We start from the raw sequence: 57,671 nt of genomic DNA on the forward strand, positions 1-57,671 counted from the left end.
CTAAGCAATTGTAGAACTTCGACTAGTAAATTCTATAATCGCTAAGCAATTGTAGAACTTCGACTAGTAAATTCTATAATCGCTAAGCAATTGTAGAACTTCGACTTGCAAATTCTATAATCACTGATCAATAGTAGAAGTTTAGAAAGTCACTTTCATTTCAGGTCAGTCCCCAAACCCAGACTGACCTACACAGAGTTTGAGACTTGATTCGACATTACTTTATGGCTTTCCCATTGTCGCCTTTCAACTCTCAAAGTACCGAATGGCTGACCCATTGTCGCCTTTCAACTCTGAAAGTACCGTATGACTACCCGATTGTCGCCTTTTAACTCCAAAACTTCCTTATTTTCATTTATTGTCCAGTTTCAAGTCCAAAACCAGCCTATTCTGACCATTTACACAGTTTCATCCCCCAAGCCAACCACAGTCCAACCCCATAGCGAAAAAGCCTAGCCAAGCTGTCGGGCAGCTGTGGCTAGGCTTTTTTCTATTCTTTAGCAAGTAGACTTATTTGTCGTAGTCGTAGATGACGACCCCTTGGACTACCCGGTTGACGGTTCCAGTTGGGGATGGGGTGTCTGGTTTGTTACCGACCTTGACAGCGGTATGCAAGGAGACGGTTTGACCTAAGATGACGTAGGGGAGGACCAAGTAAGCATCCGGCACTTCAAGGTCACTATCTAAGACAAATTGTTTAGCATCATGGTCCAATTTTTTGGTTGAGACTGAGAGGACCTGGTTGGCAATTTTGTCGTGGTAAACTTCATTCATGATGTCTTCTTCGTATTGGCGGGTGTAAGCATCATTGGTAGCAAATAGGATAACAACAGTCTCTTCATTGACAAAGGATTTTGGCCCGTGACGGAAGCCCAGTGGGGTTTCGTATTGGGTTGCGATTTGACCAGCTGTTAGCTCTAAGATTTTCAACTGGCTTTCCTTGGCTAGGCCAAAGAAGTTGGCTCCACCCAGGTAGACCACCCGGTTAAAGTTACCAGAAACCAGGTCAGCGATTTCGTCTTCCCGGTCGATAACTTGTCCGCCTAATTTGACAATTTGCCGAGCCCAGTCAATTTTTTGGCTGAGGTCAGTCGGGTCAAATAAGAAGAGGGCAGACAAGGCCATACAAGTGTAAGACCCAGTCATAGCAAAGCCTTGGTCGTTGGAAAGCTCTGGCTGTAAAATCAAAAGGTTGTCGTCTGATTTTTCAGCAGCTTGGGCCAATTTCCCTTCTTTGGAACAAGTGATGGTGATGTGGTAGAGGTCTTTGACGATTTTGTCAGCTACATTGACTGCTGCCACACTCTCTGGTGAGTTCCCAGACCGGGCAAAGGAGACCAAGACGGTTGGCACATCTTCTTTTAGGTAGTATTCCGGTGTGGCAACCAAATCGGTAGTGGCAATGGCCTCAAAGGAAAGCTTGCCTTCTCCTTCCACCTTGTTCAAGTATTCCTTGATACTTTCACCGACAAAGGCCGAGGTTCCTGCCCCGGTGAAAATAACCCGGGTGTGGTCGTGGCGGTCTTTGATAGTAGACAGGAAGTTGGCGTAATACTCGCCGTTTGTTTCAAAGTCTTGGATAACTTCTTCCCATAAAGCGGGTTGCTGCTTGATCTCACGGGTGGTGATGTCAGCACCTAAATCTTTTAATTCTTGGTCAGTTTTGTTAAACATGTCAATCTCCTTCATACAATGACTTGGACAAGTTAAGCAATGAACTGGGGCACAAACTTAAGCTAGGCCTGGGTGACCCCAGGCCCAAAGCTCAAGTTATTTGCCTAACATATCGTTGATTTTGAGGATGTTTTCTTTAGCTTTTTCGCTGTAGTCCACGTCCCCTTCTTCCAACATTTCAGCGTTGACAAAGGCAATGACCATAGGCAGGTTCATGCCAGCGTAAACTGGGAAGTCGTCCCCTTCCAAGAGGTAGCGGGCCACCACATTATTGGGGGTTCCACCGGATAGGTCAGTGAAGACGACAAAGTCTTCCAAGCCAGACTTGGCCTCTTCAAACTTGGCCTTGAAGTCTTCCTGACTTTCTTGGGGTTCCAAGCTGATCGCAGTAATATTTTCTTGTGGCCCCATAATCATTTCGGCACTTTTCTTGATGGCTTGTGATAAGTCACCGTGACTTGCTAAAATTAAGTGTTTCACTTTTTCCGTCCTTCCTTACAAGATTTGTTTTATACGAGGATACCTAAGGCAGATAAGATAACTGACACAATAAGGACTATAAAGATAGCCTTGGTCGAGGTCATGTTCTCCCTTCCTAGTAGCCAGTAAACAAAACCGACGATAAGGGCGGGAACTGCTTTTGGCATAATCATATCAAAGATGTTTTGGACATCAACGGCAACCCCTGCTATCTCTGGGGTGATGCCAATGTTGACGTTAATCATGGTTGCGACCAAGGCCCCAACCATGAAGACCCCAAGTAGGGTTGCAGCATCGGTAAAGGCTGACAATTGGCCTTGGAGGTCACTAACCAGTTTGGTCCCTGAACGGTAAGCGTATTTCAATTGGCTCCATCTGAACACACATATAACAATCCCGGCAATAATCCAAAGCAAAATACCAAGTGGGTTCCCGTTTGCCCCTAAGTTAGCCCCGATAGCACCAAAGATAGCTGGCACCAAGGCACCGAAGAGGGAGTCCCCAACGGCTGCGAAAGACCCCATCAAACCTGCCTTGACACCTGCAGCTGATTCAACGGCTTCAATTCCTTCTTTTTCCTCAATGGACAAGTCGATACCGGTAATTACGGTGTTGAAGAATGGGGAGGTGTTGAAGAATTGGGCGTGGGTTCTCATGGCTTCTTTTAGTTCATCGGTATTGTCCCCATACATCTTACGGAGTTGGGGCAAGATGTGGTAGAGGTAGCCGGACCCTTGCATCCGTTCATAGTTCCAACCAATTTGGAAGCCGAATAGAGACCGCAAGTTAATTTGTCTAAAGTCTTTATCGGTTAATTTGTAATTTGTTTTGTTTTCATTAGAGTTCGTCATCTAAAATCTCTCCCTCCGCATTGTCAGAAGCTTCAACACTTTCTTGGTCTGGGCTAGAACCACCGGCACTTGGACCTGCTGGGCTAGCTTTTGAAGTGGAGTTTTTGTAGTAGATGTAGGTAATGGCTAGGCCGATGAAGAAGATGGCAAGTAGTGGCAATTCGTTGAAGTTAGCTGCGAATTCTTCAGATAGGCCAATGACTTCGTTCCCAATAAGGGAGACATCGGTGAATAGCTCAGAGAAGATAGCAGTAATTGTAAAACCTAAAATTAAGTATGGGAGATGTTTTTTAACTGGTAGGTAGCGAAGCAAGATTGCAAAACCGACTGCAGGAAGAACCGCACCAGCTAAGGTTAACCCTTCTGCTAACCAACCGAGTTCGTTGTTTAGGAATTCAACGGCTTGGGTGATGACACCACTTCCGATAGTTAGGACAATAAAGATTGGAATCATACGGGAAAGTGACCAAGGTAGTAGGCCTGCTAAGTAGTTGCGTTCAATGGACTTGTAGTTGTGGTTTTCAATAGCTGTGTCAATTCGGTGTTGGAAGAAGGTGTTGGCAAAACGAGCCAAGACGTCAAGTTGGACCAGTAGGCTGGCTACTGGAACAGCCAAGGTTGACATAGCCTGTTGTGGGTCCATGCCAATCCCGATGGAAAAGACGGTAGCGACGATGGTACCGGAGTTGGCGTCAATCCGAGAAGCTCCCCCGAAAGTCCCTACACCTAAAATTGTCAGCTGCATCCCAGCCCCGATTAAGAGACCAGTTGTCATGTCCCCCATGACCAGACCGGTGAAAAAGCCGGCAAAGAGGGGTGACCCAATCGAGGTGACTAGGTGCAACTCATCCCAAATCTGGAAACCAGAATACAGGGTAATTAAAAGTATCTGCCAAAATGCTATATCCATTTGTCTTCCTCCTTAATTAGCTTTCTTCTTTGAGTAATTTCATGAAGTCTTTAGCGTTGTCATTCGGCACCATTTGGGCGGTAAGCTGGATGCCTTTATCTTTCAACTCTTTAAAGACTTCAACGTCTTCGTCCGTTACATTAATGGAGTTGGTGATGGACCGCGTTTGGTCGGTTTGGGACATGTTCCCCACATTAATTTTGTCGATGGCAACCCCCTTGTCCACCAATTCTAGGTAGACTTGCGGATTTTTAGCCACCAGCATGACCCGTTGAGACTTGTAGCGGTCTTCCTTCAGCTGCTTAGCTGCCCGGTCAATCGGCAAAACGGACAGGCGCATGGAAGCTGGGGTGGCAAGTCTTAAACCTGACTTCTCCACGTCGCTTTCAGACACCTTGTCGTCAATCACGATAAAACGGTCGAGCTGGAGCTTGGACCCCCATAAGTTGGCTACCTGGCCGTGGATGAGACGACCATCTATTCTTGAACCGATTATCATATTCTTCCTCCTTATTTTTGGGAATAACCCTTGGGCTAGTCCTCTTTCATTTTTTTATACACATGGTTAGCTTTAAAGGAAAGGTTTGGTGCATATTTCCCTTCCGTTTCGAAAATAGTGACCTCATTGACCCCTTCTTTAAGGAAGGCTTTCGGTAGGTAAAGGGACAAGGTTGGGCCCAGGTCCCAGAACCGGCCTAGGTTATGACCATTGACTAGGACAATTCCCTTGCCAAAGTCTGACAAGTCAATGTAGGTATCTTCTAGGTCATCAAAAGTAACATTGAATTTGTAGAAACTTGGCAAGCCTTCTTTGAAGTCTTTTTCCAAACTGTAATCAATTTGGTCGACCCGGTCAAAGTCGATCAAGTACTGGCGCCAGTTTGTCAAGAAGTGAAGGTCTGAGGTAACCCCTTGCCGAATCCCTTTTTCCTGGGTGTCGGCTAAAAGCTTGTGGCCGTAGTTGACCCGGCCCATATTTTCAACCAAGACATCCAACTTGTTAGACTCTTCCAAAGGTCCAGTAGTGATGTCTTCCCCGATTTCTTCTTGGTACTGGGTAGCTAGGTGCTGGTCATTTAAAAAGACATGGGCCCGGTCCCGGCCATCGATAACCCGGAGCCGCTCTTCTTCATCCACATCTTTGACAAAGTCGGTTTGGTAAAGGATGTAACCATAGTGCTGGCCCAATTCATCCATGGACCGGGTGTACAAGCTGTCGACTCGGTCCGCCACTTGGTCTAGGCTGTCTACCAGGTTGACCTTGGCTTCCAGCTGGACATTTTCTTGTGCAGTGGACTCTTTGACAAGGGGTTCAGCCTGGTCAATATCAGGAAATTCTTCCTTGATCATTTTTTGGATGGCATAGTATTTTTCAGTTGGGTTGCCTTGTTCATCTAGTGGGGCACCGTAGTCGTAAGAAGTGATCTGGTGGAGGTCATGAGTCCCTCGGGCAGAACAGCCATTCATAAAGCCAAAGTTAGTCCCACCTTGGAACATGTAGAGGTTGACACTGCCTAATTGGACGGCCTCTCTTAGGGCTTCCACCAATTCATCTGTTTCCCGGGTGACAATGGGCTCACCCCAGCGGTTAAACCAACCACACCAGAATTCCATGACCATAAGGGGCCATTCTTTACCAATCTTGTCGTGGAAGTCTTTCAAGTTGCCAAAGTTCTCTTTGGCTTTGGACCCGAAGTTACCGGTAATCAGGATGTCTTCGTCAATATCCGTTAAGGTTCCTGCTCGAAGGGTAGCCAACCATGCCCCGTCTGAGGTACAGAGGGGAACGTCAGCCCCGTGAGCCTTCATGCTGTCGTAAACGCCCTTCAAGTAGTCCTTGTCTTCCCCGTAAGACCCGTATTCGTTCTCGATTTGCATCATCAAGATTGGGCCACCATGGGTAAATTGGAGGTCGCCCACTTCTTTAAAGAGTCTGGCAAAGAACTTGTCGACGAGTTCTAAGAAAGCAGGGTCGGAGCTTCTCGGATGGAGGTCTTCATTGATGATCCAGCCTGGCAAACCACCGTATTCCCATTCGGCACAAATGTAAGGGCTGGGTCTTAAGATGACGTAAAGGCCAAGCTCTTCTGCTTCTTTGATAAAGGCCTTGACATCCAAGTTGCCTGAAAAGTCAAAGTGTCCGGGCTCTGGTTCGTGAACATTCCAAGGCACATAAGTCTCCACTGTGTTGAAACCAAGCGCTTTTAGGTTGTATAGGGAATGGTGCCAGTCAGCTCGAGGGATACGGAAGTAATGGATGGCCCCCGAAAGAAATTGAAATGGCTCTCCGTCTAAGTAAAACTTGTCCTTGATTTGAAAATCTGTCACCCTTTATCCTCCTTATAAATGATTGGCAAAGATTAAATATTGGTCCTGTTATCATTATATAGTTAAACGGTTACAAAGTACACTCAATCTAAAAATTTTAATCTATAATGGTCACTTTTATTTTGATGGTCAAAGCTTAGACCAGCCAGTAGCCCGGCTTCCCTGAGTCAGGCTAGGCTTCGGCTTTTTCGTCAAATGCCCTTAGCAACTGTCTTGGTTGCCCTGAGCCGGCCGGTCTGGTTAGCTTAGACTTCCTTAACTGTATTGATCCTATTCCTCTGCTTGGACCTGGTTAGCCTCATAGTCTGCATTCCGCTTCCGCATTTGCCGGACATACCAGTAAAAGAGGAGGCTGTAGACGGCAAAAGCTGCTAAGGCAATGAGGATAGGGCCTAGGTTAAAACCATTCCCTGCCTGCCCTAGTAGGATGGCTAGGAATTTTTCGACTGGCCCTTCCAAGCTAGAGTGGGAAATCCCAATCCCGTAAGCAAAGCTAGGGGAGATTGCCCCAATGGACTGGGCGGACTCGGTCAAGAAAGGCGATATGGCTGTCCCTGACCAGAGGAAGAGGGGGATGGTGAGGGTGCCGATGACAATCATCCGCAAGAGTTTCCCCCGGCAGACCACCAGCAAGGCCGGGGTCACCCCGATGACAATAATACCGGCCATGGGTAGGATATGGTTGCCTGGCAAGACTAAGGCAATGATGAAGAGGAGAGGGGCTAGGATATTGGCCACTGCCCACATTTCGGACCGGGATGACAAGAAAGGCCAATCAATCCCAATCAAAACCTGCTTGCCTCCCAAGCGTTTATACATGAGGTTGGTTACCCCTTGGGAGAAGGGTTCAGTGGAAGAAGTCAACCAGGACCCAACTACTGAGAAAAGTTCCAAGGAAGCAGCCCCCACAAAGACCAAGAGAAAGATCACGCTAAGGGGTTGCTGGCCCAGGATCCCGACAAAGAGGCCTAGATAGGAACCGATGGCAAACTTGCTCCCCCAAAAGCCGACCTTGTCATTCAAGGTGGCGGCATCAAAGTCGTATTGGTCCAGTTTAGGAAAAACAAGGTCAATGATTTTATCCACCAGTAAAATAAAGGGGTTGAGTAAAAAGTTGATGTGGGTGGTCGTGGTGGGGTTAGAATCGGGCGTCCCCAAGAGGTCATTGAAGGTGGGCTTCATCAAGTCCGAGTTGATCAACTTGAGGGCTCCTAGGAAGATGACCAAGAGGGTGGCCAAGATGATATTATTGGAATAATACATGACCAAGAGGCCAATAATGGCCAGGTGCCAGAAGTTGAAAATATCAACGTCCAGGGTTCGGGTCTTGTCCCAATAGATCATGATGAGGTTCTCCACCACCAAAACCAGGATAAAGAACAAGGTATAAACCGACGACCAGGTGATAGCCGCTATAGGTGCCCAACCCACATCGATAATGGAAAGGTCCAGTCCAACTTGGCCCATAAAGTCCATCAAGGCTGGCCCAAAGGTGTTGGCCAAGCCATTGATCACCAGGCCAACCCCGACCAGGCCAATCCCTAACTTAAGACCTGCTTGGAAGGCCTTGGAAAACTGGGCCCCTAAAATCATTGCCAATACAGTGATTAAAATAAACATAAGTGCTGGAGCCCCAATCACCAGGGACTCTAAATTCATACTGGCAAAATCCATAGTGTCTCCTTCGAAGGTTTTGGGCTAGCTTTACTGGATGTCTTTAATGATGGATTCGATCTCGTCAAAGACCGGTTTGGACATAGCTGGCACCCGGTATAAGATTGGTCCTGCTTCAACTACAGGAATCTTAATCTCGAAGGAGAAGTCTGTTTTGGAAATGGGGGTAAAGATGTCATATTTGTCATTGATATCTTCGGTAATGTCTTTGATGACTGTGGTGTCAACTTGGACTTGGTAGCCCCGGTTTTTCATTTCTTCTTCGACAGCTGACTTAATTTGGTGGCTGGTGTTAATCCCAGCACCACAGGCTGCTAAAATTTTAACCATAATATCCCTCTTTCTAATTGTTTCCGGACAAGAATTGGTAGACTGCTTCTTCATCCCCCAATTCCTCTAATCGGTCGATATTGCCTGGTTGGGTGAAAAAGGCCATGAGGTCAGAGAGGACGTTGGTTTGGTCTCCACCCTGGTTGTTGATAATCATAAACAAGTACTTGACGGCCAAGTCTTCTTCCGGCTTGATCATGTTGTGGAAGGTGACTTCCTGGTCCAACTTGACATAAACGATAGCCTGACCTTTGCAGTAGTCGGCTTCTGTGTGGGGAATAGCCACATTTGGGGAGTCGGGATTGACCACTGACAAGTCTAGGCCAGTGGGGTAAGAAGACTCCCGTTTGACAATTTCTGCAGCAAAGTCTGAGGTGACCAAGTCCTTGTCTTCTAGAATGGCCGCTACTTCTTCAAGAACAGCTTCCTTGCTGTTGGCTTGAGAAGTTAGGATCAAGTCCTTGCGGTAAAGGTCTTTAAAATCAGCCATTTTAAGACTCCACTTCGTAAAGGTCGGTCCAGGGAGTAGCAGTTTCTTTCAAGACTTCGTTTAGTTTTTGGATGTTGGAAGCTCCTTGAGTTCGCAACCATTCACGGGCAGCTTTTTCGCCACCTTTAACGTATTCGTCAATGGCACCCTTCCAAGTAGCACGGCCACACAAGACTCCGTGGAATTCAGTGCCTGCTTCTTTAGCGAAGCGGAGGGTTTCATTGAACAATTCAGAAGACACACCCGCACTCAAGTAGATGAAAGGAATGTCGGTTGCGGCAGCTTGGTCTCTAAAGTATTGGGCTGCTTCTTCTTTGGAGTAAACCGGATCACCCCCGTAACCTTCCACATAATTCATGTTGACCGGCACTTCGAGTTTTAAGACGTCAACGTGGTAGCGGTCTTGGGAGAATTCCTTGATAGAATCAATGACCTTACGCGGTTTTAACTTGGCATATTCTTTGCCTTTCGCATCGTCAATCTTGCTGTCATAGGTCACAATTTCCAAGAAGAAAGGAATGTCTTCTGCCTTACATTCAGACCCAATCCGTTCAGTGAAGCGGTGTTTTTGGTCGTTGATTTCGTCTGGTTCGTCAATGTCATAATAGAGTAGGAATTTAACAGCGTTGGCACCATTTTCTTTGATGACTTGGACAGACATGTCGTCGATCAAGTCTGGCAAACGTCCCGGTTCAGTTGCATCGTAGCCAGTTTTTTCGTAGGCTAGAAGCAAACCAGCCTTGTCGTCTCTAGCTTTTGACGCAGGGATACCGTACTCAGGATCTAGTAAGATGGAAGAAGCATACGGGGTTAATTCCTCTGAAATAGCCACCTTGAATTCTTCAACAGCAGCTTGGATGTCGTCAACCCCGCCACCTTGTTGGATCATTTTTTTCAAAGATCCACGTTGGTCGATGGCCAAGGCTGAGATGTATTCCTCATCAGTTGATAATTGTTTCAAGTGTTGGTATTTTTTCTGGCTAATTTTTGGCATGGTATGTCTCCTTTTCTTCATTGTAAAGGGCTTAAAGTGAAAGTCCTCAAGGCAATGGTTGATGATATAAGATTTACTTATAAACGACTAACTTCAATTTTAATTTTACCTATGCCACCAACTATTGTCAACAAATTTTCAAACTTTTTCAAACTTTATCAAGGGATTGTTAATCGCTTACCAGGGTATTTACAAACATTTAAATTTTATTATTGTTTACTTTTGTTTGATGTTAGGGTAAAATGACCATAGAAAATTGTTGAGCAAGAGTCAAAGGGGGGTTGTATCGTGATTAAGGAAGAACGCCTAGACTATATCATGGACCAGCTTAAGGACCAGAAGTTTGTCAAGGTTTCAGAAATTACCGACCAGCTCAATGTGACGGATATGACTGTTCGCCGGGACTTGCAGGAATTGGAGCGGCAAAAGCTCATCATCCGGGTTCATGGTGGGGCCAAGCTAGCTAGCAACCGGTCGACCCCAGAATTGAGCCACCTGGACAAGGTTGAAATTAACATTGAGGACAAGCGAGAAATTGCCAAGAAGATTGCCAAAGAGATCAATGATAATGAGACAGTTTTCTTGGGTGCGGGGACAACCATCGAGCTCGTCCATGATTACCTCACTGCCAGCAATGTTAAAATTATCACCAACTCCTACCACCTTTTCAATCGTTTCAAGCACGATGACCAAATCGAGTTGATTTTAATCGGGGGCAGGTATCGTGACATTACGGGTTGTTTTGTAGGGACTATTGCAAATGACTTCATCGACCGGATTTTTGTCCAAAAGTCATTTATCGGGATTAACGGCATCACACCGGAAGGCATTTACACCTTCAGTGAGAGCGAGGGCTTAACCCAGCAGTTGATGCTAAACAACTCAGAAGTCAAGTACATTGTCGGTGACAAGTCCAAGTTTAACCGCAAGGACTTCTACCGTTTCTACAACCTGGACCAAGCCGACTACTTCATCTCCAATGACGATTTAGATGAAGATGTCAAAAGTGATTACACTGATTTTATAGAGATTATTTAATTTAAAAAGGAGAGTTTAGATGAAAGTTATACTAGGTGCCGACCAAGATGGATTGCGTTTGAAAGATGTCTTGAAAGACCACATCGAAAGCCATTACGATTATGAAGTCCAAGATGTCAGTCCAGAAGGGTCCAAAAACTTTGTTGAATCATCTAAGGCCATTGCCCAAGCCTTGCAGGAAGATGAAGATGCATACGGCATTGCAATCGACAAGATTGGGGCTGGCTCTTTTATGGCTGCTAGCAAGCACAAGGGTGTTGTCGTTGCCGAAATTTCGGATGAGCGGTCAGCCTTTATGACCCGCCAACACAACAATGCCCGCATGATCACCTTGGGGTCTGATATTGTGGCCGATGCCATGGCTAAAAGCATCACCGACCACTTCCTCCAAGCTGAATACGACGGTGGCCGTCACCAAGTCCGAGTCGACATGTTGGATGACTTGTGCTAGTTGCTAGAGGATATTTGCTAAAACTGGTCAAGAACGGGGACGGACTTCATTGCTCATATGATCCAGCTAGTACTCGAACTAGCCTGGGTGAATGTTAACTTTAGCTTGTCCTTGAACTGGCAAGATGAATGCTCACTTTAGCTTGTCCTTGAACTGACCAGGATATTTTTCCCAGCTAGCTATGCAAAACGAGATATAGAAAGGATTTTTCATCAATGAAAATTGCGATTGGATGCGACCACATCGTTACCGATATCAAAATTGAAATGGCTGACCACTTGAGAGAACAAGGTCACGACGTTATCGACGTTGGAACTTACGGTTTTAAACGAACCCACTACCCAATCTTTGGTAAAAAAGTTGGGGAATTGGTTTCAGCTGGCAAGGTTGACAAAGGGATTGTCATCTGCGGAACTGGTGTTGGCATTACCAACGCTGCCAACAAGATCCCAGGTACCCGGGTTGCCTTAGTCCGTGACTTGATGACTGCCGTTTATGCTAGAGAAGAATTGGATGCCAACATTATCGGATTCGGTGGTAAAATTGTCGGTGGTTTGATCATGAAAGACATGATCGATGCCTTCTTAGACGCTGACTACAAGGAAACAGAAGAAAACAAAGAATTAATTGATGGGATCGCTGAAATCGAAGCTGGCCGTAGCCGGGACTTCGACCCCCACCAATTTGATGAATACCTTGAAAAATGGGACCAAGGCTACTACCACGACTAAAAGCAAAGGATTTTTCACATGATTTTAACCGTAACCCTTAACCCATCCATTGACGTCTCCTACCCCTTGGACAGCCTAACTATCGATGGAGTCAACCGGATCAGTGAAGTTTCCAAAACGCCTGGTGGTAAAGGCCTGAACGTTTCCCGGGTCCTCCAACAATTAGGCGGGGACCTGGTGACAACCGGTTTTATCGGAGGCCAATTCGGGGACTTTATCCGGCATGAACTAGACCAAATTAACTTGAAACACGACTACCAAAATATCGACGGCCAAACCCGGACCTGTATTGCCATCTTGCATGACGGTGGCAAGCAAACCGAGATTTTGGAATCTGGTCCTGAAATTTCTGCCCAAGACAGTCAAGCTTTCAAGAATAAATTTGCTGACCTAGCTGAGCAAGCTTCCACCATCACCATGTCTGGTAGCCTGCCCAAAGGCTTAGCCAAGGACTACTACAATGACCTAATTAAGATTGGCCAAGATGCTGGGGCCCGGGTCTTGCTAGACACCTCTGGCCAAACCCTGACAACTGCTGTCAACCACCCTGTCAAACCCTACTTGATCAAGCCAAATGAAGAAGAAGTCAAGGCCATTACCGGCTCTGAACTTGACCTAGCAGATCCTGAGTCCATCAAGTCTGCCTTGACCGACCCAAGCCTTGATGAAATTGACTGGCTGGTTGTTTCCCTAGGTAAAGACGGTGCTGTAGCCAAAGTAGATGACCACTTTTACCAGGTCACCATTCCCACCGTCCAAGCCGTCAACCCAGTTGGGTCAGGCGATTCCACCATTGCCGGCTTTGCCAAGGCTCTAGATGACGGCAAGCCTGCTGATGAAGTCCTCAAAACTGGTATGACCTGTGGTGTCCTCAACGCCATGTCAAGCAAAACCGGTGACATCGACCCTGATCAGTTCGATGAAATTTACAGCCAAGTTGAAGTTGAAGACTTGTAGGAAAGATGAAAAAGCCCAACTTACTAATAGTAAGTTGGGCTTTTCTTTGCTGTGTTCGGTTATGCTTGTTGTAAGAGAAAGGTAGACTGAGACTAAATGTTTAGGAGCCCTACCTGGTTCCAGTGGACAGGAATTGCTGCAATTTCCTGCTTCCAACCTTCTTTTTTTACTAAATTATTTGGCGACCTAAGTTTTTATAAAGAAACAAATGTTGTTAAACATGTAGCTATTCACTACTTTATGTATTCTCGAATAACAAATGTTATTCGAGAATTTTCCGGGGTTTTTCTCAAACAACTTAAGTTATATGAGAATTTTCCTGCTGTTTTCTCAAACAACAATTGTTATTCGAGAATTCCCGGTAATTTTTCTCGAACAACTTAAGTTATTCGAGAATGATCATCTATTTTTCTCAAACTGAACACTAAATTTTAAAATTACATATGTTTCGATTGCTTCCCCATTATTCCCAAAACAACAACCAGCTAACTGTTTAAACAAAACACTTGGCTGGTTGTTTTTTATCATATTCTCTCATTTTCTTTGGCAAATTGACTGGCATAGGACTGGCTATTGGCAGATTCAGATTCTATATGGGCCGTGATGTTTTCTAAGTCATAAGGGGTGCCTTGATAAATAATATCGTGAAGCCAGTTTGAAAAGAATAAGCTGCCCGACTCCTTCCAATCATCTCTAATCTTTTGCTGGCTACCATCACCAAGGTAATAATTTTTGGGAAGCTGGATATCTTTATTTTCTGCAAGATCCCTTTCATATTCCTTATGGAGGGTATCTATATTATATTCCCAGTGGCCAAAGGAAAATACCTGCCGGCTATCTTGGTTGGTGACAATGCTCACCCCGGTGTCAGGCCTGGAAGCTAGAATCTTTAATTCCGGATGGCTGGCGACTTCACCTTCATCAACACAAGACCATCTTGAATGCGGGGCTGAGAAAACCTGGTCTAAGCCTTCAACCAATTTACTGTCTTCTCTTTTTTCATAATCGTAGATGCCAAAAATTTTCTGGTCGACAATCGAATTCTTGATGCCGTAATAATGATATAGGGCAGCTTGGGCAGACCAGCAAATAAACAAGGTTGAATAGACATTTTCTTTGGCAAAGTCCAACAATTCTTTGAGTTCTGACCAATAATCGATCTCTTCATAGTCTAAAAGCTCAAGGGGGGCACCGGTGAACAACATCCCATCGTACTTGGCATTTTTTATTTCAGCCAAGCTTTTATAAAAATGTTCCAGGTGTTGTTGGGAGGTATTTTTGGCCTTATGGCTTGCCACCCGGACCAGGTCGATCTGGACTGGCAGGACTGGATCGGACAGGACTTTTAAGAATTGCCGCTCTGTCTCTTCTTTATTGGGCATTAAGTTAACGATTGCTACTTTTAAGGGTCTGACAGCTAGCTGCCGAATCTTGGTCGAATCAAGTCTTTCGATCGCTTCTTCTTCTAAAAGACTTTCGCTCATCAGACCTTCTGGTAATATCAAGGGCATTGGATCCCTACTTTAAGCTTTTAAGGCTTGGTCGATATCGGCAATAATATCATCTACATTTTCGATACCAACAGACAGTCTAATTAAGTTAGGCGTGATACCAGACTCCTCTAATTCTTCGTCGGAGAGTTGCCGGTGGGTGGAAGAAGCTGGGTGGAGGGCGTAGGACCGGACATCGGCCACATTAACCACTAGGGAAACCAGGTCTAGGGCTTCAATAAATTTGGCCGCATCTTCCCTGGTCCCCTTAACCCCAAAGGAAATCACGCCACTGCCAGCTTTTAAGTATTTCTGGGCTAAGTCATAGTCTTGATTGCTTTCAAGGAAAGGATAGTTGACAAATTCAACTTTGTCATGGTCTTGCAAGAATTTTGCGACTTTAAAAGCATTTTCGGAATGTCGCTCCAGTCTAAGGGCTAAGGTTTCGATCCCTCTTAAGGTTAGAAAGGCATTGAAAGGTGCTGCTATATTCCCCAAGTCTCTCAAGCAAACCGTTCTAATCCGGGCAGCATAAGCAGCCTCCCCAAAGTTGTCAGTAAAGACTAAGCCGTGGTAGCTTTCATCCGGTTGGGTCAATTGCGGGTAATCGCCCTTGGTCCAATCAAAGTTCCCGGAATCAACCACCAAGCCACCCATTGCAGTTGCGTGGCCGTCCAAGTACTTGGTGGAAGAGTAAACAACCACATCACAACCATAGTCAATTGGTTTGACCAAGGCTGGCGTTGTTAAGGTATTGTCCAAGACCAAGGGAATGTTGTGGGAGTGGGCCAGGTCGGCATATTTTTCGATATCCAGGATGGCGGTTGAGGGGTTGGCCAAAACTTCCCCATAGACTAATGTGGTCTTGTCATCAATTTGTTTTTCAGCCGCCTCGAGATCATTTGAAGGGACAAATCTCGCTTCAATCCCCCAATTTTTAAGGGTGGTGCCAAAGAGGTTGTAGGTCCCACCGTAGATATTATTCAAGACGACAATGTTATCGCCAGCATTGGTAATGTTTAAAACAGCATTTAAGCTAGCAGACTGGCCTGATGAAGTGGCAACGGCAGCTGCTCCCCCATCAAGGGCGGCTACTCTTTGCTCAAGGGCGTCAATGGTGGGGTTCCCTAGCCGGGTATAGAAGAAGCCGGACTCTTTCAGGTCAAACAGGTCAGCAACTGTTTGGGTCTTATCATACTTAAAGGTTGTAGACTGAACAATCGGTGCAATTCTGGGCTCACCACTTTTGGGATCGTAACCTGCTTGGACACATAAGGTTTCTAGATTTTGATAGTCTTTTTTACTCATGATAATTCCTCCATTTTTAGTTTAATTGCCTGACTTCCTGGTATTAATGAGTCATAAAAATGAGAAATAAAAAAGAGCTCCCATCCCCAAAGGACGAAAGCTCGCGTTACCACCTTTATTTAATATATGCTCGCACATATAAACTCATCAAGTACCATCATACTCTCATGCTGTAACGGGCATACCCGGAACCATCTCACTATTCGATGATCCCCTCAAAAAGACCATGTTCACTGGCTTCCTGTCTCCTTCTCTCAGCAAACGAAGTTCTCTGTAATCCGTTCCACCAGCTACTCTTCTTTTTATAAATGAAAAGTTTATTTAACTTTCTATATATCCTACTCTTAATGATCTCACTTGTCAAATATTTGTGTCGGAGAAATTTTATTTTTAAATAAGTGTCAGTTTAAGTCAGAGATTTTTCGGGGGTTTCTCGAATAAATATTGTTATTTGAGAATTTTCGGGAGATTTTCTCGAACAACTTAAGTTATTCGAGAATTCTTCCACTTTTTTCTCAAACAACATCTGTTACTCGAGAATTTTCGGTAATTTTTCTCAAACTGAGTACTAAGTTTGAGAATTACATCTGCTATTTTTTGAACCGAGACAGTAACCAAACGATCACAATTGTTATATTTTGCCATTTAAAAACCTGCTGGCTGGCGGTACCAGCTAGCAGGTTAGTCCTTAGCTTTCTTTAGGTGCTGCCTCTCGGTCAACGATCACAACCACATTATCGTGTTTTTGCAAGATGCTGGCAGGGACATCTTCAGTCACCGGACCGTTAACCATTTGATTGACCGCCCAGGCTTTTTTCGCACCAAAGGCCATCAAGATTACCTGGTCTGCGCTCATGATGTCAGCCAAGCCCATGCTGTAGGCTTGTTTGGGCACGTCAGCTTCGGAATCGAAGAAGCGTTTGTTGGCTTGGATGGTCGAGTCGGTCAAGTCTACCAGTCGTGTATGGGAATCAAAGGATGAGCCAGGTTCGTTAAAACCAACATGGCCATTTTCTCCGATCCCTAAAAGCTGGAGGTCGATGGGGTTGTCGGCAATGATTTGGTTGTAGCGGTCCCTTTCTTCTTGTGGATTTTCATTGGTCCCATCTGGCAGGTAGTTTTTGGCAAAGGGTTTGGCATCAAAAAGTTGCTTGTGCATGTAGTAGTTATAGCTTTGCGGGTGGTCACTAGCTAGGCCGTAGTACTCATCCAAGTTGATGGAGGTGGCTTGTGAAAAATCAATGCTTGACCCTCGCATTAATTCGTAAAGTTTCTCTGGCGTTGACCCAGTCGCTAAGCCAAAGGTTTTTGCCCCATCATTAAGTGCTGACTGGAACAATTCAAGTGCTTCACGCGATGCCTCGGTTACCGAATCGAATACTTTTACTTCCATAATGTGCCTCCAATTTTAAATTGAAATTGCTATCAATCACTTGATTATTTTATCACATCCACCTGGTCTTGACTAGACCAATTTAGAAATAGAAGCTTTGGCTAGCCGGTCAGCCACCCGGTCTGGGTAGTCCGAAATTATCCCGTCCACCCCAAGGTCTAGCATCCGGTCGATTGCTTGAAGTGAATTGACGGTGTAAGTGTTGATAAAATAGCCCTGCCGGTGAAGAAAGTCGACCCGGTCTTGGTTTAAAATTTGCTGGTGAATATGGATGTAGTCTGGCTTTAGGGAGGCTAGTCGGTTCAGCATGGCTTCATTCCAACTATCAACCAGGTAGGCTAGGTTGAGGTCTGGATTTAAGTTTTTAACCGCCCGCAAAATCTCCACGTCGAAGCTGGAAATTAAAACTCGTTGGGATAGACCGTAAGCTTGAACCAGGTATACCACTTTCTCTTCAACTTGGTTAAGGGGCCGCTTGTGACTTTTAATTTCAATATTGGCTAGGAGGTCCTTGCCTTGCAACCAGTCCAAATAATCCTCTAGAGTTGGGATGGTGCCCGTAAAGCCAGCTTGCTTTAGGGTCAGGCCCTGGACTTGGTCCAAATTACAATCTCCTATACCAAGTGGTAAACCAGCCAGACGATTTAAATCCGCATCGTGGTAGATGACCAAGTGGCCGTCCTTAGTCATTTGCAGGTCGCACTCAATCCCGTCCACCCCAAACTGGTCGGCTGCTTCAAAGGCTGGTTGGGTGTTTTCAAGCTGCCGGCTCGAAAAACCCCGGTGGGCAATAATTTTTGCCTTCATACCAAATCTCCTTCCTCTGTTAAAACTCTTAATTTGAGTCTAGTAGCTAGAAGGTTAGACCGGGCTGGCTTTACACAAACTTATCTTAAGCTTAGCAGTCTTAAAACAGAATTTACTTTTTACATAATGAAGGTGCTTTATCTTTCGAACTGGCCAAAACACTGGTATTTAGACTTCCTGCTAGTATAGGTTAGGGGCCGAACAGGTTTAAATTGTCGCCTGGGTCCATACAACTTTGCCTGCCCTAGCTGACTTCCCTGCTCTAGCATTCTTGGACCCTCACTGCCTTAATTTGTTCGAAATAATGCTACCGTCCTCGCCAGGCATCCCCAGCTCCACACTAGCTCGCTTGCCCTCACTGAATCCGCATCCCGGGTTTACTTTTAAAGAAAGGGGGAAAATGGTAATATAGGTCTGCTATGATATTTTACGGAAGGAGACCCTATGTCAGTGATTGTTTTAGCTGGAATGATTGGAGCAGGCAAGAGTACTTACACCAACTTTATTTCACGGGAATTAAACTCCCAGGCCTTTTATGAATCGGTGGACGACAACCCCTTATTGGAAAAGTTTTACGATGACCCGGTGCGCTGGGCTTTTTCCTTACAGATTTTCTTTTTAAACACCCGCTTTCGCAGCATTAAGGCTGCCCTCCGCCACCGCCACAATGTCCTGGACCGGTCCATTTATGAGGATGAGCTTTTCACCCGGATTAATTTTATGCAAGGCAACATGAGCCAGGCTGAAATGGACCTTTACACCGACTTGCTGGCCAATATGATGGAAGAAATTGCCGGCATGCCTAAGAAAGCACCCGACCTCTTAATCTACTTGCGTGGTCCTTTAGAAACGCACTTAGACCGGATCCGTAAGCGGGGCCGGCCCTATGAGCAAGTGGAGGGAGACCCCGGCCTCCTCGACTATTACAAGATCCTCCACAACCACTACGACGACTGGTTTAAATCCTATGACCAAAGCCCCACCCTGGTGATCAACATCGACCAATTTGACTTGGAACAGGAAGAGGACCAAAAGGCAGTCATGGCTATGGTTAGGGACAAATTGAAGGAAATTGGAGCAGATTAATTGGAGCTTAGAAGGCTGATTTGAGCCAATTTATGAAAAGTTTGTTCAAATCACTTCAAACTTAAAAAGTTAAAAACCGTATTAGTTAGGCTACTGACTCACTTCAAATTTACCATGCCAAAAGACTATTCAGACTTAGGAAGATGCATGGGGCACTGACTCATTTCACATTTGCAATGCTAAAAAGCAGTTTAGGCAAGGAGCTGCATGGCTCATTAGAAGCTAGTGCCTAGCATCCTCAAACAGGAGGCCATCATGGAAAACAGACTTTACTACAGCTACTTTGAAACGAAGCTAAGCAGATTGCTATTAATGAAAACACAAGTGGGCCTGGCCCGGGTCGATAGCTTAAGTTTAGAAGATGTTCGGCAAACATCTTGGTTTAACCGGTATTTCAAAGGAGCTGAACTAGTCAAATCCGACTTAGCCTTTGACCGGGACCGCCAGCAATTGCAGGAATACTTTGCGGGAGACCGGTCAAAATTTGACCTGGACTTGGATGGGCAAGGAACCCCCTTTCAAAAAGAGGTCTGGCAAGCCTTGCAATCCATCCCCTATGGCCAGACCTTGACCTATGGTGGGTTGGCTGACAGATTGGGCCGGTCTAGCAAGGCAGCCCAAGCTGTGGGCCGGGCCCTAGGACAAAACCCCTTGCTGGTAGTGGTCCCCTGCCACCGAATCCTATCCCAAGACGGTAAGCTCACCGGCTACCGCGGCGGCCTTGCCTTAAAGAAAGCCCTACTGAAAGTGGAAGGCATCAATTATATATAAATGAAATAAAGCCGTGGCTGGCCACGGCTTTTTCTTATGGGATTGGGTTATAGAAATAGTTAATTTATTACAGTAATTATCCTATAACTTGCGGGTAGCTGGAATCCGGCTGGTTGATTTTCTCAAACAACTAGTGTTATACGAGAATCCGAGCTCATTTTTCTCAAACAACAAGTGTTATACGAGAAACCATCCGATTTTCCTCAAGCTACAGCTGTTATTTGAGAATTCTAAAAACCAACTCTTGCTTCATCCCTTTTCCCGGCAGTGCGAGCACTTACAAGACTTTCTTGGAAAGGATAAGTCTTGGTCCGGATAATGCTCCGCTAATCTACCAAGCTTGTGGGAAGCCTTGTATTCCCGGAAGTACCTGGAAAGGGTTTTGTAATTAACCTGGCCATCCATGAACTGGGCTAAATCTTGCAAGCGAAGAGACTGGTTGTAATTCAAGACGGCATAATCGCAGATGGTCCGGTAAATAGCCTTGCCCTGACTTTCCATGTGCCCACAATGGCTACACTGCAAGAAGGATTTTGAATACCGGTTAAGCTGACTACTTTGACAGACCTCACAAATCAAGCCGCCTCGAAGATCCGAAAGTCTTTCTCTTCCTAGAAAATCAATGCCCTCATGGGATGGAAGGCTTTGGTCTTGCAAAAACTGGGCTAATCTTGCAACATCGAGCCCACTAGCAGACTGCTTGGCTTTGATCTGGTTAAAATAATCTCCAACCTGCCAGCGTTTGAGATAATCTCCTCTATACTGGCCGGCAAAATCCACCCTATCCTGGTCGGACATAAAAACCAGCTGGCCTTCAACTGGAAACTTGGACCCCAACAGTGTTTTCAAGTAGTCTATCCCATTTTCTACCTGGTAAAAAATATTCCGAAAAACAGTGCCCTGGTCGCCGACCAACTTGCTGCCTTCCAGCCTGTAGTGGGCTTGGAAATTTTTAATTTCAAATACAAGTAAAGTTTGTGGGGTCACCAGGACAAAGTCAATTTGCAGGTGACGGCCGGCCCGCTTAAAGGTCAGGTCATGGAGCAGAGCCCAATGGTCCGGGATATAGACGCTAGCTAAATCAGCAAAATCTTTCTCACCCTGGTAACCGAGTTGGGCCAAACACAAACGCCTCTGCAGATAAGGGTTGGGCTTGCAACGCTCACTCAATATCTCTAACCACTGCAACTCTAAGCTTTTTTTGACGTGAACCATCAAATCACTCCTAACTTTTTTGTGCTACTATATAATGCGCAAAAAAGTCGCAAATCCATTTTTTAAAAGGTAAGTTTTTATTTTATAATATAAATTATTTTATTAAGCCACATTTTTCGTTGATTTCGTCCACCCCGAATTCCCCCTTTGTAAATCTCAAAAAAGCCCAGCTCCTAAGAGAGTGGGCTTTTTGTTAAATAGTATTCTGGTTAGATCAAGCTAGCTTAGAGTGCCAAGCTTCACCCACAGGCCGGTTAGATCAAACTCCCTTGGACATTGAAGCTTCGTTTGAAGAAGTATTTAGCGACCAAGGCGATGATCCCGATGATGATGCTGGCAGCTGGAGAGAGGGGCGGGTTGATGGCTGGTGGAATAAGGGCAGCGATGAAGGAGAAAGCCAGCATCCAGACCACCATGGTTAAGACCGAGGCCAAGATGTACTTGAGGAAGCCACCCTTTTGCCCGGGCACCGGGGCGTAGTTGCCAATCACCAAAATAGCCACCCCAGCTAGGAGGAAGTTGACCAAGAGGGTGAGGATGCCCATGGGGTTTTGAGCCTCCGTATTGGTAAAGAGTTGGAGGACCCCATTGATCAAGGCTAGTAGTCCACCCAATAAGAGGGCCCCGTCCACATAAAGTTGCCAGGTTGGAGACTTTTCAATAGCCTGGGTCTGACGATTGGGCCCAGCAGTCAGGCGGTCCGCTTGTTCTGTCACCGGCCCATACAATTTCCGGGCCAAGACCCCATTGTCCTGCTCTTTGACAATATTGGGTAGCATATCGTAAAAGGCTTCGGTGACCTGATCGTCGTCCCAGCCTAGTTCCTTCAAGTGGCGGTTGAGTTTAACCACGTAGTCTTCGTTTTTATTGGTTAATTGTTTGATTAAAGTTAGGTTCTGCGCCTGCATTTCTTCCAGGGTCGGGCTTTGTTCTTCTTGCTTATCCTTCTTTTCTTTATCTTTTTTTGCCATTTGATCCATCCTCATTACTTTTTTCCCTAGGCCAGGTTAAAAATAACCAGTGCCAAGTTAGACATTGAACTTAAATTCCATGACATCGCCGTCTTGGACCACATAGTCCTTACCTTCTTGCCGGAGTTTACCGGCTTCTCGGGCAGCTTTTTCGCTTCCCAAGTCATCAAAATCAGCATAAGAAATGGTTTCAGCCCGAATAAAGCCCCGCTCAAAATCAGAGTGGATAATACCAGCTACTTGGGGAGCCTTCATGCCTTTTTTAAAGGTCCAGGCCCGGACTTCTTTGGGACCGGCCGTGAAGTAGGTTCCTAGGTTCAACAAGTTATAAGACCGGCGGATGACCCGATTCAAGCCCGGCTCTTGAATGCCCAAGTCCTCTAGGAAAAGATCTCGCTCATCGTCATCCAAGGCGGCAATTTCTTCTTCAATGGCTGCTGATATGCCGACAACTTCTGCTCCTTCTTGGTCAGCAATTTCTTTGACCGTCTGCAGGTAGTCGCTGGCTTCCGGGTCAGAAACATCTTCTTCAGCCACATTGGCAATGTATAAAACCGGCTTGGAGGTCAGCAAGAAGAGGCTTTTGACAATTTTTTCCTCTTCTTCATCAAAATCCAAGGCCCGGACTGGGATCCCGTCTTCCAAGGCTGGCTTGATCTTGTCTAAAACAGCTAAAGTAGCTACTGCATCCGGGTCTTTGGCCCGAGCCTGCTTGCGGGTTTTTTCGTAACGTTTGTCAATGGATTCCTGGTCAGCAAAAATGAGTTCCAAGTTGATGGTTTCGATATCCGATGCTGGGTCCACCTTGCCGTCCACGTGAGTGACATTGCTGTCGTCAAAACAACGAACCACATGGCAGATGGCGTCGACTTCTCGGATATTGGCCAAAAACTTGTTGCCCAAACCTTCTCCCCGGCTGGCCCCCTTGACGATACCAGCAATATCGGTAAATTCAAAGGTGGTGGGGACCGTCTTCTCTGGTTGGACCAAGTCAGTCAACCGGTCCAATCTTGGGTCGGGGACTTCCACAATCCCAACATTGGGGTCGATGGTGGCGAAAGGGTAGTTGGCTGCTTCCGCCCCAGCCTTGGTGATTGCGTTAAATAGGGTCGATTTGCCGACATTTGGCAAGCCGACAATACCTGCTGTTAGTGCCATTCATGCGTCATCCTTTTTCTTTTGATTTTCTTGGTCGTCTACTGGCGTTAATTTATTTTTGGGACCTAACTCCGGGGAAAGCTGAAGCTTGACTTACTCCTGGTTTCAATCGAATTCGATGTGGAACTACTTGATCTGTAAGCCCTAATCTCCTCCAGGTTCCTTCATTTCAATCAGATTCGACCTGGTTTTGCTCGGGCTTAAGCCTTCATCTTCCCAGGTTCCCAGGTTTAAATTGAATTCGACCTGCTTCTTTTTGGACTAAAGATCATAATGCCCATGGTCTTCCGGCTTTAAATCACTTTTTTCATCTTGCGTTCAAACTCGCGACGGGGCATCATGACTAGGTGGTTGCAACCACTGCATTTCAACTTGATGTCAGCACCCATGCGGATGATTTCCCAAGCGTTGGTGCCACAAGGGTGGGGCTTTTTCATTTCAACTTTATCGTGGAGCTCATAGTTCTTGTCTGCCATCATACCTCACTCACTTTCTAAGTTCGAATTTGAATCATCACTCTTCGGTTAACATTCGTCTGGTCATCTATCTTGCTAGCTTGCTCGATGAAAAAAATCTCTACCTGGCCAACCAGCCCTAAGCTTTGGGCAGATTCTACAATTGGTCTGCGATTGTAGAATTTCAGCTTCAAGATTCTACAATTAGCCCAGGATTGTCGAATTTCTAGCCAGGCCAGTCAAGTTCAATCCGATCCGGTCCAATCCGGTCCAGTCAAATCCAACCTAATCCTAACCCAGGCTCAAGCAAATTGCCAACTTCATCCAAGGCCAGACTTAGGGTTCTTCTTCCAAGCCCAGTTGCTTATAAAGAATGTCATTCAGGTCGTCTAGGGACTGGTATTCAATCTGGATTTTCCCCTTGTTTTCCTTACCGATAATAGTAACCTTGGTATCCATTTGCGAGGTTAGGCGTCGTTCGATATCGGTGATAAAAATTGACTTCTTAGGCTTGGTAGCTGGCTTGGCTTTTTTCTTGCCTTCTTGGTTAAAGTCAGCAACTTCCTGCTCCAGTTGACGGACAGTTAGCTTGTCCTTCACTGCCTTTTTAGCCAAGCGGTTAATGGCTCCGGGGTCCTTCAAGCCCAAAAGAGTCCGGGCTTGTCCCATAGACAGGCTACCGTCTTGGAGGAGGTCCTTAGTAGCTTGAGGCAGGCTGCGGAGGCGAAGGTGGTTAGCAATGTATGACCGGCTCTTGCCGAGTTCTTGGGCCACCTTTTCTTGGGTGAGGGAGAGTTTTTCCATCATCATGTGGTAGGCATCGGCCTCTTCCAAAGCGGTCAAATCTTCCCGCTGCAAGTTTTCCAAGATGGCTACCTGCATCATGACCTTTTCGTCAAAGTCCCGGACAATGCCAGGGATGGTCTCTAGTCCTGCAATTTTAGAAGCTCGGAACCGTCTTTCTCCCGCTACAATTTCATAACCCTTGACCTGGGACTTTCTGACAATGATGGGCTGCAAGACCCCATTTTGCTTAATGGACTTGGCTAATTCTTCTAAAGCGTTTTGGTTAAAGTCGTGGCGAGGTTGGTAGGGGTTGGGCCGCAAGTCAGCTACGGTTAAGTCAACCACCCGCTCTTGGCTAGTGTTAATGTTCTCTTCTAAATTAGCAGCATCTGGGAAAAGGGCGTTGATCCCCTTGCCTAGACCTTTACGCTTGCGCTCGCTCATTTGCTTTCACTTCCTCTGCTAAAGCCAGGTAAACTTCTGCACCCTTAGACTTGAAATCATAGTCGATAATGGACAGGCCGTAACTGGGGGCTTCGGACAAGCGGACATTGCGGGGGATAATAGTTTCGTGAACTTTTTCGCGGAAATATTTCTTGACCTCTTCGACCACTTCAAAACCCAGGTTGGTTCGGGCATCGAGCATGGTCAAGAGGACTCCTTCAATCCTCAAGTTTTCGTTAAAGTGCTTTTGAACCAGTCTAACCGTATTCAAGAGCTGGCTCAAACCTTCTAGGGCATAGTATTCACACTGGACTGGGATCATAATGGAATCACTAGCTGTAAAGGCATTGATGGTCAAGTGACCCAAGGAAGGCGGGCAGTCAATGATGATGTAGTCAAAATCCGTCTTGAGTTCGTCAATCGCCCGCTTGAGCCGGGTTTCCCGGGCCATGATATTGGTTAACTCCACCTCGGCCCCGGCCAGTTGGATGGTGGCTGGAGCCACTGCCATGTCCTTGCGACTGGTGGGGATAATCACCTCATCCAAGGGTTTTTCATTGATGAGGACGTCGTAAATATCGGCATCCACGTCCCCTTTCTTGATGCCTAGACCACTGGTGGCATTTCCCTGGGCGTCCATGTCGACTAGTAAAACCTTGCTGCCTTGGTGGGCCAAAGAAGCGCCCAGGTTAACGGATGTGGTGGTCTTGCCCACACCGCCTTTTTGATTTGCTATTGCAATGACCTTTGCCATAATTTCACTCCGCTTTCCTGTCTTTCTCTTCTTTACGCAACATACACAACCGAGCCAAGCTCATGCCTGGTTTGAAAGCTCAGCTTACAAGGGTTTTTTGTTTGGGGTTCCGGGTTTTCGGGGGTACTTATTGGGACTTTCCTTCTTCTTGTCGATTAAAATCATGTGGCGGGTTCCGCCATCTTCCGGCAGGTCAAAGGCCGCATCCTCTCTGACCTTGCCACCCAAAGTAGCAATGGCTGCTTGGGCCTCTGCCAGCTCTTGGGAAGCCGAACTCGCCTTCATGGCAATAAAGGTCCCGCCTAACTTGTTGAGGGGGAGGCACAATTCCGCCAAAACATTCATCCGAGCCACTGCCCGGGCGGTAGTATAGTCAAAGGAAGCCCGGAAGTCCTTGTCCTGGCCAAAAGTCTCGGCCCGGTCATGGTAGAGGTCCACACCAGTCAAGCCCAATGCTTCCACCAAGACCTTCAAGAAGTCAATCCGTTTTCGCAAGGAGTCCACAATGGTCACCCTTAGATTGGGAAACAAAATTTTCAAGGGTAAGGAAGGGAAGCCAGCTCCAGACCCCACATCGCAGAGGCTAAAGTCGTTAGAGGCTAGGTCCACATACTTGGCCAGGCAGATGGAGTCGTAAAAATGCTTTAAGTAGACCTCTTCTGACTGGGTGATGGCAGTTAGGTTCACCTTTTCATTCCACTTTTGCAAGAGCTTTAAATACCGGTCAAATTGGTCTAACTGGTCCTGGTTAAGGTCAAAACCGTCTGCTTTTACCTGTTTTTGAAAAGCTTGAACGTCCATTTACCTGCTCCTTTAAGTCAAGTTATCTTTTTAAAAGTGCCAGGGACTGAAAACAAAATTGTCTTTATCAGCTGGCACTTGCTAGATTAGTGCACCCTATATTCTATCAAAAATCTACCAATAAATATAGTTAGAATTCGGTCTAGACCAGCTTTTAACCTGGTTTTTGCCTTGTAAGCCCTTAGATAAAAAAGACCTTGTGCAAGGCTTGTAAAAATCTTCCGGCAAAAATGGCGCCTGTTTTGCAAGCAGTCCCTCGAAAACTTTGCTAGACTAAAGGCGAAAAGCTGACCAAGCCAAACAAGGAGGAAACCATGCTATTTAGCCAAGATGCGACTTATTATGCCAACCAAGTGAAAAAGGGCCAAGTCACCCCGCTGGAATTGGTGGAAGCGGCCTTAGAAAATATCAGAGACCTCAACCCGACTTTAAATGCTGTCACCACTGTCATTGCTGAGAACGCCCTCCAAGAGGCCAGGGAAAAAACTGCCCTCCTAGACAAGCTGACCCCTGACCAAAGAGCTGACCTGCCGGCCTTTTACGGTGTTCCCACCCTACTCAAGGATCTGGGCCAGCTCTTGAAGGGACTCCGGTCGACCTCGGGAGCCAAAATCCTTCAAGACTTTGTGCCTGATGCCACCAACCACTACACCCAGGCCCTGGTCGATGCAGGTTTTATTATCGTCGGAACCAGCAATACCCCGGAATTCGGCTTCAAGGGCATATCAGACTCCAAGGCAAACGGACCCGTCCAGTCCCCCTTCCAAACCGGTTACAATCCAGGTGGGTCTAGCGGGGGCGCCGCCGCAGCACTCAAGTCCGGTATGGTCCCCATCGCCATGGCTAGTGACGGAGGTGGGTCGGTCCGGATTCCAGCTAGCTATACCGGTTTAATCGGCCTCAAACCCTCCCGCGGCCGGATTATTGTAGGCCCAGATGGCTACCGGGGCTGGCAGGGGGCAACAGTTAACTTTGGCCTAACCCGGTCTGTGCGTGACACCTGGGCCCTCTTGAAGGTCCTCCAAGCTGAACAATATGAAGCCCCTTTCATGGTTCCAAAAATTACCCAGGAAGAATTAACTGACTTGAAGCGCCCCCTTAAGATTGCCTATTCCCTCAAAGGAGTCATGGGTCAAGACCTGGGAGACCAGGCCCGGGCTGCTATCCTCCATGCCAAGAACCAGTTGGAAAAGTTGGGCCATAACTTGGTGGAAGATGACCCCGGCCTAGATATTGCCAAAAGCTTCAAGGGCTATTACATGATGAACACCATTGAAGCCGCCAATATGCTAGACGGGATCCAAGAAAGCTTGGGCCGTCCTATTCAATTTGAAGATGTGGAGCCTTTAACCTGGTTGATGAGCCAGGCTGGGAAAAATGTTAAGGCTACTGCCTTGAGCCGGGTTTTGGATGAATGGGACCAAACCAGTGTCTATTTAGAAAAATTTTTCCAAAAATACGATGCTATTGTCTTCCCTATCGCCAATGGTCCAGCTCCCAAGCAAGGACAGTTTGACCCGGACCAGGACTTAATTGACCGGATCAAGGACATTGACCGCCTAGACCCAGACCAACAGCAAGACCTGCTCTGGGAATACTTCACCCCCAGCCACAATTACATGGGCTTTAACTCCCATATTAACTTGGCAGGCCAACCCTCCATCGCCCTTCCCCTCTACCAAACAGACCAGGGCTGGCCTATCGGAGTCCAAATTTGGTCCCGGAAAGGTGCTGACTACCTCCTCCTCCAAATCGCTAAGCAGCTAGAAGAAGCGGGCCAACTGAAAACAGACATTCAAAAGGTATAGCAAAAACCCCCTAGGCTGAGCCTAGGGGGTTATAAGGAGGAATGATTTGTTTGGGCGTAAGAATGGGATATCTGGTCAAGTGACTGGGCTAGCTGGGTAAGCTTCCAGCCCAGCAATTAGTCATTTTCCATATCGTCTAGAATTTGCTTCTTGGCAATTTCTAGCATGCCCACACTCCGGATCTGGGAATCAGAAGTTTGGTAGGTCGAGATAATATCATTTTCGTCAATATTAACAATCACAATAGTCTTGCTTTTAACCAGTTCAGGATAGTAATAGTTTAAGAACTCAGCATTACTCATTCCTCGTTCTTTTTTCCGCTTGGCCTCAAAATAATCCATATAGTCATTTTCCTTTCTCCTGCTAAATTTTCAAAAAGACTTGTATTTTTCCTCTTTCTCCTATAAGATGTAAAACATAATGATTACGATTTATACAGAAAAGAGGTTACACCATGGCTGTTCCAAAAAGACGACGATCAAGTTCACGTAAAAACAAAGGCCGGACACACAAAAAATTGAAGACTCCCAACCTTTCTTTCGACCCTAATACTGGTGAGTACAGGGTTGGGCACCGGATATCCCCCGATGGTTACTATAATGGCCGCAAAGTCTTAGACAAATAGCGGCCGGACAAAGCAGGCAAGGCATTGGTCTTGTCTGCTTTTTGTTGTTGTGAGACTAAGTTGAAGGCTTTGAGTTAAAGTTTAAGTTGTAGATTGGAAGGTTTTAAAACGTAATAGTTACGATTTAAATTTTATACTGGACCACCGCCTCTGTCAAGCATCGTTATTGAAAGTTTTTTGGAAATTAAAGGCTTTATCCAAATTGAACATGGTAAAGGACTCACCAAGGTCACTTATAAATAGTCCCCAGTTTGATAATTTTTCGGCCTTAGCCTTGTGGCAGTTACACTGTCCTTTATAGATGTGGATAGCCTTTCAATAAGATTTCTTTTTAACCAGGCTGACATTGAACGCCTTCTACTTCAGTGCTTTTTTTGCCGGTAACCACCAATTGTCGCCTTCCATTCCATGACTCCTTGTATCTAGTGATTGTCGCATTTTAAGCTTGGTTGATGCGAAGTTTAAAAATTCTCTTATAACAGTTGTTGTTTGAGAAAAATATTGGGTGATTCTCGAATAACTTAAGTTGTTTGAGAATTTCAGCATATAATTCTCAAACTTGGGGTCAAGTTTGAGAATAACGACATTTATTAAAACACCAAGATCAAAAACGAATAATAAAAAAGGGTTCTACAACATTTGACGTTGGTGAGGGATTCACCAGCGTCATTTTTTTATTTGATGTTTTCGCCCTTTTTTCTTTTATGTATAGAAAAACAAGTGAATTCCCCTTACAATATAGTCACCACAACTTAAGAAAGGAGAAATTCACTTGCCTCATCAACATGATATTCGAAATTTAATTCAGATTCAAGATGAAAACATTTCTTTTCAGGAACCGATGACTGAAGGAAGGGAAGTCAAAGGACAAGCGGCCTTAATTCTTCATGCCTCTTTAACCTACACACCACACTGCTGTGCTAAATGTGGGGTTGTTAACCAAAACGATACGATCATCAAAAATGGCACGCAGGAATCCATGATCACCTTACCCTTTCACCCCTTCAAACCCTTTTATTTATGTCTCCGTAAGCAACGCTTTTATTGCCGCTCCTGTGGGAAAACATTTATGGCTTCGACCCATTTGGTTAACTTCAATTGCTTTATTGCCAATCCGCTGAAAGCTGGAGTAGCCTTTGAAGCAAGTCGGGCGGTTTCATATAAAGATATTGCCGAACGATTAAATATTTCTTAGTCGTCCGTCGCCCGTTTTGCCCGGCTAGCGGCGAAAGAAAGACGGAAGGGCCCCAAAAGCCTGCCTGCCCACCTGTCCTTTGATGAATTTAAATATAAGAAAGGGAAAATGGCCTTTGACTATATTGATGCCGCTACCGGCCAGATCTTAGGCATTGTTTCCGGTCGGACCCAATATAAAATCAACCAACACTTTATCAGCCAGTACAGTCTAAAGGACCGGCAACAGGTCCAAACGGTCACCATTGACATGAATGCCGGCTATGTTTCTTGTATTCGTGAACTCTTCCCCCAAGCTAAGATCATCATTGATCGCTTCCACTTAGTTCAATTGATCAATCGGTCGTTTAACCAAACTAGGATTCAATACATGAACCAACTCAAATCCAACTCTTCGGATCAAAAGAAATATAGGCGACTCAAAGCTTATTGGAAGCTCTTTTTAAAAAAAGAATCTGACTTATCCTATACGTCCGATCACTTTTACCGTCTCTTTGGTCAACGAACCGAAGCGGGTATTCTTCAGGAAATGTTAGACTATGATCCGTCCTTAAAACGGCATTACCGGCTTTATCAAGACTTGATAAAGGCCATCCAAGACCAAGACATGGCCAAGCTAGAAGATCGATTAGCCGTCAACCAAGAAGGATTATCCAGCTACATGAAACGCAGCCTTAAGACCATAGCAAAACACCTCCCCTTTATTGAAAACACCTTTCACTATCCGTATACCAACGGTAAAATTGAAGGTACCCATCATAAAATCAAAGTCTTAAACCGCATTGCTTATGGCTTCCGAAACCTTGGCAATTACCTCGACCGGATTTGCCTTTACTTTAGCTCCCAACCCATTCAATAAAAAAGGGGCAACTCTAAAAAGTTGCCCCAAAAAAGAACAGTGACTATATTATACCACCAACGTTAAAAAATGAAGAGCCTAAAAAAGAAGCTTAAAGAATGAAGGATAGTTAGCTAATCCTTTCGATTCTTTAAGCTCTTTTTAAAGAGGGCCAGTACTTAACAGCTATCTGAAAATAGATTAATATTATTTAATTTATTTTCGTCTAAACTTATCAGCTAGTTTAGCCATTGCACCAGTCAACAATGAACCCAGGCTAGTCATAGCAAGCATCCATGAATTTGTAGCAGTGTCTGGCAATTTACCTTCTTCATCTTCACTACTATCTTCTTTAGCCTTAAGGTCTGTTTCACTTACTACTTGCGAATGATCCTCTTTGATACTTCTATTAACAGTTGGTTCAGATCTTGACTGGTTATCGGCAGTTTTGTTGTAAGAAGTGCTATCATCTGTAGCCTCTTTATTACCATTGCCTTGATCGTCTTCAAGCCCTTCATCAATTGAGTCAAAACTTGAATCTTGGTCATAATCATCTGACGATTGTGGTTCTTCAATCTCAACAATAATTTCAACTGTATCTTGACTGCCATCTGGGTAGTCAATGGTAACCGGGACGTCGTATTTACCGGACTCGCTGCCGTCTGGCAGGTCACTTGGGTCATAATTGATATCAGGTTGACTACCGTCAGATTGGCCCGGAATCGTGATAGCTCCTTGAATATCTTCATCACTCGGGTTTTGGCCGTAGTCTTTTTCGACCGGTTGAACATGTGGGTCATAAAGACTGGCTTGGTCTCGTTGGACAACAATGACGAAGCTGTCGGTCATTTGGGCCCCATTGCCACTGACCACGGGAACAGTGACGTCAAATTCACGTTCGGTTTCCCCAGTTTCCCAATCGGTAATGATTGGAGTCCCGACCAATGTTACTTGTCCGTCGGAATCTTTTTGACTGTCGAGTCCGTCAGGATAGCCCGCTGGATCACCGATAATCGAGTCATCCTCTTCTGGAGTGATCTCAATTGGTCGGATCGCTTGTCCATTGATGACGGTCACTGCTTCAATTGGCTCAATGCCGGTGATCGGTTCAATTGGGGTCATCTCAACAGCGTTGACGGTAAAGCTAGCTCCAACGACTTCGGTGGACCCGTCCGCATAGTTAACAAGGACAGGGACAAGGACTTGATCGCCCACCTGTCGGTCGCCTGTATAGCTGTCACTGAGGGACACTCGGCCGGTGTCTTGGGCCACGCGAATGCCGTTTGGCATGGATTTGCCGAGGACATAAGAAGCGACGACCGGATCGGTCACAGCTTGCCAGTCACCTGCTTCATCTTGAGCCCAGAGACTTGGCCAGCTAGAAGCAGCTTGACCCACCGTCACATCGGTGTCCGGATAAGTGACGGTTACTTGTTCGCTAAGACTTGGGTTAATCACAACCGGCACGGTCACTTGGGCTTGACTGCCATCTGGGTAGTCAATGGTAACCGGGACGTCGTATTTACCGGACTCGCTGCCGTCTGGCAGGTCACTTGGGTCATAGTTAATATTCGGTTGACTACCATCTTCTGGGTAACCTGGAATAGTGATAGCACCAGTTATATCGTCTTCATCTGGCCCTTGTCCGTATGGTTTATCAACCTCGTCAACCTCTGGATCAAATAAATCAGATATCAATCGTTTAATTGTAATATTGAAGACTTCTGAACCTGTATTATCAGATGAATCAGTCGCAAGTAATATGATTTCGTAGTTACGCAATGGCTCATGACTACCCCAATCACTAACAATAGGTGTACCACTAATTAGACCAAGATTTTCATTGTAATCAACTCCGTCTGGTAGGCCCAGAACTTTTACGGTAGAACTTGGGTCATCTACTTCCGGACGAATTGGAATAATAGGGTCTCCTTCTTTAATGATTTGATCATCTATATTGCCAATGGTTGGAGCAGTAGTATCGACAACATTTACCGGTACTATCACTGCTTGACTCGATTTATCAGGGTAAGAGATTGTGACATCAACTGGATAGTAGCCTAGCTGAGTGCCATCTGGCAGGTCTTGCCCTCTATCAAGAGTTATAGATGGGCTTTGACTTGGGAAGTTGGGATGGAAGGCATATCCCGGAACGCTCACCTGATCTAAAATATCATCCGGCGCAATTGGCTCTCCTAATTCTGATAGGAGAGGTTTAACTTCCGGTTTAAACCGGTTAGCTTCAGGTATTGTTTTTTCCTCAACAGTAACCGAAGCATAAATCGTCTCTTTGGACCCATCCGGATAATTGACCTGGACAGGAATATAATAGTCGCCAGTTTTAACCAGGATACTAGGATAAACTCTTATAGAGCCATCGCTATTAACAGTAGACCAAGGCACTTGGTCTTCATCGTCAGGATGGGAGTATACTATATCCTCTGGCAATGGTGTCCAGTATCGGTTGAATGGAGAAGCAATTATTTTTTCTTCCCCGCGTTCTACTGAAGTTTCTGGATAAAAAGGTGCATTGTCAGCAGCATCGTTAACTGGCTCTTCATCCTTGTATTGAACGATAAAGGAATCGGTAGATATAACACTATCATCTCCACCGTAACCGGTAACCAGTTTAACCTGTATGATTTCACCAGACTTAATATTCATATCTTTAGCTTCTTCAGCTGTTTCCGGTACCAGCCAAATATCATCAACACTAACATTTATTGGGGTTAAAGGAGTTTCTTTTAAGATATCGCCTCCTTCATTTGTCCAACGAATTCGCGGATTCAGCTCTTTAGGAGGGAGGCGGTCCCCAGTGACATCTACAGTAACAGTATCCCCCAATTTAGCCGGCGAGTTATCAGTGTCATGGGAAGTGACTCGTAACTTCAAGTCAACTGTTGGAATTACGGCAAAGTTAATATTATGTTTACTATTGTAAGCCGCATTACTAGCCATGGGTTGAGGTCGCCAAGACATATTGGCTAGTGGAGATCGGAAGACTGGAATAGTGTAAGCTGAATAGGTTGCCATTGGTTCAAAATCAGGGTTCAAAACAAAGAAGTAGACGTAATTCATGGCACCTATAAGTCCATTTTGTATCCCTTCACCCTGGTTAAAGCGGATAGTGTAACGCCCTTGTAAATCTGTTTTAGCGATACGGGTACCGCCAATATAATCTGGTCGTGCTGTCAATAAGACTTTTGTCGCATCAGCCTGCTGAGAAATAGGTCGGCTTCTAACAAGACTATCGTATGCTTGGCGACCTTCTGGCGTTAACCAGGAAACACCAACATAGTAACCATCCGCCTTAGGATCTCTCGTGTTATTATTAGGCCCTGTAGCTGAGTTAGCCCAATCACCTGCCCCAGTTTCAAGCCAGACATGGCCAGATAAGGCTACTTCGTCATAAAGGTCAACATTATCGGTACCATCATGGAAGATTGTTAAACCCGCCGGAGCTGTCATCGGACCAATGGGGTCAACTGTCCATTCACTAACTGGAACCGTCATATAGGAAGACCCATCTTTGTTTTCCTCTGGCAATTCACTCATGAAGACAGCTACCTTTTGCATATTTGTGCCAATTAGAGGGAATTGACCCATGTTGATACCAGTAACTGAATTAGCATAAACCCGAGGAAGATAACCGCTTGCTTGACGTAGCATAACCAATCTATTGCCGTTATCATTGATGGTGATTGGAACGTAAAGAGTATAATATTGGCCGGCACGTGCCCTATACTGACGAAGGTCACCGTTAGCATCTACCCAACCTTGTCTTAAGTCAAAGGCGAAATCGCCTCCACGTCGACCATCACCATTAACATCAATCACTGATTGAGTTTCGGTAACGTATAGCGGGGAGACTGCACCGTCTCTATCAAACCAGCGCAGGTAGACCTTGGTCCCATCTGGAGCAGGTGTTAAGCCATTGGCAAAAGTCGATGGTTGGCCTTGGTCGACTATATGGACAGACCCAGAAAGAGTGTACTTAGCATTAGTAGCATCTACCATGTTAGAAATATAAGCATTAGGGTCACCAACAGGAACTTCATCTAGACCATTTCGGTGGGTCGTCAAAGCATTCGCTGGAATGATTTTACCTAATTCGTCAGATTCAATTGATTTATAGTCCCTAATAACCTGGTTTTGGATAAATTGTTTAATTAAGACTGTATTGGTTAGTGAGCGTAACTGATCTTCGTTAATATCAAATCCAAGCTGGTCTAGTCCACTATAAAAGTCCAGTATATTCTCCATGTCATCTTCTGTTAACTGGCTTAAATCAAATTGGCTTAAGTCGTCACTTTTCTTGACTTTATCGTCTATACCTAAGTTTTTGAGGGGGGAACGAACCTCTTCATTTTCCACTCCAGCTTTGATAGATGACCAAAGAGAGTCAGTCAAATCATCTGATTCAGACTCAGCCTGTTGATCTAAAGCTGCCTTCAAATCTTCTAATTCTTTTGCAGATCGGTCAAAGTCCTTTTGATCTGTATCTTCGGCCTCTCTTTCATTAGCAATTATTTTGTCTTCATGGTCCGCTAATGATTTGCCTGAATCTTGATCTGACTCATCTTCTTGTTTATCTTCTAAAGAAACCGAATCAGTATCATTTCTTTTGAAGAAGAAGAAACTTTCCTCAAAACTTTCTTCTTCGTCTATTTCTTTTTCATTCACTTCATCCGAATAATCTTCTTCGGACTCTTCCGTAATTTGACTCGGGTAAGAGTCAGGTTGACCTTCAACCGGGTCAGTCTCATCTTCCTCATCGTCTGCTAAGTAATTTTTCTCTGTCAGATGGCTACCTAGGTAGTCCTCATCAGATTCTCTGCCCAATAAGGACTCTTTTTCAGCAGTAGGATCCGCAACTTTGCTATTCTTGGGTAAGTTAGACTCTTCACCATCTTCGCTCTCTGGTAATTTCTCAGTCAGCGAGTCTGGATCATGCTCTTCCTCCGGTGCTTGACCACTATCAAGTGTGTCATCGCCATACAAATCAGCTAAACTATACTGTGCCTCAAGTAAGTTTAGGCTAGTATTGTCAGCTTCTTGGGCGCTAACACTGCTGCCACCCAAAAAAGCTAAACCGGCTCCAATAGCAACCGATGTGACACCGATCGTTAATTTTTTAATTGTATACCGATAATAGCGGTGTGCTTGCTTCTCCGACTTTACCTTCTTGTTATTCTTTCCTAGCAAAACATGACCTCCTAAAGCATGTGTAAAATGTAACAATCAATCATATGACCACATATTACAAAGGATAATGATAAAAAGCAACCGGTATTTATTTCGATTGCTAATTATATATTAGTTATTTTAATTCCATTTTTGGTAATATAGGCTTTTGTACAATATTAATATTGAAAATTTAAAACTAAATTCATTTTTTGTTTAAAACTATTATAAATATTATTTATTATATAATTAATTATTATTATTAGCTTGATTAATCTAGCTTTGACTTGTAAACAGCCTAACTTACAATGACATTCATAGGTAAGGATATAGTTCCCTGGTACGAAAACTTTCTCAAGTTTTTAGAGTGTGATAATGCTTGCTATAACAGTATTCGTAATGGTTTTTATTCCAATAAAGTGTCAAAGATTAGGTCTTGGCAAAAATAGTAAATGTCATCAGGCCAAGTGCAAACCAGACTCAGACAGAACCCATTTTTGCCTTTTTGTTGACCCAAAGAAGATTTTATTTCTGTAGTTAATCCCTAAAAGCTTGTAACAGCCTGCATTTTTCCTGAAAATTTCTCATCTCATTCCTTAAGAAAAAAGCTTGCTCACTTTCCTCTCCCACATTCTTGCAAGATGGCCATGCTAATTTAAAATTAATTATTGATTTTTTCCCGCAATTCACTATATAATAAAAGACAGGAGTTATAGCTCCTTGTGCGCGTATAGGTGAGGGGTTCAGGCTTGTTTTATCATGAACAGCCCCAACCCATCTAGCAGCCATAACTGACGATAACTAGGATAATTTTAACTAGTCACTCGTCAAATCAACCGGGGCCACCAACCCCTACAATTCCTTTTCTTTTTTGTTTCTAAGTGACTGGTTTACAGTCATATTCTTTCTTTCTTTTTAACTTTATGGCTTTACCAACGTGCGCAAAAATACCCCTCCCGCTTAGCGGTGGGGTATTTTTAATTGGTCTGGGGGATAAATGCCTTTCGCGGTCGAATAAACCATGCTCGGTGTCTTAACCTACTAGCCAGGAGCACCCCCGCGTGTGCGGGAAAGACACTCTGACCGGGTCGCTGTCAACTATGATGGGAGGATCACCCCCGCCTATGCGGGAAAGACGTAAAAGATCCCCTTTGCTAAGCCAAAGTTATTTGATCTAATCCCAGAATTTATTCACTTTGCTGGTCAGTTTAAAAGCGTAAAGTCCCTTAATCCTACAGAAAGAATAAAAGGCCATTTTACCCCTTTAGTATAATCTAAAGTCTAAGAATAGTACAAGTCTAAGCCATCTTTAAATTTATAATGAATGGCCTCAGTGGATTTGTTACCAAGCACAAGAAAACAAACCAACAAGGCTACTGATATGAAAGTTTCAGTAAGCTTTTTCCACTTCCATCCCTTACCCCACTCCAAACCAAAACCCCCAGCCACTCTCAAGTGATAACTGGGGGTTGCTTGCTTCAATTGATTTTATTTTTTCAGGTACTTCAAGTCGTTTTTGTCTAGGGTTTCTGCTAGGTCTTTTTGGTAGTGGTCCTTTTCTTCTTCACTCCAGCCCAGGTAGTCAGCCATGATGTCCAAGACGGGTTCTACCATCTTGTCTACTTGGTCCCGCTTGAAGAGCATGAGGTTGGTTCGTCTTAAGAAGAAGTCGACTGGGGTCAAGATGGCTTCGTGGGCTAAGGCATAGTAGAGGGAGTAGAGGTAGCGGCTTTCTAAGCGGTCGTCTTCCGAAAAGTCCCCTTTAGAGGAGTAGATTTTCTCTACATTGGACCCGTAAAGATTGGTGAGGTACTCTGCATCCTTTTGCTTAAAGCCTCGCTCGACCCCTTGCTGCACAAGAAGGTCCAGTTCATTTTGGACATTGTCTGGGTCAATTTGCCCGCCTGAAACAGGGTAGGTCTTGGAGTTAATCAAACGGAAAGGACGGTTGAAGTCGTCTCGCAGGATCTCGGCTACTTTTTTCAAGGCCCCTTCAGCCATCTTACGGTAGTCTGTAATTTTCCCACCGGCAATGGTGACCAGGCCATTTTCGTCCACATCTAGCTTGCTGCCCCGGGAAACTTCTGATGGGTCGAGGGATTGTTCCGACAAAGACCCTTCCAAGTTAGCCACGGTGTCTTCCACGTCTTCCCGGCTAGCCTGGTCTTCCAGGTATTCTTTGACCACCTGGATCAAGCGGTCAAAACTTTCTTCCTCGATCTTACCACTGTCTCCCCCGTTGTAGTCGGAAGACGAGTTGCCCGCGATAAGAGGTCGGAGTCCAGCCCAGGAGGATTCCACGTCAGTTAGCTTGATATTGGCTTTAGGGAAGCGGCGGTTGACAACATCCAATAGGTAGTCCACGTCTTCCTGGCTAACGCTCGGCTGGGTTAAGTCGCCATGGTAATCGGTATCGGTGGTGCCGAAGTAGGTCTTGTTTTCGCGAGGGATGACAAAGACCATCCGGCCATCATTCAAGCCTGTGTCAAAATAAATGGGTTGAGGGACCTTGAGCAGGGAGTCATCAATGACCAAGTGGACCCCCTTGGTCGGCCGCATCTGGTGGACTTCCTCTTCCTTGTCAGCTGACAGGTTGCGGACTTGGTCACTCCAAGGACCAGACGCATTAACCACTGTCCGCGATTGAATGTCCAAGTTCTGTCCAGTGAGTTGGTCCCGAGCTTTGACACCTTTGACCCGTCCATTGTCGTCCAAAAGATAGTCAATGGCTTTGACACGGCTAACCACAATGGCTCCATCTTCATGGGCCTTCTTGATATTTTCAATCACTAGGCGGACATCCGAGTTGCTGTAGTCTAGGTAGTTCCCGCCTCCAACGAGATTCTCTTTGGACAATTCTGGTAAACGTTTAGCCACTTCATCCCGGGTCATTTCATAGTTAGCCTGGTCAGTATTGTTGACCCCAGCTAAGGAGTCATAAAGGTCCATGGCTACCTTCAAGCGGAAGCTGTCAAAAGTGGCCCCTTTTTCGTCAAAAACGGGGATTAACATGGGGGTAGCCTTGGGAATGTGGGGGGCAACTTGTTGGACAACCGCCCGTTCTGTGACGGTATCGGAAACCACTTCTACGTCAAAGTTTTTTAAGTAGCGGATTCCCCCGTGGACCAACTTGGTAGACCGGCTGGAGGTCCCTTCGGCAAAGTCCTGCATCTCAATCAGGGCTGTTTCCAGTCCTGATGCTGCCGCTTGCAAGGCTAGGCCTGCTCCAGTGATTCCCCCGCCAATGATCAAGAGGTCAAAGTGCTTGCTGGCAAGAGCTTCCAGGCTTTCCTGTCGATTTTTGATTGATAAGTTCATAAACCCACCTTTTCTATCGTATTCACATAACCATCTCATTCACTAGGGCTGGTACGGGGTCAAAAAGTAGTCCTGATTCTTAACCCGGCTCAGCTATTTTGCTAGCCATTTCACTAAGGTAGTCCGAGATTGTGTGGCCACTTTTTAACCAAGTCTTTTGCCCCTCTGTCTAGCTAGTCTTCTGGATCTATTTCAGCAAATTTTTCTGTCGCTGCAACTGCTTTTTTCCAACCCTTGTAGAGCTTTTCCTTCTTAGCATCGTTCATTTTAGGTTCAAAAGATTGGCCAACTTCTTGTAAATTCTGCAATTCTTCTAAGTCCTGCCAAAATCCTACAGCCAAACCTGCCAGGTAGGCTGCACCTAAGGCAGTTGTTTCCAGGTTTTTGGCCCGTTTAATTTCAACTCCTAAGATGTCAGCTTGGAACTGCATGAGGTAATTATTGAGGGCAGCTCCCCCATCTACCTTAAGGAAGGCAATGTCCACTTCGGAGTCCTTGTTCATGGTATCAATAACATCCCGGGTTTGGTAAGCCAAGGACTGGAGGGTAGCCTTGACAAAGTCCGCCTTGCTCGTTGCCCGGGTGAGGCCAAAGACGGAACCTCTGGCATTGGAATTCCAATAAGGTGCCCCCAGTCCGGTAAAGGCTGGGACAATATAGACCTCATCATTATTATTAGATTCCTTAGCCAAGTCCTCTGACTCAGCTGAGTCGTCAATCATGCCCAGACCATCTCGGATCCATTGAATAGCTGACCCAGCTACAAAGATCGATCCTTCTAGTGCATAGTTGATTTTACCGTCAATCCCATAGCCAATGGTGGTTAGGAGGTTGTTTTTGGAGTAGCTTAATTCCTGGCCGGTATTCATAATAATGAAAGCCCCGGTCCCATAGGTGTTTTTCACCTCACCAGGGTTAAAGGCCATCTGCCCAAAGAGGGCTGCTTGCTGGTCCCCGGCCATGCCGGAGATGGGAACTTCCTTGCCAAAGAAGTGGAAGGAGACTGTTTTCCCGTAAATTTCAGAGTTAGACCGGACTTCCGGTAGCATGACCTTTGGAATATTCAAGATATCCAAGATTTCCTGGTCCCACTCTAGGTCCTTAATGTTAAAGAGCATGGTACGGGCCGCATTGGTGTAGTCCGTCACATGGGCTGCTCCATTGGTCAACTTCCAGACCAACCAGGTATCTATGGTCCCAAATAAAAGCTCGCCCTTTTCTGCTCGTTCTTGACCATTTTCAATTTGGTCTAGGATCCACCGCACCTTGGTCGCTGAAAAGTAGGCATCGATAATGAGACCTGTTTTTTGATGAATCAACTCTTGGTAACCATCATTGATCAATTGGTTGGCAATGTGGGCCGTTTGCCGGGACTGCCAGACCACGGCATTGTAAACTGGCTTGCCGGTTTCCTTGTCCCAGATAACGGTGGTTTCTCGTTGGTTGGTGATTCCAATGCCGGCAATCTGCTTGGGCTGGATACCACTTTCGATAAAGGCTCCGGCGATAACAGACTGGACGGAATTCCAAATTTCATTGGCATTGTGCTCGACCCAACCGTCTTGTGGGAAGTATTGGGGAAATTCTTTTTGAGAACTCCCGACTGTTTCTGCTTTTTTATTATAAATAACTGCCCGGGAACTGGTCGTCCCCTGGTCAATGGTTAGGATGTATTCTTCCATGACACTTGTCCTTTCGCTTGTCTGACCTGGTCTTTGCTGAACTTAACCTTGCTTTATTTTAGCCGATTATAGGGCAAAGGATAAAACTAATCCGGCTAAAAGACCGCCTAGGATGGCTGCTAGAATTTTTGGCAAGGCCCCTGCAAATTTGTGGTCACTGGTCAAGAGGTCTGCGGTCAAGCAACCCACTCCAGCAGCAAGACCCATGTCCACCCAAGCACCGGTTTGGACAATAAGGCCACCTGAGGGAATGCCGTGGTTAACCAGCCACATCAGGCCAACGATAAAACCAGCTGCCAAGAGCCCACCAAGTGGACCGATGTCATCGACGAACCTACCCCATACCAAACGAATCATAAGGGGGAAAAGGGCAGCCCCTACCATGGTTGTAATAGCTGAAGTCAATGGCATTAGCCTTCACTTCCTTTCTCTGAGTCCTCATCTGCTTTCAAATCATTTTCGATGGCTGCGGCAATAATCCCACCAATAATCGCACCGATAATCACAAATAATAAGGTGGGTAAAGTCTCAGCTAAGAGGCCAAAGTCCGCCCCGTTCATAAAAAAGTCGCGGAAAAGACCGGACATGCCGATCCCAAGCCCCATATCAATATAACCAGCCCCGGGTGCTTCGTAGATAAGGCCAATGTAATGGTTCAAGTACCACATAGGGAAGATAATTATCAAGGCAGCTAGAAAGCCACCGAAAACCCCATAAGGGATAAAAAAGGCATCCCAGATACTCATGACCATCAAACCGGCCAAGAAGAAACCCAGTGTCGAACGTAAAAACTTCATGGAAAGCATCCTCTCTTTGTTTCGTTACAATATTATTTTATAAAAGGATGAATTCGTTTTCAACACTGACCTCACAACTTCCTTTATATGAAATTATAATAAGAATATCAAAGTATTTAAGGAAAACGGACCAGGCTTGCCAGAGGGGTGTCTGGCCAGACTTTACTGCCCTGCTTTTGACTGAAAACCAGTTTGTTTAAAAAGTTGAAGGCCTTTTGACCCTAGTGAATGCCCGGAAATAGAAGATAAAAAACCGGACCAGGCACAAGGTCTGACCCGGTTCAGTTTGATTGAATAGTGGATTAATTTCTTTTGCAAACACTTAGTAGTCTCAGCTAATAAGCACAAAGTTCTTATTTTTGGCTGTCTTCAAATTTTTTCCAGTCGTCTAAGAAGGATTGGATGCCAGAGTCGGTCAAGGGGTGGGACCAGAGTTTAGGGAAGATAGAGCCAGGAATAGTGGCTATATCAGCACCGGCTAAGGCTGACCCTTCCAAGTGAGGCAGGTGGCGGATGCTGGCTGCGATAATTTCTGTGTCGTAGTCATAATTGTCAAAAACAGTTTTCAAGTCAGCCACCAAGCCCAGGCCATCTGACCCAATGTCGTCTAGCCTACCTAGGAAGGGGCTCACATAAGTAGCACCTGCTTTTGCAGCCATCAAGCCTTGAGAAACCGTAAAGATCAAGGTCACATTGGTCTTGATCCCTTCTTGGGACAGGGTGTTGACGGCTTTCAATCCTTCTTCGGTCATGGGAATTTTTACAACCACATTGTCGGCCCATTGTGCGAGTTGGCGGGCTTCCGTCACCATTTCATCATAGGTCAAGCCAACCACTTCAGCCGAAACCGGGCCATCGACCACGCTACAGATTTCCTTGATCACTTCTTCAAAGGGACGGCCTTCTTTGGAAATCAGACTGGGGTTAGTGGTGACACCATCCACAAGTCCTAAGTCGTTGACACGCTTAATTTCTTCAACATTTGCGGTATCTAGGAAAAATTTCATCTTTTACCTCCTGTAAACTGACATGCTTTCCTTTATCCTATGTAATCTGGGGAACTAAATCAAGTTTGATCCCTTGTTGTGGCTTTTTGCTATGGCTTTGACTTCTTTAAATGGATGGGGCCTGGTGGGCAAGTTAAACCTGCCTTGTCCGGGGCTAGTCGGGTGAGGATGCCAGCTTGGCGAATCCGAACCCTAGCTTGTCTCGGAGCTAAACTTAGACGGTCTAGGTTGTCGACTAAGCTTGCCTCGTTTGGGGGAACTAAACCTAGACGAGCTAGGTTGTCGACTAAACTTGCCTCGTTTGGAAAGCTGTTTTAACACGGACACTTCCCGCTAATCATCCAGCTAGGCATGGGGTGTGATCATAGCAATCATGGCATTAAGTTGATAGTCCGGACCCATTTGACGGGCTGAGTGAAGGCGGTCATCGCTATATGTCGATACTTGGCAGACTTCAATATTCTCTTCTTTCAGTCCCGCTTGAAGGAGCAAGGTATGGTTGGCTTGGGTCATACTCAGTAAATATTTATCTCCTTGACCCTTAAAGAAACAGTCCCTGGCTGGGTTTTCTGAAAAGGCATCATACACTTCCGGCCCAACTTCATAATGGTCCTGGTCAATGGAAGGTCCGACAAAAGCCAAGATATCATCCGGCCGACTCCCGTATTGATCGACCATCAGCTGGAGGGCATTGTGAGAAATTTGCTTGGCTGTCCCCCGCCAACCAGAATGAACCAAGGCTTGGGCACGGTTAACCGGGTCATAAAGGAGGACTGGGGTGCAGTCAGCAAACTTAACCAGCAAGGCGACATTACTATAGTCGGTCACCAAACCATCCGCTTGGTCAAAGTGGCGGCCAATAATAAAAGGTTCACCAGATACAAGGTCAGCCAGCCGAACTTGGTCAGTGTGGTCTTGTTTTAGGGTATATACCTCCCTAGGTTTGACCCCCATTTCATCCAGGGCCCGGTTGACTTCCTCAATAAGCTGGTCACCAATTTTAGCCTGGCGGAAATTATAGCCCTGGCCAAAAATTTGATGGGCCAGGCCAAGATCTCTTAAACGTTTGGAAAACATTGTCTCACTCTCTTCCCTCACTCGGTCATTTAGCCTAGTATACCATGAATAGATCTTTGGTCGGTATCAAAATAGACTCGTCAGTTTTGACTCTATGATTTAATAAAATTTGTTATTCTCAAACTTGGGCCTAAGTTTGAGAATTATTTGCTGGTTTTCTCAAACAACTATTGTTATTTGAGAATTTTTTGGTTTTTTTCTCAAACAACTTAAGTTATTCGAGAATTCACTACCATCTTTCTCAAACAACAACTGTTATACGAGAACTTTAAAAGTCCGGCAGTCAAGTCCAAAATCCTACCGTCTCTTGCCAATTAAAACGCTAGAAAGAAAACACCTGGTTAACAGCAAAAGCCGGGTCATCGTTTGCAAAAACAAGGCCACACCACAGCCTAACTACTTAAAATGGCGCTAGCAACCCCCCTCAGGCTAAATGGTATACAAGCAAAAAACCACCGCTAGATGGGCGGTGGTTTGGGGTTTTTGAACAAGCTTTAGTAAAAGATTAGGTCAAAAACGAAGTAGCCAAAATATAAGAATATAAGCAAGAGCAAGATATAGGTAAAAAGCATAAGGTTACGCCATTTCACCTGCAAGTCTCGGTCTGGGTTGGTCAAGTAGCGAAAGACCCGGTAGATTAAAACTCCGAAGAAAGGGGCGAAGATACTAGCATACATAGTTAAGGGTAAGATGGTCGAGAAACTTTCGGGCCAAGTAAAGAACCAAGTCCAGGCCTGGGTTAAAAGGAGCAAGGCAAAAATGACAATGCTATACCACTTGAATTGCGGGCGGTAGATTAGGGGGGTGAGCCGGGTCATGACACCATAGTGGATGGCAAAGAGGACGAGGCCAATTATTATTTGCAAGATCCAAACTGCCATACTAGTCGCTCCCCCATAATCAATCATTTTTCTAACCATAAATATACCAATTATTAAAGCTGGATTCAACTATTTTACGGTCTAAGCAAATAGCTGGGTTAGAACTAAGTGACCAGTTTGTTTTATTCTAAAAAAGCAAACCAGGCTAGAACCTGGTTTGCTCCTTCTGGATTCTTTAGTTGGAAACTTCAGTTCGAACTTGAACTTCTGTATGGGTGTCAATGTGGTCTTTTTCTTGGGCAGGCTCATTAATAGAACCAAATGGAAGCTCAGCAACTAGTTCGTAAGTATCTGGTAGGTCAAACAATTTTCTGGTTTCGGCATCAAATCCTTGTTCATAGCCTAGGTTAAAGTGCTGCAAGCTAGCACCTAGGTTCAATTCTTTCAACCGCAACCAAATTGCATAGTGGACCATGGCTGAGTTCTGGTCTTTGTAAACATTGGTCCGGTCTTCATTCGATGGCATTTGGTCTAGAGCTTCGTGGTCTTCAAACACGAGAGCTGTGCCTAAAGCTTCGTCTCTAGCATTTTCAATGGCGCCTAACAAGAAGTCTTTAGATTGCTCCGGCAAAAGATCTTTTTGCGTTTGGTAAATGTGGTCCCAGAATTTTGTCTTGGCTTCATCGAAGAGGACGACAACCCGGCTAGTCTGGCTATTAAAGGCAGACGGGGTATTGTGGACGGCATGGCGGATGCCTGTGACGATCTCTTCTTGGGACAGGTCAGTTTCCTTCCCTAAGTTGTAAACTGACCGTCGACTTTCTAGCAATTCGCTAAATTCGGTCAAGATAACCACTCCTTTTTTATTCACTTACTATTTAGAAGTATATCGAAAACGAAATAAATTGCAAGTAAAAAAGTTTGGCCTATCAAAAGGTCTGTTCATTTGGCTGGTAAAAACTAAGATTTCATTTTTGCATTTTAAATGAACCCTTTCCAGAAATCGGGCTGGCCTCCACATTTGTGATTATTATCTTAAACTGATCGAGTTTAAGAATTCTACCTTTAAACTGCAATTGTAGAATCTCTAACCCAAAATTCTACATTCACACAAAAATTATAGAATTTCCGCTCCATAATTCTACAATCCATTCTCAATTGGATAAAGTCCATATAATTGTGTAAAAAGAAAAAGTCATAATGACCTTTTTGAGCTACAATGTAGTTATAAGAAACCAAAAAACACATTGAAAGGAAGATCATTATGACTCAACTCAATCTTACACTAGACGCCAATAAATTAACAGACGCAATTTTAAATTGTGATCTGGATCAAGTGATGAAATCCACCTTAGTGACGGTCTTAAACGCTTATATGGAGTCCGAGCGCGACCAATATATGAAAAGCAAGCGGTACGAGCGAGATGAAAATCGCTGTGATTACCGCAATGGGTATTACGAGCGAGATTTCACCACGAAAATCGGCACCCTCAAGCTCAACGTGCCCAGAACGCGATCAGGCGACTTCCATACCCAATTATTTGAACTCAATCCAAGCGGATGGATCAAGGCCTACTGGCTACCATCTTTGAGATGTACGTCAATGGCATCTCCACCCGCAAAATGACGAAAGTCGTGGAATCCCTTTGTGGTCAAAAGGTCTCCAAATCGTTTGTCTCCGATGTCAATAAACACCTGGACAAGGATGTCTTTAACTTTCAAAAGCGGTCCCTCACCCATACTAATTTCCGGTATATCTATGTCGATGCCATGTATATAAAGGTCCGAGAGGATAACCGGGTGGTGTCCAAAGCTCTTTACATCGCCCAAGGAGTCAATGATGAGAATAGGCGAGAAATCATCGGGTTTAAAGTGGCTGGGCAAGAGTCAACGGAAAGTTGGCGGTCGTTCTTTCTTGATTTAAAAGCCAGAGGCATTGATACGCCGAAAATGGTGATTTCAGATGCCCATGCAGGCTTACGGAAAGCTATTCAAGAATGTTTTGTCAACACCACTTGGCAACGCTGTACCTTTCACTTATTAAGCAATATCACCGATGCCTTGCCGAAAACCACGGACCGAGTCATCCGAGATCGTTTCCAAGCGGTTTTATTTTCCAGAACCCAGCAGGAAGCTCGTGAACGGAAACAGGCTTTGGAGGCGGAGTTCGAAAACCAAGCGAAGCTGGCCAAAGCTTTGAGCCTATTAGATGAGGGCTTTGAAGATGCCATTCAGTATCAAATTGAGCCTTCTCCTTACCACATGTCTTTAAGAACAACCAAATTCTATCGAACGAGTCAATCGTGAAATTCGACGTCGAGAAAGAGTGGTGGGGATTTTCCCCAATATCAAATCCGCGGAACGGCTAGCCGGCTCGGTCTTATTAAACCTGCAGGAGAATTGGGAAGCTCAGAACTATCGATTTTTACGATAGGCTGAACTTTTTAAACCCCTTTTAAAACCTGCCTCCCTCTGGAAAAGGGGCTTTTTCCCTCGGTCACTTGGCGTAATCTAACACACCGCTGGCTCGCTTCAAGAGAAGCCCACTCTTTCCGCTCGCCAAACGGTGTGTTGGGCCGATCACGCCGACCGACGGAAAAAGAAAAAGCCCGTAGTATAACATCTGTTACTATATTGTAGAATTTACACATAGATTTGGACTTGACTCTCAATTGTAGAATCTCTACTCCAAAATTCTACAATCCTACTGCAATTATAGAATTTCCACTCCATAATTCTACAATCCACCCCCAATTATAGAATTTCCGCTATAACATCCCAGCCTCCAGCCTAACCAGCTAATCGTTCTCCCTATAAGCAAAACCCCAGCACAACTTGTGCTGGGGCTTGCTTGGCTTGAGCTTGGCTTCAAAGCTAAGGACGCATGGCTTGAGCTAGTCCTCAATCCTGGTTACTGAAGCCACTTTCACGCTAGCTTACTTGCTGTCTGCTGGTGATTCGTGGTCTTCAAAATTGTATTTCAAGATTGGTTTACGTGAGGTTTGAGCTTCATCGATACGGCGAACTGGGGTGTTGTGTGGAGCTGTTTTAACCAGTTCTGGGTCTTCTTTGATCTCTTCCGCAATTTTGATGAAGACGTCAGCTGTATAGTCAAGGTCACGTTTAGACTCTGTATCAGTTGGCTCAACCATGAGGCATTCTTGGATGATAAGTGGGAAGTAGGTGGTTGGTGCGTGGACACCGTAGTCAAGAAGACGTTTCCCTACATCTTTGGCCACAATATCGTATTCTTTCTTGAAGTTGGTCAAGTCAAGGACAAAGTCGTTTTTGTTAAATTGGTCAAATGGAGCATTGTAGTGGTCTTTGACCCGGGCACGAAGGTAGTTGGCGTTTAAGACCGCATCTTCAGAAGCACGACGCAAGCCTTCAGGTCCCATTGCTCGAATGTAGTTGTAAGCACGGACGTTAACACCAAAGTTACCAAAGTCACCTTTGATTCGACCGTAAGATTTTTCTGGTGTTTCAAAGACGTATTTGTCGCCGTCTTTGACCACGTTTGGTCCAGGAATGTATGGTGCTAGTTTGTCGACCACACCGATTGGGCCTGAACCTGGTCCACCACCACCGTGAGGGCCGGTAAAGGTTTTGTGCAAGTTCATGTGGCAAGCGTCAAAGCCCATTGCTGCTGGAGAAGAAATTCCCATGATGGCGTTCAAGTTCGCACCATCGTAGAAGACAAGTCCACCAGCTTCGTGGATGATGTCCGCAATTTCTTTGGCATCTTGCTCAAAGAGGCCGGCAGTGGATGGGTTGGTTACCATGATACCTGCAACATCAGGTCCAGCTGCTTCTCTAACAGCTTCCACATCGATCAAACCGTCTTCTCTTGAAGGAAGTTCAACAATGTCATAGCCGGCAACCACTGCAGTAGCTGGGTTAGTCCCGTGGGCAGTGTCTGGGATAAGGATGGTTTTACGTTGGTCGCCTTCACCGATTGCTTCAAAGTAAGCTTTGAAGGTTAGGATAGAAGCCAACTCACCGTGGGCACCTGCTGCTGGTTGCAAGGTAACCGCATCAAATTGAGTAATTTCTTTCAAGTATTCTTGGAGGTTGTACATCAACTCCATTGCCCCTTGAATGGATTCAGGGTCTTGGTTGGGGTGGATGTTTGAAAAGCCATCTAAAGCAGCCACTTCTTCGTTGACTTTCGGGTTGTATTTCATGGTGCAGGAGCCGAGTGGGTAAGGTCCTGATTCAACCCCGAAGTTACGGTTGGACAAGGCAGTGTAGTGGCGGAGTAATTGCAACTCTGACACTTCTGGCAGTCTTGCTGGTTCTTTACGGGAGTAGTCGCCTAGTTCTGAGTCTAAATCGTAGTCTTCGATTTCACTGGCAGGAAGGTCATAAGCAGTATGGCCTTCAGTAGAAATTTCAAAAATTAATTTATCATAGTCCTGAATTAACATTATTTAGCCACCTCCGCTAAAGCTTGAACAAAGTCGTCGATCTCTTCTTTTGTTCGTTTTTCAGTTGCCACAAGCAAGTAGGCACCCTCTTGTTCCAGTGCATCTGAAGCATCGTAGCCACCCACATAGCCTTTATCATAAAGGGCTTTGTTGACTTCTTCAACGTCTTTGTCTAACTTGATGGTAAATTCGTTGAAGAATGGACGGCTGTTAAGAAGTTCAAAACCTTTGTCTTGTAGCTGTTTAGCCAAGTAGTGACCATTGTTAATATTGCGTTGAGCAAGTTCTTGGACCCCTTGTTTACCGTAAGCAGCTAAGGCAACTGCTGAAGCTAGGGCAAAGAGGGCTTGGTTGGAAGAATAGTTGGATGTCGCTTTTTCACGACGGATGTGTTGCTCACGAGTGGACAAGGCCATGGAGAAACCACGTTTGCCTTCCTCATCAACGGATTCCCCAACAAGTCGGGATGGCACCTTACGCATTAATTTTTTGGTAACGGCGAAGTAACCACTGTGAGGGCCACCTAATTGCATTGGGATACCAAATGGTTGGATGTTACCGACAACGATGTCAGCACCCAAGTGGCCTGGCGCTTCCAACTTAGCAAGAGCAAGTGGGTTACTTGAAACAACAAGTAGGGTTTTGTAGTCTTCAAGTAGTTCTTTGATCGCTTTTAAGTCTTCAACAGAACCGAAGAAGTTAGGGTATTGGACCACAACAGCAGCTACATTTTTATCAAGTTTAGCTTTCAAGTCGTCGAGGTCGGTGATGTCCCCATTTAATTCAACTTCTTCAACGTCATAGTTTTTACCGAAGCCGTAAGTTTTAGCGGTTTGGATCCCTTGGGGGTTAACGGCTTTAGAAATCAAGACCTTGTCAGACTTACGGACTTGACCGATAGCTAGGTTGTTGGCTTCACCGATTGCAGTGTAGCCATCGTATAGTCCAGAGTTGGCTAAGTCCATACCAGTTAACTCAGCTACCATGGTTTGCCATTCGAACAAGGCTTGGAGTTCACCTTGGGAAACTTCTGGTTGGTAAGGGACATAGGCAGTCAAGAACTCTTGACGCATAATGACGTGTTTCACAACTGTAGGCACGTGGTGGTCATAAACCCCTGCACCTAAGAAGAATGGAACTTGGTTAGAAGTTGTGTTTTTGGAAGCTAGTCGGTTAGCTTCTTTTAGCAATTCATATTCTGACAAAGGCTTAGGCAAGTTCATTGGCTCTTTACGTTGGACTTCTTCAGGAACGTCCCGGTAGAGGTCCATAATATCTTTGGCGCCAATGACATCTAACATTTCCTCGCGGTCTTTATCTGTATTTGGTAAATATCTAAAATGCACCATTCTACACTCCTTATGTTTGATTTTGTTCTCTGCAATGATCTTATGCCAAATAGTATCTGGGTTAGGCTGGTTGGTCGCCACAAAAGGACCTAGTCTCAAGGACGGAAAACGCTAACAATTACCAGAAAAACATAGGAGGTGTGTCGCCGGAAAGAAACCTGTCTAGTCTCGGGCACTAAGGCTGGACCCAGTTAAAAGCTAACTGGGCACTTCCTGCCGTGTTATGCCAGCTCAGACAAGTGGTTCCCTGCGACAAACACCCCCTTAATGACCTTAATCTGATTGCATTAGATTAGTCGATCAATTATTCGTCTGTGTCGTCTTCAGTTGATAAGTCAGATGTGTCAATTTCGTCTTCTGCTTCGACTTCGAAGAACCAACCTTTGCCTTCAGGATCTTCGTTGACAATTTCAGGTTCGTCTTCTAAGTCTTCGTTGATTTTAGTTACTTTGATAGCAAATGGAAGGACTACTTCTGAGAAGGATTTAACAGATTCAACTGTCCCGATCTCTTCGTCAGCATCGAATTCATCGTCAACTTCTGGAAGTTCAACGTGAACGATGTCACCTAATTCTTCTGCTGCGTATTCACTAATACCAACACGCGCTTTCTTACCTTCTAGGATTTCAATCCAATCGTGATCTTCTGTATAATATACTTCAGCCATAATTAACTACCCCTTTTTTGTGTGTGTGATTTTTCTTACACCATTATTTTAACATTAAATAAGCAAAATTTATAGTGTAATAATGAAGCTTTATTTGTTGTCAAGCCAATCTTTTTTGTTCAATGTTGCTTCAACGTCTTTACCACGAACGTCGATAATAACGGTGTCGCCAGGTTTGTAGGAACGGTCGAGTCGGATGAAACCAATTGGGTTACCGAATGTTGGTGATTTGGTTGCAGAAGTTACCACACCAATTTTTTCGCCGTCTTTGTTTTTAACGTCCATGCCTTGTCGCGGAATTTTTGTGCCGTCAACAGTGAAGCCACGGGAAGTTTCTTTAACTTGGTCACCTTCACGGTAAGCAACAATAGCATCGCGACCAACATAGTCGACTTCTTTTTTCTTAGGCACTGCAAAGGCAACCCCACCAGCAACTGGGTTAACCGACTCGTCAAAGTCGTTACCGTAAAGTGGAAGTCCTGCTTCAAGACGGAGGGTGTCACGAGCACCAAGGGCACATTCAGTTACGCCCAAGTCTTGGCCTTCTTCCAGCAATTTGTTCCAAACGGTTAGGACATCATCGTAAGGAATGTAAAGCTCGAAACCTGATTCACCAGTATAGCCGGTACGTGAAATTTGAACATTATCAACACCAGCTAGGGTTTGGTCAGGCGAGTATGAGTAGTATTCAATGGAAGCCAGGTCAGCATCAGTTAAGCGGCTAACCAATTCTTCAGCATTTGGTCCTTGAACTGGAATTAAGCCCCAGTCAAAGGTTTCGTTAACAACTTCAACAGCACCGTCTTTGTTGTGGTCAACCAACCATTCGTAAATTTTGTCAGTGTTGGCACCGTTTGGAGTGGCAACTAATTCGTCTTTGTTCACCCGGTAGTAAATCATGTCGTCAAGCATACCGCCGTCATCTCTAATGATAGCAGTGTATTGTGCTTTACCGTCTTCTTTGATTTTACGGGTGTCATTGGTGATGATAGTGTTGAACCAGTCAAAGGCATTTTCTTTGCCTGATTTAACGACAATTTCACCCATGTGGGAAGTGTCGAAAATACCAACTTTTTCACGAACTGCATCGTGTTCTTCTTGGATTTTAGTGAATTGGATTGGAAGGCCCCAGCCACCAAAGTCGGTGATTTTTAGACCTTTATCAAGGTAGTAATCGTATAGAGGCGTTTTTTTCAATCCGTTTTCGTCAAATTGTGCTTCAGACATATGATCTCTCCTTTTGTTTTGTTCCGTATTGGACTAACTTAGTCAGCTAAAATAGCTTGAACTTGTTGGTAGATCGTATCAAGTGTTTGGGCTAATTGGTCAACCTTGTCTGTTGCAAGTTGCCGGTATTCTTGACTCAAGTCCGGGTCTTTCAATTGACCGGCATTGATGTTTAAGTTAAGGGAAGAAGAGTAGATGGCTGACCGGAGCATTTGCACGCCCACACCAAGGTCAGAAATAATGCTTTTCTTGATCAAAGGGACAACTTTTTCTAAGTCTTGGCTGACGGCCTCCACTTCTTCCAATAGTTCTACCGGAGGCTGGCTGGCTGATTTAAGGCCTTCTTGAATAGCCGCCTTTCGTTTTTCTTTTTCCTCGTCCGTATCCTTGGGCAGGCCATAAGCCTGGGACAAGGGTTCAAAATCGCTAGCATCCCGGTCAATCAGCTCGATGAAGTGGTCCTTGCTTTGGTCATACTGGTCAATCTTGTCTTTTAAGAAGGCCCTCTCTTCATCAGACATCTTCTTGTTGGTTGAAAACCGCATAGCCATTAAAACCGCTCCAATGCCTAAACTGGCTGTCACACCAGCAGCTGCACCGCCACCTGGTGTCGGGTCGTTGGAGGCTAACTTGTTGACAAAGTCGGTTACTTTGAGTTCTTTCATAAGGGCACCACCTAATCTACATCATGCAAGAGCTTGGTTCCTTTGATCACCTGGGAAGCTAAAACGGCTGTAGTGACTGAGCCAACACCGCCAGGGACTGGGGTAATGGCTGAAGCTTTGGGTTCTACTTCGTCAAAGCGAACGTCCCCTGTTGCCTTGCCGTCCTTGTAGCCAAAGCCGACATCAATCACAGTTGCCCCGTCTTTCACCAGGTCAGGACCAATCAGACCCAAAGCACCCGTTGCTGAAACCAAAATGTCAGCTAATTTGGTGTGGATGGAATTGTCTTTGGTGTAGACATGGGTGTTAGAGATTGTCGCATTGCGGTTGGTTAACATGACTTGTAAGGGCTTACCAACAACTGGGCTAGAACCGACCACCGCAACTTCAGCACCTTCTAGGTCATAGTCATAATAGTCTAAGATCTCAATCACTGCTTGGGCAGTGGAAGGAGCCATAGCTGAAGGGTCGTTGTTTAATAATTTCCCTAGGTTGACAGGGTTTAAGGCATCCACGTCCTTGAAGGGGTGGAGTTTTTCGGCCACTTGAGCTCGGTCAATCCCTTCAGGGAAGGGTTGCATGCAGATAATGCCAGTAATGGAGTCATCTTGGTTTAACTTGTCAATGACTTCTAGCATATCTTCTGTGCTTTCAACCCCAAGTTCAGTATGGGCTTCAGCTTTAATGCCACATTTTTCCATCTGCTTGATAGCAGACTTCTCGTAAGCCTTGGAGGACTCGTTTTCGTCCACACGCAAAACGGCCAATTTCGGCTCAATCCCCTTTTCATTGAGGGCTTGGGCATCTTCCTTTGCCTTGGCACGGATGGCCTTGGCAACTTCCTTACCATCTAAAATTTTAGCCATATTTTGCCTCCTAACTTTTAGTTTTTTGCCAAAAGGTCCAATCAGACAGGTAATAATGAATAAGAAACCGAGCGATCCGCTCGCACGATTTCTTATTCTCTTACCTTTCATGTTCATCCCGACCGACTAGGCCAGTGAGACCGAGTCAATCTGAGACTTGATCAGGTCTTCTATCCTAGTAGATTAGAATAGGCCTGTAATGTTACCTTTGTCGTCAATGTCGATACGGTTAGCAGCTGGTTCTTTAGGAAGACCTGGCATTTTCATAATGTTACCGGACTTAGCAACAATGAAGCCAGCACCAGCAGAAACAGTTAAGTCTTGGATGGTGATAGTGAAGCCAGTTGGTGCACCCAATGCTTTCTTGTCATCAGAGAAGGAGAATTGGGTCTTAGCCATACAAATTGGTAGTTTGTCGTGGCCGTGACGTTTGAATTTACGGATTTTAGCTTTCGCTTTACGGGTGAATTCAACTTTTTCACCGCCGTAAATGTCTTTAACCAAGGTTTCAATTTTATCTTCGATAGAGTCATTGACATCGTAAGCAAATTTGAAGTCATTGCCTGCTTCAGAAGCTTCAATAACTGCATTTGCCAAGTCTTTAGCTCCGTCGCCACCTTCAGCAAAGTTAGTAGCTAGGACAACTTTGATGTCTTCTTTTTCACACTCTTCTTTAAGTGCTTGAATTTCATCGTCAGTATCAGTTGGGAATTGGTTGATGGCAACGATTGGGTTAATGCCAAAGACATTTTTAAGGTTGTTAACGTGGCGAACCAAGTTTGGCATACCGTCACGTAGAGCTTGGACGTTTTCAGTTTCCAATTCTTTTTTGTCTACGCCACCGTGCATTTTAAGGGCACGAATAGTTGCAACAACTACTGCTGTATCAGGTTTGATGTCAGCTTGACGAGCTTTGATGTCGATGAATTTTTCAGCACCAAGGTCAGCACCGAATCCACCTTCAGTAACAGTGTAGTCAGCGTGAGCCATTGCTACTTTAGTTGCTAGGACAGAAGAGCATCCGTGAGCAATGTTGGCGAATGGTCCACCGTGGACAAAGGCAGGGTTGCCTTCCAAGGTTTGAACCAAGTTAGGTTTGATGGCTTCTTTTAGTAGGGCTGCTGCAGCACCTTGGCCTTGTAGGTCAGCAACAGTTACAGGGTCATTGTCGTGGTTGTAAGCAACGACCATTTTACCGATTTTTTCTTTTAATTCAGAGAGGCTATCTGATAGGCATAGGGCCGCCATAATTTCAGATGCAACAACGATGTCATAGCCGTCTTCTCGAGGCACACCGTCTGCACGTCGGCCTAAACCATTTGCAATGTTACGGAGTTGACGGTCGTTCATGTCAACAACACGACGCCATTCAATCCGGTTTACATCAATGTCCAGTTCATTACCATGGTGGATGTGGTTGTCAATTAAAGCAGCAATCAAGTTAGTTGCAATGCCAATTGCGTGCAAGTCACCGGTAAAGTGAAGGTTGATGTCTTCCATTGGGATAACTTGTGAGTATCCACCACCAGCAGCTCCACCTTTAACACCAAAGACTGGCCCTAAGGATGGTTCACGCATAGCAACGGCTGCTTTTTTACCGATTTTGTTCAAACCATCAACTAGACCGATGGAGGTAGTCGTTTTACCTTCCCCAGCTGGTGTCGGTGTAATGGCTGTTACGAGGACCAACTTACCGAAGTTAGTTGCGTCTAAGTCAAGTTTTGTAAAGTCTACTTTAGCTTTGTCGTTGCCGTATGGTTCTAAGAGGTCATGTTTGATCCCTAGTTTGTCAGCAACTTCTTCAATAGGTAGACCTGTTGCTTCCTGAGCGATTTCAATATCCGATTTCATTAACAAAACTCCTCCTATTTCTGCTGTTTTTACTTGTGCCACAGACCGGTACTATCGGAAGGTAGCGTTTGCAATGACTGTACATTTTAAAGATACTATAGTTTGGCAAGTTTGTAAACAGTTTGCTAAAATCTTAACATGATTTTAACAGGACTGCTACAATTCTAACTTCCCTGTGGTTTATATCACCTTATGCTCCCTTCCAATGGGGCGGAAGGTTTCTAGCTTACATAGGGCTTGGGTCAACTTGGCTTCATACCTGCTTGGTTCACATGACGTGAAAATCTTGTGAAAATCATTGAAACAATTGTCACAAGCATAGGCATAAGAAGACCGAAAGTTCCCAACCCAAAAAGCTAGCAGCAAAGTCAGGTGAGCCTTCCCACTGAGGTCTTGACTTGCTATCTATTGAGTATCCTTATAGCCTGTACAAGTAAATTGTACCAGTTATTGCCATAACTTTAAACTAATTCGCATGGCAATTCCTGTTTTCTTTTGTGGAAAATAAATTGCTTACTTCCAGGCTCTTTTTAGCCCTTCAATTGGCATGATAAGGGATAGGTCTGGAAATTTAAAGTTAGAGAGTTTACTTTGAAAATAGTTTATTAATGTTTTAAATTGTTTGCTGGTCATATGGGCCTGGATTGGCTTGACAAACTGTGATGATCTTGGCTGACGCCATCAATCTTGTTTGCTTTTGCCCCAAGTTCAACTTGCCGGGACTTTGTGATGTGGAGTAAGTTCATGGCTATCCAAGCACATTTCCTGGATTGGGGAAATTCCCCACCACAAGCAGGGTTCAAGTCTATCACCAGCAAGTCCTGGTCTTAAGCCAGCTTGATCTGCTATCAGAAGCCCAGTAGGTCAATGGCCTGCCTGGTAAAGCAAGTTCATTTGCAGGTCTCGCTTTAAACTTAAGCTCTTTTTAGCTTGTACATCTTGAGGTTTTCATAACCCACCACAACTTTATAGTAGCCGGACAAGCGTTCATCCAAGTCAGCATCCCCGGTGTAAATCAAGAAAGGCCGGTTATTTAAGGTTCGGATTTTGCCGGGAGTGGAAACAATTGTAATATCGTCTTTATCCAGCTGGCTGAGAACTTTTGAAGAAATTTGTGGGTTGCCGCGACCAAAGAGGTAGCCTTGACCACCCATTGGGGTCACGATCAATTTAGCCGGCTTGTCTTTGATGATTTCTAGGATGTCAGACTCTGAAGCATCTTTTTTCACCATTTTTTTGTTTTTAATAATGTCGACTCCAAGCTTGGTAACTTCCAGGTCCAACTCTTCCATGATTGGAACAAGGGTTGTCCCTGACCCAATAATATAGTAGACATCCTCTTCCATCCGGTCGATCACGTCCAAGCAAGCCGAAACTTTAGCTTCATGGTCACTTTGAGGCGAAGGTGACTTCAAGTTCTGCATGTGGCTTTCATCGTGGGGAACATTGAGGTAACCATAAACTTCGGTCACCACTTCATCCTGTCTGAAAGCTTCTTCTTCAATATCAATAACTTCTTTTTCGTTAACCGACTGGATTTCATCATTGAGGTAGCCGGCAAGAAGTTCTCCCGCATTTTCTGGTGAAGTAGCAAAGACTGGGGAGTGGATTTTAACTCCAGCTGGAATCCCTAATGCTGGAATTTCCAATTGAATAGTTTTGGCCACATCACGGGCAGTCCCGTCCCCACCGACAAACAAGAGAATATCGATGTCGTCCTGGTTCAAAACTTCTTTAAGGAAACTTTCTGTATCATCAGGCCCTGTTTCTTCCTTACCAGAGTATAGGACATCGGGGTTTTGGTCATATTTGTTGAGGAGGTCTTCCCCCATCTGACCACCGGCTGTAAACCATTCAACCTGGTCGACCTTGTCCAAGGTGATCTTGAGTGCTTTCTCAGCCTTTTGGTTAGCTTCTGGTT

48 protein-coding genes and 2 pseudogenes (1 of these 50 cut by a window edge) are annotated in these 57,671 nt (G+C 45.2%); 11 read left to right on the top strand and 39 right to left on the bottom strand.

Annotated elements, in window-relative coordinates:
- Positions 1-510: 510 nt before the first annotated feature.
- The 10 genes from HMPREF9698_RS03185 to lacD all read right to left on the bottom strand — a co-directional run bounded on the left by HMPREF9698_RS03185 (position 511) and on the right by lacD (position 9,731).
- Positions 511-1,674, bottom strand: coding sequence for an SIS domain-containing protein (locus HMPREF9698_RS03185; protein WP_003777249.1), 1,164 nt, complete (start codon positions 1,672-1,674; stop codon positions 511-513).
- A gap of 96 nt (positions 1,675-1,770) precedes the next feature.
- Positions 1,771-2,154: a PTS sugar transporter subunit IIA gene (locus HMPREF9698_RS03190; protein WP_003777252.1), complete on the bottom strand. Its 384-nt coding sequence runs from the start codon at positions 2,152-2,154 to the stop codon at positions 1,771-1,773.
- 29 nt (positions 2,155-2,183) lie between these two features.
- Positions 2,184-3,005: a PTS system mannose/fructose/sorbose family transporter subunit IID gene (locus tag HMPREF9698_RS03195; protein ID WP_003777254.1), complete on the bottom strand. Its 822-nt coding sequence runs from the start codon at positions 3,003-3,005 to the stop codon at positions 2,184-2,186.
- Positions 2,992-3,915 carry a PTS mannose/fructose/sorbose/N-acetylgalactosamine transporter subunit IIC gene (locus HMPREF9698_RS03200; protein WP_003777256.1) on the bottom strand — a complete coding sequence of 308 codons (924 nt, stop codon included), beginning with the start codon at positions 3,913-3,915 and terminating at the stop codon, positions 2,992-2,994. Before HMPREF9698_RS03200 ends, HMPREF9698_RS03195 begins: the two co-directional genes overlap by 14 nt.
- A 16-nt stretch (positions 3,916-3,931) precedes the next feature.
- A complete protein-coding gene (locus HMPREF9698_RS03205; RefSeq protein WP_003777259.1) occupies positions 3,932-4,414 on the bottom strand; it encodes a PTS sugar transporter subunit IIB in 483 nt (160 codons plus the stop codon).
- Between the two features lie 35 nt (positions 4,415-4,449).
- Complete coding sequence (locus tag HMPREF9698_RS03210) at positions 4,450-6,243, bottom strand: glycoside hydrolase family 35 protein (RefSeq protein WP_003777261.1); 1,794 nt, start codon at positions 6,241-6,243, stop codon at positions 4,450-4,452.
- Positions 6,244-6,513: 270 nt separating this feature from the next.
- Entirely contained in the window at positions 6,514-7,917 is a 1,404-nt protein-coding gene (locus HMPREF9698_RS03215) for a PTS transporter subunit IIC (protein ID WP_003777262.1), read from the bottom strand.
- Positions 7,918-7,947: 30 nt separating this feature from the next.
- Complete coding sequence (locus tag HMPREF9698_RS03220) at positions 7,948-8,247, bottom strand: PTS sugar transporter subunit IIB (protein ID WP_003777264.1); 300 nt, start codon at positions 8,245-8,247, stop codon at positions 7,948-7,950.
- 13 nt (positions 8,248-8,260) lie between these two features.
- Complete coding sequence (locus tag HMPREF9698_RS03225; RefSeq protein WP_003777266.1) at positions 8,261-8,737, bottom strand: PTS sugar transporter subunit IIA; 477 nt, start codon at positions 8,735-8,737, stop codon at positions 8,261-8,263.
- A gap of 1 nt (position 8,738) precedes the next feature.
- Positions 8,739-9,731, bottom strand: coding sequence for a tagatose-bisphosphate aldolase (gene lacD, locus HMPREF9698_RS03230; RefSeq protein ID WP_003777268.1), 993 nt, complete (start codon positions 9,729-9,731; stop codon positions 8,739-8,741).
- Between the two features lie 288 nt (positions 9,732-10,019).
- Between lacD and HMPREF9698_RS03235 the strand changes: the two genes are divergently transcribed.
- The 4 genes from HMPREF9698_RS03235 (at position 10,020) to HMPREF9698_RS03250 (ending at position 12,908) form a co-directional block, all read left to right on the top strand.
- The gene (locus tag HMPREF9698_RS03235) at positions 10,020-10,769 is read left to right on the top strand and encodes a DeoR/GlpR family DNA-binding transcription regulator (protein WP_003777270.1); all 750 of its coding nucleotides are present in this window, start codon (positions 10,020-10,022) and stop codon (positions 10,767-10,769) included.
- Between the two features lie 19 nt (positions 10,770-10,788).
- Positions 10,789-11,220: a galactose-6-phosphate isomerase subunit LacA gene (lacA, locus tag HMPREF9698_RS03240; protein WP_003777272.1), complete on the top strand. Its 432-nt coding sequence runs from the start codon at positions 10,789-10,791 to the stop codon at positions 11,218-11,220.
- Between the two features lie 215 nt (positions 11,221-11,435).
- Positions 11,436-11,951, top strand: coding sequence for a galactose-6-phosphate isomerase subunit LacB (gene lacB, locus HMPREF9698_RS03245; protein WP_003777274.1), 516 nt, complete (start codon positions 11,436-11,438; stop codon positions 11,949-11,951).
- 18 nt (positions 11,952-11,969) lie between these two features.
- Positions 11,970-12,908, top strand: a complete 939-nt coding sequence (locus HMPREF9698_RS03250) for a hexose kinase (protein WP_003777276.1) — start codon at positions 11,970-11,972, stop codon at positions 12,906-12,908.
- Positions 12,909-13,432: 524 nt separating this feature from the next.
- Here HMPREF9698_RS03250 and HMPREF9698_RS03255 read toward each other — a convergent pair.
- The 4 genes from HMPREF9698_RS03255 to HMPREF9698_RS08405 form a co-directional block, all read right to left on the bottom strand.
- Positions 13,433-14,419 (bottom strand): homoserine O-succinyltransferase, encoded by a 987-nt coding sequence (locus HMPREF9698_RS03255; protein WP_003777278.1) that lies wholly within the window; start codon positions 14,417-14,419, stop codon positions 13,433-13,435.
- Positions 14,420-14,431: 12 nt separating this feature from the next.
- A complete protein-coding gene (locus tag HMPREF9698_RS03260; protein ID WP_003777282.1) occupies positions 14,432-15,706 on the bottom strand; it encodes an O-acetylhomoserine aminocarboxypropyltransferase/cysteine synthase family protein in 1,275 nt (424 codons plus the stop codon).
- A gap of 688 nt (positions 15,707-16,394) precedes the next feature.
- Positions 16,395-17,099 carry a glucosamine-6-phosphate deaminase gene (locus HMPREF9698_RS03265; protein ID WP_003777283.1) on the bottom strand — a complete coding sequence of 235 codons (705 nt, stop codon included), beginning with the start codon at positions 17,097-17,099 and terminating at the stop codon, positions 16,395-16,397.
- A 72-nt stretch (positions 17,100-17,171) separates the two neighbouring features.
- A complete protein-coding gene (locus tag HMPREF9698_RS08405) occupies positions 17,172-17,906 on the bottom strand; it encodes a glycerophosphodiester phosphodiesterase (RefSeq protein ID WP_003777285.1) in 735 nt (244 codons plus the stop codon).
- A gap of 444 nt (positions 17,907-18,350) precedes the next feature.
- On the opposite strand from HMPREF9698_RS08405, the gene HMPREF9698_RS03275 reads away from it, so the two are divergent.
- Both HMPREF9698_RS03275 and HMPREF9698_RS03280 read left to right on the top strand, forming a co-directional pair.
- Positions 18,351-18,992, top strand: coding sequence for a deoxynucleoside kinase (locus HMPREF9698_RS03275; RefSeq protein ID WP_003777287.1), 642 nt, complete (start codon positions 18,351-18,353; stop codon positions 18,990-18,992).
- Between the two features lie 255 nt (positions 18,993-19,247).
- Positions 19,248-19,763 (top strand): methylated-DNA--[protein]-cysteine S-methyltransferase, encoded by a 516-nt coding sequence (locus HMPREF9698_RS03280; RefSeq protein ID WP_003777289.1) that lies wholly within the window; start codon positions 19,248-19,250, stop codon positions 19,761-19,763.
- Positions 19,764-20,012: 249 nt separating this feature from the next.
- Here the strand turns inward: HMPREF9698_RS03280 and HMPREF9698_RS03285 are convergent, their stop codons facing one another.
- The 7 genes from HMPREF9698_RS03285 to rsmG form a co-directional block, all read right to left on the bottom strand.
- Positions 20,013-20,978 carry a nuclease-related domain-containing protein gene (locus HMPREF9698_RS03285; RefSeq protein ID WP_003777290.1) on the bottom strand — a complete coding sequence of 322 codons (966 nt, stop codon included), beginning with the start codon at positions 20,976-20,978 and terminating at the stop codon, positions 20,013-20,015.
- A 254-nt stretch (positions 20,979-21,232) separates the two neighbouring features.
- A complete protein-coding gene (locus HMPREF9698_RS03290) occupies positions 21,233-21,949 on the bottom strand; it encodes a DUF1129 domain-containing protein (protein ID WP_003777292.1) in 717 nt (238 codons plus the stop codon).
- Positions 21,950-22,006: 57 nt separating this feature from the next.
- Entirely contained in the window at positions 22,007-23,107 is a 1,101-nt protein-coding gene (gene ychF, locus HMPREF9698_RS03295; protein ID WP_003777293.1) for a redox-regulated ATPase YchF, read from the bottom strand.
- Positions 23,108-23,400: 293 nt separating this feature from the next.
- Complete coding sequence (locus HMPREF9698_RS03300) at positions 23,401-23,583, bottom strand: DUF951 domain-containing protein (RefSeq protein WP_040292510.1); 183 nt, start codon at positions 23,581-23,583, stop codon at positions 23,401-23,403.
- A 315-nt stretch (positions 23,584-23,898) separates the two neighbouring features.
- Entirely contained in the window at positions 23,899-24,792 is an 894-nt protein-coding gene (locus HMPREF9698_RS03305) for a ParB/RepB/Spo0J family partition protein (protein ID WP_003777296.1), read from the bottom strand.
- Positions 24,773-25,546: a ParA family protein gene (locus HMPREF9698_RS03310; protein ID WP_003777298.1), complete on the bottom strand. Its 774-nt coding sequence runs from the start codon at positions 25,544-25,546 to the stop codon at positions 24,773-24,775. The genes HMPREF9698_RS03305 and HMPREF9698_RS03310 overlap by 20 nt, the downstream gene beginning before the upstream one ends.
- An 84-nt stretch (positions 25,547-25,630) precedes the next feature.
- On the bottom strand, positions 25,631-26,347 hold the full coding sequence (gene rsmG, locus HMPREF9698_RS03315) for a 16S rRNA (guanine(527)-N(7))-methyltransferase RsmG (protein ID WP_003777301.1): 717 nt from the start codon (positions 26,345-26,347) through the stop codon (positions 25,631-25,633).
- A gap of 314 nt (positions 26,348-26,661) precedes the next feature.
- Here rsmG and HMPREF9698_RS03320 point away from each other — a divergent pair, with 314 nt between their 5' ends.
- The gene (locus tag HMPREF9698_RS03320) at positions 26,662-28,155 is read left to right on the top strand and encodes an amidase (protein ID WP_003777304.1); all 1,494 of its coding nucleotides are present in this window, start codon (positions 26,662-26,664) and stop codon (positions 28,153-28,155) included.
- Positions 28,156-28,271: 116 nt separating this feature from the next.
- Here HMPREF9698_RS03320 and HMPREF9698_RS03325 read toward each other — a convergent pair whose 3' ends face one another.
- Positions 28,272-28,496 carry a hypothetical protein gene (locus tag HMPREF9698_RS03325; RefSeq protein ID WP_003777305.1) on the bottom strand — a complete coding sequence of 75 codons (225 nt, stop codon included), beginning with the start codon at positions 28,494-28,496 and terminating at the stop codon, positions 28,272-28,274.
- A gap of 113 nt (positions 28,497-28,609) precedes the next feature.
- Here HMPREF9698_RS03325 and rpmF point away from each other — a divergent pair, with 113 nt between their 5' ends.
- From rpmF to HMPREF9698_RS09035, 3 genes and pseudogenes are all read left to right on the top strand, one after another.
- Positions 28,610-28,780 carry a 50S ribosomal protein L32 gene (gene rpmF, locus HMPREF9698_RS03330; RefSeq protein ID WP_003777306.1) on the top strand — a complete coding sequence of 57 codons (171 nt, stop codon included), beginning with the start codon at positions 28,610-28,612 and terminating at the stop codon, positions 28,778-28,780.
- A 772-nt stretch (positions 28,781-29,552) separates the two neighbouring features.
- The gene (locus HMPREF9698_RS09030) at positions 29,553-29,975 is read left to right on the top strand and encodes a transposase family protein (protein ID WP_003777308.1); all 423 of its coding nucleotides are present in this window, start codon (positions 29,553-29,555) and stop codon (positions 29,973-29,975) included.
- A 27-nt stretch (positions 29,976-30,002) separates the two neighbouring features.
- Positions 30,003-30,833: pseudogene (locus HMPREF9698_RS09035) on the top strand (ISL3 family transposase); the annotation flags it as partial.
- 195 nt (positions 30,834-31,028) lie between these two features.
- Here HMPREF9698_RS09035 and HMPREF9698_RS03340 read toward each other — a convergent pair.
- From HMPREF9698_RS03340 to HMPREF9698_RS03380, 9 genes are all read right to left on the bottom strand, one after another.
- Complete coding sequence (locus HMPREF9698_RS03340) at positions 31,029-36,017, bottom strand: Rib/alpha-like domain-containing protein (protein ID WP_003777310.1); 4,989 nt, start codon at positions 36,015-36,017, stop codon at positions 31,029-31,031.
- Positions 36,018-37,484: 1,467 nt separating this feature from the next.
- On the bottom strand, positions 37,485-39,314 hold the full coding sequence (glpO, locus tag HMPREF9698_RS03345; RefSeq protein WP_003777312.1) for a type 1 glycerol-3-phosphate oxidase: 1,830 nt from the start codon (positions 39,312-39,314) through the stop codon (positions 37,485-37,487).
- A gap of 173 nt (positions 39,315-39,487) precedes the next feature.
- Positions 39,488-40,996 carry a glycerol kinase GlpK gene (glpK, locus tag HMPREF9698_RS03350; protein ID WP_003777315.1) on the bottom strand — a complete coding sequence of 503 codons (1,509 nt, stop codon included), beginning with the start codon at positions 40,994-40,996 and terminating at the stop codon, positions 39,488-39,490.
- A 66-nt stretch (positions 40,997-41,062) separates the two neighbouring features.
- Positions 41,063-41,407, bottom strand: a complete 345-nt coding sequence (locus HMPREF9698_RS03355; RefSeq protein ID WP_003777316.1) for a Lin0368 family putative glycerol transporter subunit — start codon at positions 41,405-41,407, stop codon at positions 41,063-41,065.
- Complete coding sequence (locus tag HMPREF9698_RS03360; protein WP_003777320.1) at positions 41,407-41,793, bottom strand: Lin0368 family putative glycerol transporter subunit; 387 nt, start codon at positions 41,791-41,793, stop codon at positions 41,407-41,409. The genes HMPREF9698_RS03355 and HMPREF9698_RS03360 overlap by 1 nt, the downstream gene beginning before the upstream one ends.
- Positions 41,794-42,146: 353 nt before the next feature.
- Positions 42,147-42,800, bottom strand: a complete 654-nt coding sequence (gene fsa / locus HMPREF9698_RS03365; protein WP_003777321.1) for a fructose-6-phosphate aldolase — start codon at positions 42,798-42,800, stop codon at positions 42,147-42,149.
- A 345-nt stretch (positions 42,801-43,145) separates the two neighbouring features.
- The gene (gene pgeF / locus HMPREF9698_RS03370; protein ID WP_003777323.1) at positions 43,146-43,877 is read right to left on the bottom strand and encodes a peptidoglycan editing factor PgeF; all 732 of its coding nucleotides are present in this window, start codon (positions 43,875-43,877) and stop codon (positions 43,146-43,148) included.
- Between the two features lie 494 nt (positions 43,878-44,371).
- On the bottom strand, positions 44,372-44,758 hold the full coding sequence (locus tag HMPREF9698_RS03375) for a hypothetical protein (protein ID WP_003777325.1): 387 nt from the start codon (positions 44,756-44,758) through the stop codon (positions 44,372-44,374).
- Positions 44,759-44,933: 175 nt separating this feature from the next.
- Positions 44,934-45,545, bottom strand: coding sequence for a nitroreductase family protein (locus HMPREF9698_RS03380; protein ID WP_003777326.1), 612 nt, complete (start codon positions 45,543-45,545; stop codon positions 44,934-44,936).
- A gap of 417 nt (positions 45,546-45,962) precedes the next feature.
- Here HMPREF9698_RS03380 and HMPREF9698_RS09275 point away from each other — a divergent pair.
- Positions 45,963-47,132, top strand: a pseudogene (locus HMPREF9698_RS09275) (IS256 family transposase).
- Positions 47,133-47,634: 502 nt separating this feature from the next.
- On the opposite strand, the gene gcvPB reads toward HMPREF9698_RS09275, so the two are convergent.
- The 8 genes from gcvPB to HMPREF9698_RS03425 form a co-directional block, all read right to left on the bottom strand.
- A complete protein-coding gene (gene gcvPB, locus HMPREF9698_RS03390) occupies positions 47,635-49,125 on the bottom strand; it encodes an aminomethyl-transferring glycine dehydrogenase subunit GcvPB (protein ID WP_003777334.1) in 1,491 nt (496 codons plus the stop codon).
- Complete coding sequence (gene gcvPA, locus HMPREF9698_RS03395; RefSeq protein ID WP_003777336.1) at positions 49,125-50,474, bottom strand: aminomethyl-transferring glycine dehydrogenase subunit GcvPA; 1,350 nt, start codon at positions 50,472-50,474, stop codon at positions 49,125-49,127. Before gcvPA ends, gcvPB begins: the two co-directional genes overlap by 1 nt.
- A 304-nt stretch (positions 50,475-50,778) precedes the next feature.
- On the bottom strand, positions 50,779-51,141 hold the full coding sequence (gcvH, locus tag HMPREF9698_RS03400; protein WP_003777338.1) for a glycine cleavage system protein GcvH: 363 nt from the start codon (positions 51,139-51,141) through the stop codon (positions 50,779-50,781).
- 90 nt (positions 51,142-51,231) lie between these two features.
- Positions 51,232-52,368 carry a glycine cleavage system aminomethyltransferase GcvT gene (gene gcvT / locus HMPREF9698_RS03405; protein WP_003777341.1) on the bottom strand — a complete coding sequence of 379 codons (1,137 nt, stop codon included), beginning with the start codon at positions 52,366-52,368 and terminating at the stop codon, positions 51,232-51,234.
- Between the two features lie 38 nt (positions 52,369-52,406).
- Entirely contained in the window at positions 52,407-53,033 is a 627-nt protein-coding gene (locus tag HMPREF9698_RS03410) for a cyclodeaminase/cyclohydrolase family protein (protein WP_003777342.1), read from the bottom strand.
- 11 nt (positions 53,034-53,044) lie between these two features.
- On the bottom strand, positions 53,045-53,899 hold the full coding sequence (locus HMPREF9698_RS03415; RefSeq protein WP_003777343.1) for a bifunctional 5,10-methylenetetrahydrofolate dehydrogenase/5,10-methenyltetrahydrofolate cyclohydrolase: 855 nt from the start codon (positions 53,897-53,899) through the stop codon (positions 53,045-53,047).
- Positions 53,900-54,082: 183 nt separating this feature from the next.
- Positions 54,083-55,750, bottom strand: coding sequence for a formate--tetrahydrofolate ligase (locus tag HMPREF9698_RS03420; RefSeq protein WP_003777344.1), 1,668 nt, complete (start codon positions 55,748-55,750; stop codon positions 54,083-54,085).
- Between the two features lie 914 nt (positions 55,751-56,664).
- A protein-coding gene (locus HMPREF9698_RS03425) for an ATP-NAD kinase family protein (RefSeq protein WP_003777346.1) crosses the window boundary here: on the bottom strand, positions 56,665-57,671 show its 3' portion. Its footprint extends 115 nt past the window's final position; the window shows 1,007 of its 1,122 coding nt (coding positions 116-1,122); its start codon lies off the right edge, out of view — the gene reads right to left on this strand; its stop codon occupies positions 56,665-56,667.

Source organism: Alloiococcus otitis ATCC 51267 (assembly GCF_000315445.1).
Classification (GTDB): domain Bacteria; phylum Bacillota; class Bacilli; order Lactobacillales; family Carnobacteriaceae_A; genus Alloiococcus; species Alloiococcus otitis.

Coding starts and splice junctions, on each gene's coding strand:
- glpO (WP_003777312.1), bottom strand. CDS start 39,314: ATGAACTTATCAATCAAAAATCGACAGGAAAGCCTGGAAGCTCTTGCC.
- HMPREF9698_RS03285 (WP_003777290.1), bottom strand. CDS start 20,978: ATGGTTCACGTCAAAAAAAGCTTAGAGTTGCAGTGGTTAGAGATATTG.
- ychF (WP_003777293.1), bottom strand. CDS start 23,107: ATGGCACTAACAGCAGGTATTGTCGGCTTGCCAAATGTCGGCAAATCG.
- HMPREF9698_RS03375 (WP_003777325.1), bottom strand. CDS start 44,758: ATGGCAGTTTGGATCTTGCAAATAATAATTGGCCTCGTCCTCTTTGCC.
- lacB (WP_003777274.1), top strand. CDS start 11,436: ATGAAAATTGCGATTGGATGCGACCACATCGTTACCGATATCAAAATT.
- HMPREF9698_RS03300 (WP_040292510.1), bottom strand. CDS start 23,583: ATGGCAGACAAGAACTATGAGCTCCACGATAAAGTTGAAATGAAAAAG.
- rsmG (WP_003777301.1), bottom strand. CDS start 26,347: ATGGACGTTCAAGCTTTTCAAAAACAGGTAAAAGCAGACGGTTTTGAC.
- HMPREF9698_RS03250 (WP_003777276.1), top strand. CDS start 11,970: ATGATTTTAACCGTAACCCTTAACCCATCCATTGACGTCTCCTACCCC.
- lacD (WP_003777268.1), bottom strand. CDS start 9,731: ATGCCAAAAATTAGCCAGAAAAAATACCAACACTTGAAACAATTATCA.
- HMPREF9698_RS03225 (WP_003777266.1), bottom strand. CDS start 8,737: ATGGCTGATTTTAAAGACCTTTACCGCAAGGACTTGATCCTAACTTCT.
- gcvPA (WP_003777336.1), bottom strand. CDS start 50,474: ATGGTGCATTTTAGATATTTACCAAATACAGATAAAGACCGCGAGGAA.
- pgeF (WP_003777323.1), bottom strand. CDS start 43,877: ATGTTTTCCAAACGTTTAAGAGATCTTGGCCTGGCCCATCAAATTTTT.
- HMPREF9698_RS03215 (WP_003777262.1), bottom strand. CDS start 7,917: ATGGATTTTGCCAGTATGAATTTAGAGTCCCTGGTGATTGGGGCTCCA.
- glpK (WP_003777315.1), bottom strand. CDS start 40,996: ATGGAAGAATACATCCTAACCATTGACCAGGGGACGACCAGTTCCCGG.
- HMPREF9698_RS03255 (WP_003777278.1), bottom strand. CDS start 14,419: ATGCCCTTGATATTACCAGAAGGTCTGATGAGCGAAAGTCTTTTAGAA.
- gcvT (WP_003777341.1), bottom strand. CDS start 52,368: ATGTCTGAAGCACAATTTGACGAAAACGGATTGAAAAAAACGCCTCTA.
- HMPREF9698_RS03220 (WP_003777264.1), bottom strand. CDS start 8,247: ATGGTTAAAATTTTAGCAGCCTGTGGTGCTGGGATTAACACCAGCCAC.
- HMPREF9698_RS03410 (WP_003777342.1), bottom strand. CDS start 53,033: ATGAAAGAACTCAAAGTAACCGACTTTGTCAACAAGTTAGCCTCCAAC.
- gcvH (WP_003777338.1), bottom strand. CDS start 51,141: ATGGCTGAAGTATATTATACAGAAGATCACGATTGGATTGAAATCCTA.
- HMPREF9698_RS03195 (WP_003777254.1), bottom strand. CDS start 3,005: ATGACGAACTCTAATGAAAACAAAACAAATTACAAATTAACCGATAAA.
- HMPREF9698_RS03420 (WP_003777344.1), bottom strand. CDS start 55,750: ATGAAATCGGATATTGAAATCGCTCAGGAAGCAACAGGTCTACCTATT.
- HMPREF9698_RS08405 (WP_003777285.1), bottom strand. CDS start 17,906: ATGAAGGCAAAAATTATTGCCCACCGGGGTTTTTCGAGCCGGCAGCTT.
- HMPREF9698_RS03415 (WP_003777343.1), bottom strand. CDS start 53,899: ATGGCTAAAATTTTAGATGGTAAGGAAGTTGCCAAGGCCATCCGTGCC.
- HMPREF9698_RS03280 (WP_003777289.1), top strand. CDS start 19,248: ATGGAAAACAGACTTTACTACAGCTACTTTGAAACGAAGCTAAGCAGA.
- HMPREF9698_RS03265 (WP_003777283.1), bottom strand. CDS start 17,099: ATGGAAGTAAAAGTATTCGATTCGGTAACCGAGGCATCGCGTGAAGCA.
- HMPREF9698_RS03310 (WP_003777298.1), bottom strand. CDS start 25,546: ATGGCAAAGGTCATTGCAATAGCAAATCAAAAAGGCGGTGTGGGCAAG.
- HMPREF9698_RS03320 (WP_003777304.1), top strand. CDS start 26,662: ATGCTATTTAGCCAAGATGCGACTTATTATGCCAACCAAGTGAAAAAG.
- HMPREF9698_RS03260 (WP_003777282.1), bottom strand. CDS start 15,706: ATGAGTAAAAAAGACTATCAAAATCTAGAAACCTTATGTGTCCAAGCA.
- HMPREF9698_RS03360 (WP_003777320.1), bottom strand. CDS start 41,793: ATGAAGTTTTTACGTTCGACACTGGGTTTCTTCTTGGCCGGTTTGATG.
- gcvPB (WP_003777334.1), bottom strand. CDS start 49,125: ATGTTAATTCAGGACTATGATAAATTAATTTTTGAAATTTCTACTGAA.
- HMPREF9698_RS03185 (WP_003777249.1), bottom strand. CDS start 1,674: ATGTTTAACAAAACTGACCAAGAATTAAAAGATTTAGGTGCTGACATC.
- HMPREF9698_RS03325 (WP_003777305.1), bottom strand. CDS start 28,496: ATGGATTATTTTGAGGCCAAGCGGAAAAAAGAACGAGGAATGAGTAAT.
- rpmF (WP_003777306.1), top strand. CDS start 28,610: ATGGCTGTTCCAAAAAGACGACGATCAAGTTCACGTAAAAACAAAGGC.
- fsa (WP_003777321.1), bottom strand. CDS start 42,800: ATGAAATTTTTCCTAGATACCGCAAATGTTGAAGAAATTAAGCGTGTC.
- HMPREF9698_RS03200 (WP_003777256.1), bottom strand. CDS start 3,915: ATGGATATAGCATTTTGGCAGATACTTTTAATTACCCTGTATTCTGGT.
- HMPREF9698_RS03305 (WP_003777296.1), bottom strand. CDS start 24,792: ATGAGCGAGCGCAAGCGTAAAGGTCTAGGCAAGGGGATCAACGCCCTT.
- lacA (WP_003777272.1), top strand. CDS start 10,789: ATGAAAGTTATACTAGGTGCCGACCAAGATGGATTGCGTTTGAAAGAT.
- HMPREF9698_RS03205 (WP_003777259.1), bottom strand. CDS start 4,414: ATGATAATCGGTTCAAGAATAGATGGTCGTCTCATCCACGGCCAGGTA.
- HMPREF9698_RS03290 (WP_003777292.1), bottom strand. CDS start 21,949: ATGGCAAAAAAAGATAAAGAAAAGAAGGATAAGCAAGAAGAACAAAGC.
- HMPREF9698_RS03275 (WP_003777287.1), top strand. CDS start 18,351: ATGTCAGTGATTGTTTTAGCTGGAATGATTGGAGCAGGCAAGAGTACT.
- HMPREF9698_RS03355 (WP_003777316.1), bottom strand. CDS start 41,407: ATGCCATTGACTTCAGCTATTACAACCATGGTAGGGGCTGCCCTTTTC.